Below are 43,807 nucleotides of genomic sequence, written 5' to 3'. Positions count from 1 at the left end.
ATCTCGAACCTGCCAGCCGATATTCCTGCCAAGGACCTGGTCCGTCTCGCGAAGACCCGCTGGCGGATCGAGCACGACTACCGCGAACTGAAAACCGTCCTGGGCCTGGACCACTTCGAGGGCCGCTCGTTCACCGGCTGGCACCGACACGTCACCCTCGTCACCGCCGCCCACCTCTTCCTGACCGAACAGCGGAGGACCCCAAAAGTCCCTGCCAGGGCCTGACCCTCTACCAGGCCCTGGACCTCCTCCAACACCTCATCACCACCTGGACCGGCACCTGCCTCACCTGCCGACAACCCACCAGACAGCCCTACGACAGCACGTAACAAAGCACTACTAGGCCCCCGCCTGCCCCTCCGGGCCGCCCCGGACCCTGCGCCACAGCGTCGGGGCGGCGCTGACCAGCAGGGTGAGGCCGACCGCGAGGGCCACGCCCTTCCACGGTGCGGAGAACAGCGAGCCGCCCACGATCCCGATCAGGCCGTACGTCGCCGCCCACGCCAGACACGCGGGCGCGTCCCCGCGCGCGAAGCGGCGCAGCGGCAGCCGGGCCAGCAGACAGGCCAGCATCACCGGGATCCGCCCGGCCGGCACCAGCCGGGAGACCACGAGCACCAGCACCCCGTGCTCGTCGAGCCTCGCGCGCGCCTGCTCCAGCCGCTCCGGGGTGGCCCGCCCGCGCAGCGCCTCCAGCCACCGGGAGCCGCTGCGCGAGCGGACCCCCCGCTGCCCGAGCCCGTACAGGGCGACGTCCCCGAGGAACGCCCCCAGCGCCGCGACGCCGAACACCAGCACCAGACCCAAGGACGGCGAGCGGTGGTGGAAGGCGACCACGGCCGCGGAACTCACCAGCGCCCCGGTGGGGATCACCGGCACCAGCGCCCCCAGCGCCACCAGCACGAACAGCGCCGGATACCCCACCACCTGCTGGGTGCTCTCCGCCGGAGTCTGCTGCAACTGGTGCACCGCCTCGCGCAGGATCACGGCAGCCGCACCCGTTCCCCGTGCTCCGGCACCCGCACGGTCACCTTCGGCGCCCGCCGCGCCGCCTCCCGGGCGAACTCCTCGCCCGGGGCGTGGAACTCGTGCGGCCGCACCGCGTCCATCCCGATCGGCCAGTACGTCCCGTAGTGCACCGGCACCGCCGCCGCCGGCGCCAGCAGGGCCAGCGCGCGCGCCGCCCGCCCCGCGTCCAGGTGCCCCGGCCCGAGGTACGGGCCCCAGCCGCCCACCGGCAGCAGCGCCACGTCCACCGGCCCGACCTCCTCGGCCATCGTGTCGAACAGCCCGGTGTCCCCGGCGAAGTACGTCGTGGCCGCGCCCGTCACCACGTACCCGAGCGCCGGCGCGGCCTGCGGACCGAACGGCAGCCGCCGCCCGTCGTGCCGCGCGCTCACCGCCCGGATCCGCAGCTCCCGTACGGCCGTCTCCTCGCCCGGCGCCACCTCGGTGACCCGCAGCCCGCGCGCGCTCGCGACCCGCGCCAGCCCCGGCACGGCCCGCCGGGCCCCGCGCGGCACCACCAGCAGGGTGCCCGGAGCCAGCCGTGCCAGCGAGGGCAGGTGCAGGTGGTCGGCGTGCAGGTGCGACACCAGCACCGCGTCCGCCACGGCCGCCTCCGCCGGCGGCACCGCGCCGCGCCGCCGCCGCAGATGCGCCAGCCGCCGGGCGAACAGCGGGTCGGTCAGCAGCCGGACCCCGGAATCCTCGACCGTACAAGTGGCGTGCCCCCACCACGTGATCTCCACCGGCACCCCGGCCCCCTCCCCGCCTCGGCTCCCCGTCGGACGTCCCGTCCCTACCCCGGACCTCCCTTCGAGCCTAGGGCGTCACCGGCCGAACCGCCCGGACCCGGCGCCCCGCAGTGGCCGAAGGCCCTCTCCTCGCGGGCGGCGGATCGGAGTAGGGTCGGGCGGCATGGATGAGCTGCGCGTCGCCGCAATCGCCAGCCTGACCCCGCTCGAGGAACTGGACGCAGACCCCTTCATCGTGGACACCCGCACCCAGCACGCCATGTGCGCCCGCTGGGCCGCCGACCACGGCTACGTCGTGACCCGGCAGCTGCTGGTCTACGGGCTGCGCGCCGACCACTGCGGGCTCTGGTCCGACATCGACGCCGGACAGGTCGACCTGTTCGTCGCCCCCAACCACCGGGTCCTGCGACGGGCGCTGCGCTCGGTCGAGGAGTTCACGGCGGAGTGCGAGCGGCGCGGGGTACGGCTGGAGACCGCCGGACAGGAGGAGCCCGCGTACACCTCCGGCATGAAGGCCGAGGTGCACCGCCGGATGTCGATGCCGACCGCCGGGTACGACGGCACCTGAGCCCCGGGCCGCGCCGCGCACCGGCTCACCCCTGAGCGGCACGCTCCGTACGTCCGTACGCCTCCCGCGCCACCCGGCCGGGCCACCCCGCCTGTGCGACGCTGGGGCGGGGGCCCGCGAGCGGGGCGCGGGCCGTGACACGAGGCGGGTACGGCGTGCTGCGAGGCCGATGGCGGACCGCGGGCAGCGCCCTGGCACGGGTGATCGTCGTCTGGGCGGTCTCCACCCTGACCCTGCTCCTCCTGGCCGCCGTCCTGCCCGACTTCCGCCTCCAGCCCGGCCCCGGCGGCGCGGCGGGCGGCGACAGCATCACCCGGATCGGACTCACCGCCGCCTGGGGCGCGGGCGCCTTCGGCCTGCTCAGCGCGCTGGTGTGGCCGGTGCTGGTCCGGGCCCTGCTGCTGGTGCCCGCGCTGGTGCTCGGCCTGCTGGTCTTCTTCCTCAACGGCTCGCTGCTGCTGCTCGCCCTCGACCTGATCCCGGACGGGCGCGGCGAGGCGGCCCCCGAGGCCGCCGTGGTCGTCGCGGCCGTCATGTCCGCGGTCGCCTCGGCCACCTCCACCGCGCTGGCGGTCCGCGACGACGGGGCCTACCGCAGGCGGCTCTACCGCCTGGCCGACCGCAAGCGCCGCCGCCAGCGCCGGGCGGGGGCGCCGGGCACCGCCGAATCCGCGCCCGGCGTGGTCTTCCTGCAGTTCGACGGCGTCGGGTACGAGGCGCTGCGGCGCGCGGCCGGCGCCGGGCTGATGCCGACCGTGGCCGGGTGGCTGGACCGTACCCACCGGGTGACGTCCTGGCGCACGGACTGGTCCAGCCAGACCGGCGCCAGCCAGCTCGGGATCCTGCACGGCTCCACCTTCGACGTGCCCGCCTTCCGCTGGTACGACAAGGACACCGGCGAGGTCGTGGTCTGCAACCGGCCCAGCAGCGCAGCAGCCCTGGAACGCCGCGCGAGCGCCCGGACCGGCAGCCGCGGGCTGCTCGTCCTCGACGGCGCCAGCCGGGGCAACCTCTTCAGCGGCGGCGCCGACCAGCTGGCGCTGGTGCTCTCGGTGTCGGCCCGGCGCGGGCGCGGCAACCGCTCCCGGGCGGGGTACTTCGCGTACTTCTCCGACCCGGCCAACGCGGTGCGCACCTTCCTGTCCTTCGTCGCCGAGGTGGCCCGGGAGATCGGCCAGTCGGTCCGGGCGAAGGCGCGCGGCGTGCGGCCGAGGGTGTCGCGCGGCGGCCTGTACCCGGTCGTCCGGGCCTTCGCGACGGTGGTGGAACGGGACGTGGTGGTCGCCGCGGTGATCGGCGACATGCTCGCAGGGCGCGCCGCGGTCTACGCCGACCTGGTGGCCTACGACGAGGTCGCCCACCACTCGGGGCCGCACGGCCGGGACACCGACCAGGTGCTCGCCCGGCTCGACCGCAGCCTCGCGCTGATCGCCCGGGTCGCCGAGCACGCGCCCCGCGCCTACCGGATGGTGCTCCTCTCCGACCACGGCCAGAGCCCGGGGGCGACCTTCCTCGGGACGTACGCGCTCACCCTGAAGGACCTGGTCCGGGCGGGCTGCGGACTGCCGGTCCCCCGTCGGGCGGCCCGCACCCACAGCGGGGCGGAGGCCCGGGCGGCGGTACGGGCCGCCCTGCACCGCCCGGTGGAGGAGCCGGGGGAGGAGGCGCGCCCGGCGCGCGGCCCGGAACCGGTGGTGCTGGCCTCCGGCAACCTCGGCCTGGTCTCCTTCCCGGACGTGCCGGGCCGGGCGACCCGGGAGCGGATCGAGCGCGACCACCCGGCGCTGCTGCGGACCCTGGCCGAACACCCCGGGGTGGGCTTCCTGCTGGTGGACGGCGAGGTGCTGGGGCCTGGCGGGGCGGTGGCGCGCCTGTCGGTACCGGGGGAGGCGGAGGAACTGCTGGCGGGCTACGGCCCGGGCGCGGCGGCGGCCGTCCGGCGCACCGACGCCTTCCCGCACGTGGCCGACATCATGGTGAATTCGGCGTACGACCCCGAGAGCGGGACGGTGCACGCCTTCGAGGAGCAGATCGGCTCGCACGGCGGGCTCGGCGGGGAACAGGGGCATCCGTTCCTGATGTGGCCGACGGTGCTGTCCGAGCCCGAGGGGGGCCTCGTCGGGGCGGAGTCTGTGCACGCGCTGCTGCGGGACTGGCTGCGCGAGACGGAGGACGGCCCGCAGGTGCCGGTGGAAGATCACCGGCCGCGGGGCGCCCGGAGCGGAACACTTCCTTCCGTACGGGTGGCCGGACAGGACGAAACCCGCTGATTTGGTGCGGACATTGCCGTACCGGAGCATGTGTCGACCTGCCCCCTGTCCACCATATGAAACGACCGAGGCGTACCACCGTGAGCACCACCCCTGCCGTGAGCCCTCCCGCGGCGCACGATCCCGCAGCGCACGACCCCGCAGCGCACGATCCCGCCGTGCACGGCCCCGACCGGCCCGACCAGGGCGCGGGCCCGCACGCGCGCCGCTTCGGCCTCCCCGTCGCCACCTGCCTGGTGATGGGGAACATCGTCGGCGGGGGCATCTTCCTGCTGCCCGCCTCGGTCGCCCCCTTCGGCACGATCAGCCTGGTCGCCTTCGGGATCCTCAGCCTCGGCGCGATCGCCCTCGCGCTGGTCTTCGGCCGCCTCGCCGGACGGCTTCCGCAGACCGGGGGCCCGTACGTCTACGCCCGCGCCGCCTTCGGCGACTTCGCCGGGTTCCTCGCGGCGTGGAGCTACTGGATCACCACCTGGGTCTCCAACGCGGCCCTGGCCGTGGCCGCCGTCGGCTACCTCGCCGTGCTCTTCCCCGCCGTCGGCGCGCACCCGTGGTCGATGTGCCTGGGCGCCCTCGCCGTGCAGTGGCTGCCCGCGCTCGCCAACCTGGCGGGCACGCGCTACGTCGGCGCCGTCCAGCTCGTGGCCACGGTGCTGAAATTCGCTCCGCTCCTGCTGATCGCGGTGGGCGGCCTCTTCTTCTTCGACCCGGCCAACCTGGGCCCCTTCCGGGCCACCGACCAGAGCGCGGTCGGCGCCGTCTCGGCCTCCGCCGCGATCCTGCTCTTCTCCTACCTCGGCGTGGAATCGGCCGCGGTCAGCGCGGGCGAGGTCCGTGACCCGGCCCGCAACGTCGGACGCGCCACCATCCTGGGCACGGTCGGCGCGGCGACCGTCTACCTGCTGGGCACCGTGGCCGTCTTCGGCCTGGTCGCCCACGACACGCTGGTCTCCTCGGAGGCACCCTTCACCGACGCGGTGAACGCCATGTTCGGCGGCACCTGGGGCGGCACGCTGGTCGCCTGCGCCGCCGTCGTCTCGATGATCGGCGCGCTCAACGGCTGGACCCTGCTCAGCGCGCAGACCCCGTACGCGGCGGCGAAGGACGGCCTCTTCCCGAAGGCGTTCGAGCGCAAGCGGCGCGGGGTCCCGGTGGTCGGCGTGATCGTCACCGTCGTCCTGGCCTCGGCACTGACCGTCTACAACTACACCGCCGGCACCCGGGGGGTCTTCGAGATGCTGGTCCTGGTCACCACCTTCACCGCGACCGTGCCCTACCTGCTGTCCACCGCGGCGCAGATCCACTTCCTGGTCTCGGGCCAGGGCGAGCGCGTGGCCCCCGGGCGGCTCGCCCGGGACGGGATCCTGGCCTGCCTGGCCTTCGGCTTCTCGATGTGGCTGGTCGCGGGCTCGGGGTACGCGGCCGTCTACCAGGGCGTGCTCTTCCTGTTCGCCGGCGTCCTCGTCTACGCCGTCATGTCGGCCCGCAAGCAGCGCGCCGAGCACGCCGGGGCGTAGCCGGAACACGCGAAGGGCCCGCGGCGCACCGGCCGCCCGCGTCGTGGAAGACGACGTGGGCGGCCGGTACGCGCGGGCCCCGGCGGGGACTCCTAGTCCAGGTAGTCGCGCAGCACCTGCGAGCGCGACGGGTGGCGCAGCTTCGACATGGTCTTGGACTCGATCTGGCGGATGCGCTCACGGGTGACCCCGTACACGCGGCCGATCTCGTCCAGCGTCTTCGGCTGGCCGTCGTTGAGGCCGTAGCGCATGGAGACCACGCCCGCCTCGCGCTCCGAGAGTGTGCCCAGGATGGACTGGAGCTGCTCCTGGAGGAAGGTGAAGGAGACCGCGTCGGCCGGGACGACCGCCTCGGAGTCCTCGATGAGGTCACCGAACTCGCTGTCGCCCTCCTCACCCAGCGGGGTGTGGAGCGAGATCGGCTCGCGGCCGTACTTCTGGACCTCGATGACCTTCTCGGGGGTCATGTCGAGTTCCTTGCCCAGCTCCTCCGGGGTGGGCTCGCGGCCCAGGTCCTGGAGCATCTGGCGCTGCACGCGGGCGAGCTTGTTGATGATCTCGACCATGTGCACCGGGATGCGGATGGTGCGCGACTGGTCGGCCATGGCGCGGGTGATCGCCTGGCGGATCCACCACGTGGCGTACGTGGAGAACTTGAAGCCCTTGGTGTAGTCGAACTTCTCCACCGCGCGGATCAGACCGACGTTGCCCTCCTGGATCAGGTCCAGGAAGAGCATGCCGCGGCCGGTGTAGCGCTTGGCCAGCGAGACCACGAGGCGGAGGTTGGCCTCCAGCAGGTGGTTCTTGGCGCGGCGGCCGTCCTCGACGAGGATCTCCAGCTCGCGCTTGAACGCGGGCTTGTGGTCCTCCTCCTCTTCGAGCTTGTACTCCGAGAAGAGACCCGCCTCGATGCGCTTGGCGAGTTCGACCTCCTGCTCGGCGTTCAGCAGCGGCACCTTGCCGATGAGCTTGAGGTAGTCCTTGACCGGGTCGGCGGTGGCACCGGCCACCATGACCGTCTGGGCCGGGGCGTCGTCCTCGTCGTCGTCGGACAGCACGAAGCCCTGGGTGCCCGTCTTGGCGGGGGTGGTCTCCTCCGCCTCGTCGGCGAGGTCTTCCTCGGTCCAGTCCTCGCCCTCGGCCGCGGGGGTCTCGCCCTCGTCGCCGTCCTTGGCGCTCTTCTTCGTGGCGGCGGTCTTCTTGGTGGCCGTCGCCTTCTTCGCGGCGGTCTTCTTGACCGTCCGCTTCTTCGGCTCGGCCGCGGCCTCGGCCGCGACCTCCTCCTCGGTCCCGGAGGCCGACGGAGCGGATATCGCCGCCGCGGTGGCGGGGGCCGCGGTCTTGCGCGCGCCGATGGGGCGCGGCGCGGCGGCCTTCTTGGTCACGGTGCGGGCCGGCGCGGCGGCGGCCTTGCGGGCCTTCTTGGCGGGGGCCTTCGCGGCCGGGGCTGCGCTGACGTGCAGCGCGACGCCCTCCTCGTCCAGAACCTGGTTCAGGCTGCGCAGGACCCGCTTCCACTGGTCCACCGGGATGCGGCCGGCCTCGAAGGCCTGGCGCACGTCGTCACCGTTGATGTGACCCTGCTCGCGGCCACGCTCGACGAGCGCGACCAGGGCCTCGGATTCGGCGATCTCCGGAGGGAACGTACGGGACGGGCTGAGCGACACAAGGAGCCTCTCGTTGCGGCAGATATAAGGGCGGGACGGGACATCATCGCGCGAACTCGTGGAACGAGCCCGAGGGGGGTCGTTATTCCGGCGCCGCGCGAGGACACCTGTCGGTTCATCGCATGCCCGAGTCGATTCGTTACGCCATGAATTGAGTGACCTGCGCCACGCTGTGTCCGCGCAACCTATCCGGCGCGAATCCGTCCGCCCCGATCACGGCCCGGCGCGCCCGGTCGCCGCCCGATCGCCGCCCGGTCACCGCCCGGTCATCGTCCCGGTTTGCGGGCCTCGATGAGGAAACGGGCGGTGCTCGCGACGAACGGGCCGTCGCGCTCGATCTGTTCGTGGAGCTCGCGGAGCCGGTCGCGGTACTGGTGGACCGTGAAGCCGGGCACCATCCAGATGACCTTCCGCAGGAAGTAGATCACGGCGCCGACGTCGTGGAACTCGGTACGCAGTTTTTCCGACCGCAGGTCGACGACCTCCAGCCCGGCCGCGGCCGCGGCGGCCACCGCGTCATCGGGGTGCCGGCCGCGGCGGACCTCCTCCGGCTGCGGGCCGAGGAAGTACTCGACGAGCTCGAAGACGCTCGCCGGCCCGACCTGCTGCGAGAAGTAGCTCCCGCCGGGCCGCAGCACCCGCGCGATCTCGTCCCACCAGACGGTCACCGGGTGCCGGCTGCTCACCAGGTCGAAGGCTTCGTCGCCGAAGGGCAGCGGCGGCTCGTCCGGGTCGGCGACGACGACCGCCCCCTTCGGGTGCAGCAGCCGGGTCGCCTTGCCGATGTTGGGCGGCCAGGACTCCGTGGCCACCATCAGGGGCGGCAGGGCGCCCGCTCCGGCGAGCACCTCGCCCCCGCCGGTCTGGATGTCCAGGGCCGCCTGTACGCCCGCCAGGCGCTCGCCCAGCAGCCTCTGGTAGCCCCAGGAGGGGCGCTGCTCGGTCGCCCGGCCGTCGAGCCAGGAGAACTCCCAGCCGTCCACGGACACGGAACCGGCCTCGGCGACCAGCTGATCGAAATGGTGCGTCATGCCGCGATCGTCCCAGCTGCGCCGGAGATGATCCACTCGATTCTCCGCGTCCCCGTCCGCGTCCCCGTCCGCGCCGCTCGCCGGCTCGTGGCTCGGCCGGCACGTCGATTACACTGGGCGGCGGGCCGTGACTGGCGCTTGGGTGGATCACCACCGGGGAGCGGCCCGCCGTACCGCGACACCGAGGTGTCCCGTACGTCGACTGCCGCGCGCCTGGGCGATCCGCGATCCCGCAGCGACGTTCAGGAGACCCCGTGACGACTGCCCAGACCGTTCAGGACCAGACCGTTCAGGCCGAGGGCGGCACCGCCCGGCTGATGGACGGCACCGCCGTCGCCCGCCGCATCTCGGAGCGCACCGCCGTCCTGGCCGCCGAGCTGACCCGCCGCACCGGCACCGCCCCCTGTCTCGCGACCGTGCTGGTCGGCGAGGACCCCGCGTCCGTGACGTACGTACGCATGAAGCAGAACCGTTGCGCCAAGGCGGGCATCACCTCCCGCCACGTGGAACTGCCGGCCTCGACCACCACCGAGGAACTGGTCACCACCCTCACCGCGCTCTCCGTGGACCCCGAGGTCAGCGGGATCCTGCTGCAGCACCCGGTCCCGCACCACATCGACGAGCGCGCCGCCTTCGAGGCCATCGCCCCGGGCAAGGACGTCGACGGCGTCACCATGCACTCCTTCGCCGCCATGGGCTTCGGCCTGCCGGGCTTCGTGTCCTGCACTCCGGGCGGGATCATGCGGCTGCTCGCCGAGTACGAGGTCGACCTGGCCGGCAAGCACGCCGTCGTCGTCGGCCGCAGCGCGATCCTGGGCAAGCCCGCCGGGATGCTGCTGCTCGGGCAGAACGCCACGGTCACCTACTGCCACTCCCGCACCGAGGACCTCCCCGCGATCGTGCGCCAGGCGGACGTGCTGGTCGCCGCCGTCGGCAAGGCCGAATTCATCCGGGGCGAGGACATCAAGCCGGGCGCGGTGGTCCTGGACGCCGGGTACGACGGCAACCGCGGCGACGTGCACTTCGCGTCGGCGGCCGCCCGCGCCTCGCTGATCACCCCGGTCCCCGGCGGCGTCGGCCCGATGACCATCGCCGTCCTCCTGGAGCAGACCGTCCAGGCCGCCGCGGCGCAGGCCGGCCTGACCCTGGCCGACCTCGGCTGAACCGGCCCCACCGGGGTACCGCCCGGCCGGGTCGATTACCCCGCCGGCCATGACCCGCGGGGTAATCGACCCGGCCGGCGGCGCGCGGGAGAGTGGGGACACACCGGATCCCGGGCCGCCGCACTGCGGCCCGGGATCCGGCGCCCTCGCCCCTCTCCCGACCTCGCCGGAGGCTGATCCGCCATGTCCGCGACCCTGCTCACCGCCCGCGCGCCGCAGGCCCCGCTGCGCCGCCTGCTCGCCCTGGACGCCGTCGTCACCGGTGGCAACGGCCTCGCCTACGCCCTCTTCGCCGGTCCGCTCGGGCGGCTGCTCGGGGTGGAGCGCACCCCGCTGCTCGTGCTCGGCGTCCTGCTGGCCGGATACGGCGCGGCCGTCGGCCTGCTCGCCTCCCGCGCGCGGCCCGCTCCCGGCCTGGTCATGGCCGTCATCGAGATCAACTGCGCCTGGGTGGCGCTGAGTCTGCTCTCGCTCCTCCTCTGGTTCGAACCGACCACCGCCGGGCTGGTGTGGATCCCGGCGCAGGCCGTGGTCGTCGCCGGGTTCGCCGTGCTCCAGTGGGCCGCGCGGGGCTCAAGGGCCCAGTGAGCGCAGGTACTTCGCCGTCGCCGGGTCGGCCGGGAGGAGGGTCTCGATGGCCAGCTCGGCGACGGTCACGTCCATCGGCGTGTTGAAGGTGGCGATGGACGACACGAAGGACAGCAGCTGCCCGTCGTGCTCGATCCGCAGCGGAAGCGCGATGACCGCGACCGACGCGGCACCGGCGTCGGCCGCCGGGTCCGCCGCGCCCCCGGGTTCCGTGACGGGGTACGCGGCCACCTCCTCGTACAGCGCGCGCAGCGGCTCCGAGCGGGCCAGCGCGATCTGCCGGTCCATCTGCGCCAGCAGGTGCCCCCGCCACTCGGCGAGGTTGTGGATCCGCGGCGCGAGCCCCTCGGGGTGCAGGGTGATCCGCATCGCGTTCAGCGGGGGCGTCAGCAGGTGCTCGGGCAGCCCGTCCAGCAGCATCGCGATGCCCCGGTTGGCGGCGACGACCGTGTACGTACCGTCCACGACCAGCGCCGGATAGGGATCGTAGGCCGCCAGCAGCCGCTCCAGCCCCTCCCGCAGCGCCGCCATCTCCGGCGCGTCCAGCGGGGTGTGCGCGTACCGCGGGGCGTAACCGGCCGCGAGCAGCAGGGCGTTGCGCTCGCGCACCGGCACGTCGAGCCGTTCGGCCAGCCGGATCACCATCTCCTCGCTCGGCCGGGACCGGCCGGTCTCGACGAAGCTGATGTGCCGGGCGGAGGAGTCGGCGCGGCCCGCCAGCTCCAGCTGGCTGATGCCGCGCCGTTCCCGCCAGGCACGGAGCATGGTTCCCACGGACGTCGTCATGCGACCGACGTTAACCCAGGCGCGCCACCGCGCGAACGGTTCGCTCCGGCGTGCGCTGTGGGAACCTTGACTCCACGTCACGGGGACAAAGGAGCCTGCCCATGCCGAGTCAGCCGCTGTCGCAGAAGGAGATCGAGGACCGGTTGCGGGAACTCCCGGGCTGGGCCTTCGAGGACGACCGGATCGTGCGCACCTACCGGCTGGGCACGCACTTCGCGGCCAGCGCCCTGGTCGCCCACATCGCCACCGTGCAGGACGAGTTGAACCACCACTCCGACCTGACCCTCGGCTACAACACCGTCCGCCTGGCGGTGAACACCCACAGCGCGGGCGACGCGGTCACCGAGGCCGACTTCGCCCTCGCCCAGCGCGTCCAGGACCTCGCCCCCGCCCACGGCGCGAGCTGAGCGAATGCCGGCGCACATGACGAAGCCCTTGCTGGACTACGACGCCGAAGCCCGGGAGTACGACGCCACCCGCGGCGGCACCCCGCGGGCCGAGGCCGCCGCCGGAGCGGTCCTGGGCCTCCTGCCGCCCGGCACCCGGACCCTGCTCGACCTCGGCTGCGGCACGGGCATCGTCACCGCCCGCCTCAACCGGCCCGGTCTGCGGGTCCTGGGGGCGGACGCCTCGTACGGGATGGCGGCGTGGGCCGCCGGGCGCGGGGTCCCGGTGGTCCTCGCCTCCGGTACCCGGCTGCCCGTGCGGACGGGCGCGCTGGACGCGGTCGGCGCGGTGTGGCTGCTGCACCTGCTGCGCGCACCCGGACTGGTGGAGGCGGTGATCGCCGAGGTGGCCCGGGTGCTGCGCCCCGGCGGGGTGTTCGTCACGACCGTGGACAAGGACGCCGCGCACGACGTGGGCAGCGACATCGACGCCGTGCTCGCGCAGCACCTGACCCCGCACCCCGCCGACGCGGCCGCGAAGGTGACGGCGTACGCCGCCGCGGTGGGCCTGCGCCCGTACGCCGAGGCCGCGTTCACCGGCCACGGCCAGGGCCGCACTCCGCGCCGGGCCGCGACCGCCTTGCTGGCCGGCCGCTACGCCTCACGCATCACCGGGCAGGGCTCCACGGCCAAAGCCCTGGCAGCGCAACTGGAAGCCCTCCCCGACCCGGACCACCCCCGCCCACCCCCCACGTACCGCCTCCAGGCCTTCACCCGCGGCACTCTCAGCCCCGCCGGCGATTGAGGCGCCCCCGGAGGGCGAACCGGGCGGCAGCCGCACGACGGGCCCGGGCCCACCCGCACCCCACCCGCACCCGGGACGAGCCCTCGACCTCCAGCAGCAGACCGCCGGCGACGTTCCGGATGCGGTACACGCGGCGCCGCTCAGGCGTCGAAGACGGCCGGGTCGGGACCGATCCGCCCGCCCGCCGTCGACAGCGCGTCGAGCGCGGCGAGGTCCTCGGCGTCCAGCTCGAAGCCGAAGACGTCCAGGTTCTCCCGGATGCGCGCCGGCGTGACCGACTTCGGGATCGCGATGTTCCCGAGCTGGAGGTGCCAGCGCAGCACCACCTGCGCGCCGGTGCGCCCGTGCTTGGCGGCGATCGCGGCGACGGCCGGGAGGGTCAGCAGGGTCTTGCCCTGGCCCAGCGGGGACCAGGCCTCGGTGGCGATGCCGAGGTCCGCGTGCACGGCGCGCAGCTCCGCCTGGTTGAAGAGCGGGTGCAGCTCGACCTGGTTGACGGCCGGGACCAGAGCGCTCTCGGTGGCGAGGCGCGCCAGCTGCGGCTGCCCGAAGTTGGAGACGCCGACGGCCTTGGCGCGGCCGCTCGCGGCGATCTCCTCGAAGGTCTTCCAGATGGTGAGGTAGTCCTCGCGCATGGGGCGCGGCCAGTGGATCAGGTACAGGTCGACGTGGTCCAGGCCCAGCTTGGCGAGGGAGGAGTCGAACGCGCGCAGGACGTTGTCCCGGCTCCAGGTCTCGGACGGCCCGTTCCACAGCTTGGTGGTGACGAACAGTTCCTCGCGCGGCAGACCCGACGCCGCGAGGGCCTTGCCGGTGCCCGCCTCGTTGCCGTAGATCGAGGCGGTGTCGATGCTGCGGTAACCGGCCTCCAGCGCGGTCCCGACGGCCTGCTCGGCCTCGGCGTCCGGGATCTGCCAGACGCCGTAGCCGAGCTGGGGCATGAGCGTGCCGTTGTTGAGCTTGATGCTGGGGACCTGGTTCACGTCTGGTCGTTCCCTCGACTCGTGCGGTTCGGTGCGTTCGGTGCGGTGGTGCGTGGCGTACGACCGGCGACAACCGGCCTCCCCGACGCTCTATTCCCGCCACGCGCGCACCTATCCTCCCCACGCGTCCCCGCCTTCTCAGGCGCTCCCCAGATACGCCTCCCGGACCAGCGGGTCGGCCCGCACCTGCGCCGCCGTGCCCTCGGCCAGCACCGTTCCGAGGTCCAGCACCACCACCCGGGCGCACACCTCCATCACGAACGCCACGTTGTGCTCGACCAGCAGCACCGCGCAGCCCTCCTCCGCGGCGAGGCGGCGCACCACCGCCGCCAGCTGCTCCCGCTCGGGCGCCGACATCCCCGAGGCGGGCTCGTCGAGCAGCAGCACCCGGGGCGGATCGGCGACGGCCCGGGCCAGCTCCACCATCCGGGCCCGGCCGACCGGCAGGCCGCCCGCGTACGCCGTCCCCAGCGCCCCGAGCCCGCAGTCGGCCAGCACCCGCTCGCCCCGGGCCCGCCGCTCGCGCTCCCGGCGCCGACGGGTCGGCCAGCCGGCCAGGTCCGCGGCGAGCCCGCCGCCCCCGCCCCGCCACTCCTGCGCCACGAGCAGGTTGTCGGCCACGCTGAGCTGCCCGAACAGCTGCTGGCGCTGGAAGGTGCGGCGCATCCCGTGCCGGGCCCGCCACACGGGGGAGCGGCGGGTGACGTCCGCCCCGTCGAGGAGCAGCCGGCCCGCGTCCGGCCGCCGGATGCCGGACAGAACGTCGAACAGGGTGGTCTTGCCCGCCCCGTTCGGCCCGATCAGCCCGCACACCTCGCCCGCCCGGACACCGAGCGAGACCCCGGTCAGGGCCCGGACCCCGCCGAACCGGACCGAGACCCCGCGGGCCTCCAGGACGTACGGCTCCTTCCGCGGCTCCTCGTTCCCCGTCGGCGTCATGTTCCGATCCCCAGGTAGGCCTCGGTGAGCCGGTCCGTCTCCACCTCGGCGCGCGGTCCGCACCAGGAGACCCGGCCCTGGGACAGGTAGGCGACGGTGTCGGCGACGCCGAGGATCTCGGCGGCCTTCTCCTCCACCAGCAGCAGCGCGGTACCCGCGTCGCGCAGCTCGGCCAGCAGCCCGTACACCTCCTCCACCACCCGCGGCGCGAGCCCGAGCGAGGGCTCGTCAGCGATCAGCACCCGCGGCGGGCGCTGGAGCAGCGGCGCGAGGGCGAGCATCTGCTGCTCCCCGCCGGACAGGGACCCGGCGGCCAGGCCGCGCCGCTCGCGCAGCCGGGGGAAGCGGGCGTACACGGCCTCCCGGGCGCGGGCGTCGGGGAGGTGGAGGGCGAGGTTCTCCTCGATGGTGAGCGAGGGGAAGATCCCGCGCCCCTCCGGCGCGAGCAGCACCCCGGCGCGCGAGCGGCGTACGGGCCCGTCCCGGGTCGCGTCCCGCCCGTCGACGTACACGGCCCCGCCCGCGACCCCCAGCAGCCCGGCGGCCACCTTGCAGGCGGTGCTCTTCCCGGCGCCGTTGGGCCCGAGGACGGCCAGGATCTCCCCGCGCCGGATCGAGAGGTCCACCCCGTGCAGCACGGTCCCGCCGTCGTACCCGGCGCGCACCGCGCACAACTCCAGCGCGACCACGCCCGCCCGAGCCACATCCAGCCCCGGCCGAGCCGTATCCAGCCCCTCGGGCGTTCGAGGAGCGGGGTCCGGGGCGGAGCCCCGTGCCCCGGACCCAGGCGCCGGGGCCGCCGCCAGGCGCCCGGCCCGCCGCCGCGCCCGCCGCTGCGCCGCCGCCGCGCAGTACCCGTCCGGATCGTTGGCCAGGGCCACTCCCGCCAGCCCGAACAGGATCACCGGCAGGTACGCCGAGGTGGTCACGTAGTCCGCCAGCACCCGCGGCGCGACCGCGAACACGAGCCCCGCGACCACCGCGTACGGCGGCCTGCGCACCCCCGCCGCCACCACCACGGCCAGCCACACCAGACCGGTCATCGCGGTGAAGTCGGTGGCCGTGATCCGGGTGTTGTACGAGGCGTACAGCACGCCCCCGAAACCGGCCAGCCCCGCCGACAGCGTGAACAGCAGCAGCTTCGTGCGCAGGACGGACACCCCCGAGGCCATGGCCGCCGCGGGGGCCGACCGTACGGCGAGCATCGCCCGCCCCGACGGGGAGTTCCGCAGCGCGCTCAGCCCGGCCGCGACCAGCGCCACCAGCACCATCAGGGCCACGCCCATCGCCCGGTCGTCGGAGAGGTCCACCGGTCCGAACACGGGCCGGGGCACGGACCATCCGGAGTCCCCGTTGCGCAGCCACGGCAGCTGGAAGAGGACCTGGTCCGCGAGGAACGCCAGCGCGAGGGTGGCCAGCGCCAGCGAGCGCCCGCCGAGCCGCAGGGCCGGGAGCGCGACCAGCGCGCCGAGGGCCGCGGCCGCGCAGGTGCCGACCGCCAGGGCCAGGGCGAAGGGCCAGCCGTGACTCATCAGCAGCCCCGCGACCAGCGCCGCGCCCGTCACGAAGGTGGCCTGGGCGAGCGAGACCATCGAGCCGAGGCCGGTGAGCACGGTGAAGGACATGAACACCAGGGCGATCGCCAGCCCCTGGGCGAGCAGCCCGCTCCAGAGGGGGGTGGTGACCGTGTACAGCGCCACGCACAGCAGCACGGCGCCCGCCGCCCACACCCCCCAGCGGCGCCGCCAGGAGGCCCCCGCCAGGTGGTCGGGGGGCGGCGCGTCGGAGGCGGCGGTCCCGGCGGTGCGGGCCCGCCGGGTCAGCACCAGCAGCCCGGCGAAGAGGATCAGGAACGGGACGGCGGTCCGGAAGCCGGTGACGCGCTCGGTGAAGGTGGCGTACCCGGCGACCAGGTTCTGCAGGACGCCGAGGCCCAGCCCGCCGGCGAAGGCGAGCGGCACCGAGACGAACCGCCCGATGACCGCCGCCGTCGCGGACACGAACAGGAACAGGGTGAAGTCGTGCGCGGACAGCCCGAGCAGGGGAGTGGCCAGCACCCCGGCGAGCCCGGCCAGGCCCGAGGCGATCATCCACGCGACCGAGGAGAGCCGGTCGGCGCTGATCCCGCGCAGTTCGGTCAGCGAGCGGTTGTCGACGGAGGCCCGCAGCCGCAGCCCCAGCCGGGTGTGGCGCATCAGGACCCACAGGGCCACCGCCACCACGGCCGTCACCACCCAGGTGATCAGCTGGTCGGAGTCGATGCCGACCCCGTCGAGCGGCTCCCAGGACCGCGCGGGGCTGGGCCCCACTCCGGGCAGCCCGAACTGGTTCTCCGCGGGCAGCACAGCGGCCCCCGCGTCCGCCAGCAGCCCCACCCCCCACAGCCCGGCCGCGGGCAGCGCGACCAGCAGTCCGATGGTGGCGACGATCTGCGCGCTCTCGCCGACCCGCGCGAGGCGCCGGAACATCAGCCGGTCCAGCCCCCAGCCGAGGCCGGGGGCGAGCACGAGGACGACGAGCAGGGCCGCCGGGACGGCGGGCCAGCCCAGGCCCGAGTGCAGCTCGTAGAAGGTGAGCGCGCACAGGTAGGCGGTGGCCCCGTGCGCGAAGTTGAAGAGGCCGGAGGCCGAGTACGACAGCACCAGCCCGGTGGCCAGCAGCGCGTACAGGGCGCCGGAGACCAGACCGCTCAGTACGAAGACGAGCAGATCGACCATGCCGTCGCCCCTACTTGAAGGGGATGGGCTCGTAGCACTTGAACGGCACGGAGACCTCGTACGCCCCGTTCTTGAGCTGTACGAGCGCCCCGCAGCCGAAGCTGTTCTTCTGCCCCTGCGGCTCCGCCCGGTCGCCGACCAGGGTCCCCGTGTCGGAGAAGCTCTGCGCGGCCGCCTGGAAGGACTCCGCGGTCAGCTCCCGGCCCGCCTTCTTCGCGATCGAGACGAAGAGGTCCGCCGACATGTAGCCGGTCAACATGTGCATGTTCAGGGGGACTTCCCGGCCGCCCGAGGCGGCCTTGATGTCGGCCTTGAACTGCGCCATCCGCGCGTCCGGCGACTCGAAGGGGGCGAACTGGAGCAGGACGTACACCCCGTCGAGGGCCTGCCTGGTCGCGTCCTTGGCCAGCAGTCCCGGGTCGTAGTCGGTCGGGTCGGACAGCAGCCCCTGGTAACCGGCGCGCTTGAGGGCCGTGAACAGCCCGATGTTGTTCGGGGTCTGCATCACGGAGACGACGGCGTCGGGCGCCTTGCCGCCGTTCGCGGAGAGGATCTCCTTCACGTACGCCGACCAGTCGCTCGGCACGGCCGTGCCCGGCACGCTGGCCTTGGCGTAGGAGACGGTGAACCCGGCGCTGGCGAAGCCCTGGGAGAAGGTCCGCACGCCGAACTTGCCCGCGTCGCTGTCGTTGGCGATGACGGCCACGGACTTGCCCTTCGCCCCGCCCAGGACCTGGCCGATGCCCTCGGGCCAGGTCTGGTTGAGGGTGCCGCCGGGGGTAGGGACCAGGCAGCCGTTGAACCCGTAGATGTACTTCGGCCCGCAGAAGGCGGGCGTGGTGCCCCAGCCGAAGGTGGGCACCTTCTGCTGCTCCAGGAAGTCGGCGCCGGAGAAGGTCACCGAGCTCATCGGGGAGACGGCGAACACCTTGTCCTGCTGGACCAGTTTGCGGGCGGCCGCCAGGTTCCTGGCGGGGTCCTGGCCGTCGTCCTGCGCGCCCGTGTAGTCGATCGTCCGGCCGTTCACCCCGCCCTCGGCGTTGGCCCGCAGATAGCGGGCCTTGGCGCCGAGGTCGGTGTCCTTCTTGCTGTAGCCGCTGGCGCTGGTCATCGAGACGATGCCGCCGACCTTGATGGAGCCGGCGCTCACCCCGCGGGCGGCCCCGGCGCCGGCGCCCGCGCTCGTACCGGACGGTGAGGAGGTGCCCTTGGCGGCGGAGTTGCAGGCGGACACGAGCGCGAGGGCCGCCGCGGCGGCGGCGAGGGTGCGGATCGGACGCAGCATGAATGGAGTCCCCTCCGGTCGGAATCCCCGCATTCTGTGCGTCACCTGACGAGTCGTCAATATCAATGACCGGGTAAGGTGACGAGCCGTCAGGTAGGGGCGCTGTCGGCCGTCACCGCTGGTAGAGGGCCGCCACCTCCCGCGCGTACGCCGTCTCGATCGCCCGCCGCTTGAGCTTGAGCGAGGGCGTCAACAGCCCCCGGTCCTCGGTGAACTGGTCGGGCAGCACCTGGAACGTACGGATCGACTCGGCTTGCGAGACCCGGGTGTTGGCGGTCACCACCGCCCGCCGCACCTCCGCCGTGAGGTCCTCGTCCCGCAGCAGCTCCACCGCGGGCAGCTGCGGGCGGCCGCGCATCGACAGCCAGTGCGCGACCCCTTCCATGTCCAGCGTCAGCAACGCCGCGATGTACGGACGGTCGTTGCCCACCAGCACGCACTGCGAGACCAGCGGATGGGCCCGCACCCGCTCCTCCAGCAGGGTCGGCGACACCGACTTCCCGTTGGAGGTCACCAGGATCTCCTTCTTCCGTCCGGTGATCGTGAGGTACCCGTCGGTGTCCAGCCGCCCCAGGTCCCCGGTCGCCAGCCAGCCGCCCCGCAGCACCGCCTCGCTCGCCGGCGGATCGTTGAGGTACCCCGAGAAGACGTGCGCCCCGCTCAGCCACACCTCGCCGTCGTCCGCGATGTGCACCGAGGTGCCCGGAATCGGGAGGCCCACCGTCCCGTACTTCGTCGCGCCCGGCGGGTTCGCGGTCGCCGCCGCGCAGGACTCGGTGAGCCCGTACCCCTCGAACACGGTGACCCCCGCGCCGTCGAAGAACAGCCCGAGCCGCCGCGACATCGCCGAGCCGCCCGACATCGCGTACCGGATCCGGCCCCCCAGCGCCTCGCGGACCTTCCCGTACACCAGCTTCTCGAAGAACTGGTGCTCCATCCGCAGCGCCGCCGAGGGACCGGGACCGGTGCCGAACGCCTTCTGCTCGCGGGCCTCGGCGTAGCGCACGGCCGTCTCCACCGCCCGGTCGAAGGGGCCCGTGCGTCCCTCCGCCTCCGCCTTGCGCCGGGCCCCCGCGAACACCTTCTCGAAGACGTGCGGCACCCCCAGCACGAACGTCGGCCGGAACGCGGCCAGATCGGGCATCAGCTCGGACGCCGCCAGCACCGGCTGGTGCCCGAGCTTGACCCGGGCCCGGATCGCCGCCACCTCGACCATCCGCCCGAAGACGTGGGCCAGCGGCAGGAAGAGGAGGGTGGAGGCCTGCTCACCGCTCCCCGCCCGGAACACCGCCTCCCAGCGGGTCACCAGGGTGTCCGCCTCGTACATGAAATTGGCGTGGGTCAGCACACAGCCCTTGGGGCGGCCCGTGGTGCCCGAGGTGTAGATGACCGTGGCCACCGCGTCGGGGGTCACCGCGCTCCGGTGACGGTGCACGACGTCCTCCGACATGCCGCCCCCGTCGGAGACGAGCTGCTCCAGGGCGCCCGCGTCCAGCTGCCACAGCCGCTCCAGCCGCGGCAGCCCCTCGATCACCGAACCCACGGTCATCGCCTGGTCCTCGTCCTCCACCACCACGGCGACACAGCCGGAGTCGAAGAGGATCCAGTACACCTGATCGGCGGCGGCCGAGGGGTAGACGGGTACGGGCTGCGCGCCGATCGCCCACAGCGCGAAGTCGAACAGGGTCCACTCGTACCGGGTGCGCGACATGATCCCCACGCGGTCCCCGAACCGGATCCCCTGCGCCAGCAGGCCCTTCGCCAGCGCCAGCACCTCCGCGCACAGCTGCCCCGAGGTCACGTCCCGCCAGACGCCGCCGGTCTTGCGGCCGAGCACCACCCGGTCCGGGTCCTCGCGGGCGTACTGGAAGACGGCGTCGGCCAGGCCCCCGACGGGCGCGTCCGTCACGACGGGTGGGACGGTCATCTCGCGCACAGCCGGCTCCTCTCGGCACGACTCCGCTCCGTACAGCGCCGGTGACGGTACCCCACCAGGGGGGCCCGGCGGGAGGGGATCGGAAGATCGGTTCCGCCGCCATCATCACTGGTCAGAGTGGAGTACCGGGGTGCGCGGAGCCCCTGGACACAGACCTGCGGCGAATCTCCACGAGACCTGCCCGGGGCCCGCACGCCCGGAGCGCGCTCCGGACGGGGCGGGTGGGTCAGCGCGGGCGGGTGAGGCGGGCCGGGCCGGTGAGGACGGCGGTCGCCAGGGCGTCCGCGGCGGGGGTCGGGCGGCGCCCCTGGAGCAGCGCGAACTCCACCGGGCCCAGCTCCGGCAGCCCCGCCCGGTCCGGGACCCTGACCAGTCCGGGCGGGATCAGGCCCCGGGTGTGGGCCATCACCCCGAGCCCCGCCCGGGCCGCCGCGATCAGCCCGCTCAGGCTGCCGCTCGTACACGCGATCCGCCAGGCGCGCCCGTCCCGCTCCAGGACCTCCAGCGCCCGGGCCCGGGTGATCCCCGGCGGGGGGTAGACGATCAGCGGAACCGGCCGGTCGGGGTCCACCCGCAGCCCCGGCGCCCCGATCCACACCATCCGGTCCCGCCAGACGAGCCGGCCCCGCTCGTCCCCGGGGCCGCGGCGCTTGGCCAGCACCAGATCGAGGCGCCCCGCGTCCAGCCGCTCGTGCAGGGTGCCGGACAGCTCCACCGACAGCTCCAGGTCCACCTCGGGGTGCTCGTGCCGGAACCCCTCCAGGATCTCCGGCAGCCGGGTCAGCACGAAGTCCTCCGAGGCCCCGAAGCGGAGCCGCCCGCGCAGCCGGGTCCCGCGGAAGAAAGCCGCCGCCCGCTCGTGGGCCTCCAGGATCGTCCGGGCGAAGCCGAGCAGCGCCTCGCCGTCCTCGGTCAGCTCCACGCGGTGCGTGTCCCGCAGGAACAGCGGCCGCCCGGTGGCCTCCTCCAGGCGCCGCACGTGCTGGCTCACGGTGGACTGCCGCACCCCGAGCCGCCCCGCGGCCTGCGTGAAGCTGAGCGTCTGGGCGACCGTGAGGAACGTACGCAGCAGCGCCGGGTCGTACATGACCGTCATGACGGGCACGCTATCGCGAACGGTGATGACAGTCAGAGCGGTGTGCGTGTTTCCCGATCACTGCCACGCCCCTGACGATGAGAGGGGCCCGCAGGGCGCCCGCAGGGCACCCGCACGGCACCCAGGGGGCACCCGCACGGCACCCACACGGGACCCCGCACCCCCCTGCTCCCCGCCGCACCCGTGCCACGCACGCACCCGCACCCCACCATCCGCCCCGACAGCAAGCGAGTCCGCCATGCGCCGCCGCCCGCAGATGCCCGCGCTCCCCGCCTGGCTGCCGCTCGATCTGTACGTCCTGGCCCTGTTCGCCACCGTCGGCCTCGCGGCCCTGCTCCCCGCCCGCGGCGCGGCCGCGCCCGTCGCCGAAGGTGCCTCCACCGCCGCCGTCGCCCTCCTCTTCTTCCTCTACGGCGCCCGCCTCTCCACCCGCGAGACCCTCGACGGCCTGCGCCACTGGCGGCTCCACCTCACCGTCCTGGTGTGCACCTTCGTCCTCTTCCCCCTCCTCGGCCTGGCCGCGCGGGCCCTCGTCCCCACCCTCCTGACGCCGCCGCTCTACAGCGGCCTGCTCTTCCTCTGCCTGGTCCCCTCCACCATCCAGTCCTCGATCGCCTTCACCTCGATCGCCCGCGGCAACGTGCCCGCCGCCATCTGCGCCGGATCCTTCTCGAGCCTCGCCGGAATCTTCCTGACCCCGCTGCTCGCCGCCGGGCTGCTCGGCCACGACGCGGGCGGGTTCTCCCTCGACTCCTTGCTCAAGATCGTCTTGCAGCTGCTGCTGCCGTTCGTCCTCGGCCGGGTGCTGCGCCGCCGGGTCGGCGGCTTCCTCACCCGCCACCGCGCGGTCCTCGGCCGCGTCGACCGCGGCTCGATCCTGCTCGTCGTCTACGCCGCCTTCAGCGCGGGCATGGCCGCCGGGATCTGGCACCAGGTCAGCCTCGCGCGCCTGGGCGCCTTGATGGCGGTCGAGGCGGTGCTGCTCGCCGTGATGCTTCTGGTCACCTGGTACGGCGCCGGCCGCCTCGGATTCGGGCGGGCGGACCGGATCGCCATCCAGTTCGCCGGGTCGAAGAAGAGCCTCGCGGCCGGACTGCCCATGGCCGGCGTGCTGTTCGGGGCGCAGGCGAGCCTCGCCGTGCTCCCGCTCATGCTGTTCCACCAGATGCAGTTGCTGGTCTGCGCGGTGCTCGCCCGCCGCCGGGCCGGGGACCCCGGTCCCGAACTCCCCTCCGCGCGTGTGGCGGAGGTCTCGCGAGCGGCCCAACACCCCGCGGCCGGGGCCCGGTAACGTGCGTCGGTGACCTGGATACGCTCCCACTCCGCCCACGCCGAACGCCCCTGCACCCTGGTGGTGTGCCGGGGCTGCTGCTGCGGCGACCCGCGCAAGAACCCCGGGACCGACCACGCGGGTCAGCTGGCCCGGCTGCGCGAGGCCGCCGAGGAGTCCGGGGGCCGGCTGGCCGTCCGTACGGTCGACTGCCTCGGCCCCTGCGCCCAGGCCAACGTGATCGTCGTCCAGCCCGCGACCGAGGCCCGCCGCAAGGGCGCCCGCGCTTCCTGGTTCGGCTGGGTCATGGACGACACCGCGACCGACGACATCGTGGACTGGGCCCTGGCGGGCGGTCCCGGCGTGGCCGTGCCCCCGGACGCCCTCGACCTGCACCGGATCGAGCCCCCGGCCCCGAAGAAGACCGCCCGCGGCCGCGGGCGCTAGCCCTGGTCCGCGGGCAGGGTGATCCGCTCCTCGCCCGCGTAGACGTTCATGTTCGGGCCGCGCAGGAAACCGACCAGGGTCAGCCCCGACTCGACCGCGAGGTCCACGGCCAGCGAGGACGGCGCCGACACAGCGGCCAGCACCGGGATCCCGGCCATGACCGCCTTCTGCGCCAGCTCGAAGGAGGCCCGCCCCGACACCAGCAGCACCGCCCCGGCCAGCGGCAGCCGTCCCTCGCGCAGCGCCCGGCCGATGATCTTGTCCACCGCGTTGTGACGGCCCACGTCCTCCCGTACGTCGACCAGCTCGCCCGCCGCCGTGAACAGCCCGGCCGCGTGCAGTCCGCCGGTACGGTCGAACACCTTCTGCGCGGCGCGCAGCCGCTCCGGCAGCTCCGCGAGCAGCCCGGCCGGTATGCGGACCGGGTCGGCGCCGATGCCCGGGAAGCGGCTCGCCGTCCGTACGGCGTCCAGGCTGGCCTTCCCGCACAGGCCGCAGGAGGAGGTCGTGTAGACGTTCCGCTCCAGGGTGATGTCCGGAACCGGAACGCCGGGAGCCAGCTGCACGTTGACGATGTTGTACGTGTTGCCGCCGTCCTCCGTCTGCCCGTCGCAGTAGGTGACCGCGCGGATGTCCGAGGCGTGCGCGAGGACGCCCTCGCTCACCAGGAAGCCCGCCGCCAGCGCGAAGTCGTCGCCCGGGGTGCGCATGGTGATGGCCAGCGGCTTCCCGTTCAGCCGGATCTCCAGCGGCTCCTCGGCGACCAGCGTGTCCGGGCGCGTCCCGACCACACCGCCCCGGATCCGGACGACGCGGCGGCGCTCGGTGACCCGTCCCATGGTGATCAGCCCACCCGTTCTCTCGTTGTCGTGCCGCTCGGCCGGCCCGCACGGGCCCGTCAGGCCCATTCTCCCGTATCGCTCCATACAGGTGCTCCGCAGGAAGATCCTCCGGAATCTCCAAATTCCACCGCAGGAATCCTGTCGGGTCACGCGCCCTCGTACCGGTCAGTAGCAGGCCAAGCTGGGTGATCCTGACTGCCTTACGAGGGGGATCCTGCCCATGACCGGTTCACGCGTGGTGGCTCTGGGGCACTACCAGCCCGCGAAAGTGATCACCAACGAGGACCTCTCGGCCATGGTCGACACGAACGACGAGTGGATCCGCTCCAGGGTGGGCATCAAGACCCGCCGCATGGCCGGTCCCGACGAGCCCGTGGACGAGCTGGCCTTCCAGGCCGCGGGCAAGGCACTGGCGAGCGCGGGACTGACCCCCGACGACATCGACCTCGTACTCGTCGCCACCTCGACCGCGATCGACCGTTCGCCCAACATGGCGGCCCGCGTGGCCGCCAAGCTCGGCATGGGAGGCCACCCGGCCCTCATGGACATCAACGTCGTCTGCTCGGGCTTCACCCACGCCCTGGCCACCGCCGACCACGCCATCCGCGCGGGCTCCGCCACCCGCGCGCTGGTCATCGGCGCGGACAAGATGACCGAGATCACCGACTGGACCGACCGCACCACCTGCGTGCTGACCGGTGACGGCGCGGGCGCCGCGGTCGTCGAGGCCTGCGAGGAGTCCGGCATCGGGCCGGTCCTGTGGGGCTCGGTCCCGGAGATGGGCCACGCCGTCCGCATCGAGGGCAGCCCGCCGGTCTTCGCCCAGGAAGGCCAGTCCGTCTACCGCTGGGCCACCACCCAGCTGCCGCCGCTCGCCCGCAAGGCGTGCGAGCGCGCCGGAATCACCCCGGAGGACCTCGCCGGAGTCGTCCTGCACCAGGCGAACCTGCGCATCATCGAGCCGCTCGCCGCCAAGATCGGCGCCGTCAACGCGGTCGTGGCCCGCGATGTCGTCGACTCCGGCAACACCTCGGCCGGCAGCATCCCGATGGCCCTGTCCAAGCTGGTCGAGCGCGGCGAGATCCCCTCGGGCGCCCCCGTCCTCCTCTTCGGCTTCGGCGGCAACCTCTCCTACGCGGGCCAGGTCATCCGCTGCCCGTGACCCGGGCCGCCCCCCCCGCCGCGGTCCGCACGGGCCGTACACGCGCGGCAACGCGCTGTACGCCCGGCGGGCGGGCCCGGACCGCCCGCCCGCTGACACGCTCCGGCAGGCTGCTGACCACCGTTTATGCGGGTGAGGAGCACTCCGAACCTTTGCTATTGTTGTCCTTGTCGCCGCGGGAAACCGGGGCCGACCACCTGGTCCGGGTGGCGGAATGGCAGACGCGCTAGCTTGAGGTGCTAGTGCCCTTTATCGGGCGTGGGGGTTCAAGTCCCCCCTCGGACACCAGCAGGAACCCCACTTCGGTGGGGTTCTTTTGCGTTTCCGGGCTGATAGAGCGAAGGGCGCTCGGCCACCTGGTCAGGGCTGAGGCCATCCGTCGCTCCCGCAGAGGAAGGCCCGGGTCGCCTGCACCAGAATCCACTGTGCGAGTTCGGTGTCCTTGGCCGCGGGCCTGCCACAGGAACGGGCCATCTGCCACAGCCGTGGCCACTCGACGCCAGGGCCAGGGGGCCGATCACGGCCACCTCCCCGATGCGCCGTTCGCCTTTGGAACCCTTGGCTGGGGCGGTCCGGGCGCCTCAGCCACGCCCGGACCGCTTCCGTTCAGTGAGAGTGGATCAGCAGCCGTCGCCGTCACCGCAGCGTGCGGGCGGGTTGCAGTCCTTCGCCGCGCGCAGCTCGGGGCTGAGGAGCTGGTGTCCGCCGGGGGTGTGCTCGCGTCATCGGGATTTCATCGCTCCTCCTTAGCGTGGCCGACGTCCAGACATGGGGCTGGACCACACGGGAAGGACGGCTCGATGGCGCGGAGGAGATTCAGGGCGAGGCTGCCGATGGCGGCTCTGACCGCGGTGGCGGTGCTGAGTACGCTGGCGGCCAGCGGGCCGCGGGTCCCCGAAGCCGCCGGGCTGGGGCCGGACAAGCCGACGATCCGGTACACCGAGTACGGGATCCCGCACATCATCGCCTCGGACTGGGCGGGGCTGGGCACGGGCTACGGGTACGCGGTGGCCAAGGACAACATCTGCACCCTGGCCGACACCTATCTCATGGTCAACGCCCAGCGCTCCCGCTACCTGGGGCCCGACGGCAAGGCGAGCCCCGGGGAGCGCCAGAACACCACCACCAACCTCAACAGCGACCTGTACTTCCAGCGGATGAACGACGACCGGGTCGTGGAACGGCTGATCGACCAGCCCGCGCCCAACGGGCCGGAGCCCGAGGTCAAGGAAGCCATTCGCGGCTACGTCCAGGGGTACAACCGGTACCTCGCCGAGACGGGCGTGAACAACATCTCCGACCCGGCCTGCCGGGGCGCGGCCTGGGTGCGGCCGATCACGGAGCTGGACGTGTACCGGCACGCGCACGCCGAGATCATCATGGGCACCGCCGACGTGCTGCTGGACGGCGAGGTGAACGCCGCGCCCCCGGGGGCGTCGGCCGCCCCGTCGGCGAAGGCCCCGTCGGCGAAGGCGCCCTCGCCCTCGCCGTCGCCCTCGCCCGAGGAGACCGCGACGAAGATCCGTGACGCGCTGGCCGTCAGCCGTCAACAGAGCATGGGCAGCAACGCCCTCGCCGTCGGTTCACAGGGCGTGTCCGGGGGCACCGGCATGCTGCTGGCCAACCCGCACTTCCCGTGGCAGGGCAAGAACCGCATGTGGCAGAGCCAGCTGACGATCCCCGGGAAGGCCAACGTCTCCGGCGCCAGCCTGCTCGGTTTCCCCGCGGTGAACATCGGGCACAACGACGACGTCGCCTGGACCCACACCGTCGCCACGGTCGCCCCGTTCGGGCTGTTCGACGTACAGGTGGACCCGCTCAACCCGACCAAGTACCTGGTCGACGGCACCTGGCAGCAGATGACCTCGCAGCAGGTCGGCGTCGACGTACGCAAGCCGGACGGCTCGCTCGGCCAGGTCACCAGGACGCTGTGGGCCACCCGGTACGGCCCGATCACCACGTCGGTCCTGGGCAACCCGCTGCCCTGGGTGGTCAGCGCGCACGCGGTGCGCGACGTCAACATGGACAACCTGCGGGCGCTGAACACCTGGTTCCACCTCGACCAGGCCAAGGACGTCAACGACGTCGTGAACACCCTGGAGACCACCGAAGGCGTCCCCTTCTTCAACACCATCGCCACCGACCGCAAGGGCAACGCCCTGTACGCGGACATCCAGGCCACCCCGAACATCACCGACGCGCACGCCCAGTCGTGCCTCACGATGACCGGCCAACTGCTGTTCAACCAGACGCTACGGCTGCCGAACGTACCGCCGGTCTCCATCTTCGACGGCAAGCGCAGCGCGTGCGACTGGCCCCATGACCCGAACGCCGTCGCGCCCGGACTGCTGGACCCGCACAAGCAGCCGCGCCTCATCCGCTCCGACTTCGTCGGCAACGCCAACGACAGCGCCTGGCTGGCGAATCCCGCGCAGCCGCTGTCCTTCCCCCGGGTGATGGGCGACACCGCGGCGCCCCGGTCGCTGCGCACGCAGGAGCTGATCCTGACCGCGCAGAACCGGATCAACGGCAACGACGGCCTGCCGGGGAGGGGCTTCACCCCGGAGAACATGCGGCAGTTGCTCTTCGCCGACAACAGCAGGGCGGCCGACCTGGCCCTCAACGCCACGGTCTCCGCGTGCCAGGGCGCCCCCTTCGGACTCGTCCTGGTGGACGGCAACCTGGTCAACGTGAGCGAGGCGTGCCCGATCCTGGCCGCCTGGAAGGACCACGACTTCACCGCGGACAGCAGGGGATCCTGGCTCTTCGAGAACTACTGGTTCCAACTGCTCGGCGGGCAGGCGATCGAGAAACTGCCGTGGCGGGTCCCCTTCGACGCCAAGGACCCGGTGCACACGCCCAATTCGCTGGACTCCGGCAGCTCCGCCGTCCGCGACGCGCTCGCCCGGGCGGTCCTCGCGCTGCGCAACGCCGGTGTGCCGCTGAACGCGCGGCTGGCCGACATCCAGAAGATCACCCGCAACGGCGAGCAGATCCCGATCCACGGCGCGGTCAGTGAGGTGGGCGTGCTGAACGTGGTCACTCCCGGCCTGGTCGACGGCAAGCTCGACATCACCTTCGGGTCGAGCTTCATCCAGCAGGTGCGGTTCACGGCCGAGGGCCCGCCGCAGACCTCCTCGGTACTGGCCTACTCGCAGTCGGCCAACCCGAACTCCCCCCACTACGCCGACCAGACCAAGCTCTTCTCGGCGGGCCAGTGGGTGACCGAACGGTTCACCGAGAACGACATCGCCGCCTCACCGGCACTGGAGATCAAGGTCCTGGACTGAGACCGGTCCGGTCCGGTCCGATCCGCTGAGAGGTTCACGAAGGAGCATGCTGTGACGAAGACATCGAGCCGGTGGCGCATGGTGGTGGCGGTGATGGCCGCCGTCGTGGGCCTGGCCGTGCCGGCGGGCCCGGCACTGGCGGCGGGTCCGGCGGTGGCCGCCGACGGCGCCGCGCCGCCCGTGCTGACGGACGGCTTCGGCCTGACGCAGGTCGACACCACCGTGGGCGGTGCCACCAACTTCTACATCACCGTGACCACACCCGAGGTCGCGGGCAAGCACCACATCAAGATCATCCTGCCGAGCGGTTACTACGACGACCCGGGCAGGCGCTACCCGGTGACGTACTTCCTGCACGGTTCGCCCGACGACCCGATCCAGCAGAACTATCCGGCGCTGACCACCTCGAACCAGATGATCACCGTTGTCCCGGACGGCGGCGCCCGGGGCTGGTACGCGAACTGGCTCAACCAGAAGACCGCGGCCGGTGCCCAGAACTGGGAGACCTTCCACCTCAAGCAGGTGATCCCGTTCATCGACGCCAACCTGCGCACCATCGCCACCAAGAAGGCCCGGGCCATCGCGGGCATCTCCATGGGCGGTTTCGGCGCCCTCCACTACGCCCAGGTCCGCCCCGACCTGTTCAGCCAGACGGCGTCCCTGTCGGGTGACATCGACCTGTCGGTCCGGTCCATGGACCTGCGGATGGCCGTCGTCGCCTCCCTCGTCGGCTACTCGCCCAGTGTGGACAGCGACGCCGCGTTCGGCTCGCCCTACCCGGTGTTCAACGCCGACTGGCGGTTCAACGAGGTGGACCCGGCGCAGCACGTGGACCGGCTCGCCGGAGTCGGGGTCTCGATCTACGTGGGCAACGGAGGCGGCTCGCCCGCCGATCCCGAGTTCTGGGTCGAGGGCGCGGCCAAGCACGTCAAGGACAGCCTGGACGCCCGTGGCCTGCCCTACTACTACGTCGGCTACGGCGACGGTTCCGCCTGGGGCAGCCAGTGCAACGGCGGCCACAACTCCGGCTGCTGGGAGCAGGACCTCCGGGACCTGATCCCCCGGCTGGAGACCGCCTTCGCCTCCTGACCGTGACCGTACGGAGGGCACCGGGCCACGCGCACACGGCGGCGGCCCGGTGCCCTCCGTCGCCGTCACCCCGTCGCCATTGCCCCGTCGTCGCCGTCACCCCGCCGCCGTCACCCCGTCACCCCGTCACCCCGTCACCCCGTCACCCCGTCGTCGTGAGGCCGAGTCCGGCCTCGTCCCCGCGCAGGATCATCTGGCAGGTCTGCCGCAGCATCCGGCTCGGCGCGACCCCGAGGTCGTCGGCCAGCCGGCGGCGGGCGCGGTCGAACACGGTCAGCGCGTCGGCCTGCCGGCCGCTGCGGTACAGCGCGCGCATCAGCATCGCGGCCACCGGCTCGTTCAGGGGGTGCGCCGCGGACAGGGCGAACAGCTCGGCGATCGCTTCCGCGTGCCGGCCGAGCCGCTGCTGCCACTCCAGCTTCCGCTGGGCGAGCGCGATCCTGCGCTCGGTGAGCCGCAGCCGCTCCAGCTCGGCGAGCGGCCCCGGCAGGCCGGCCAGGGGCTCACCGCGGAACAGGTCCAGCGCGCGGGAGCACAGCCGGACCGCCTCGGCGGGCTCGCCCGCCCGGTCGGCCGCCCGGATCTCGCCGACCAGCGCCTCCATGCGCGCCACGTCCACGTCGACCGCGTCCGGGACCAGCCGGTAGCCGCGCCGGTCGTGCTCGATGACCGGAGCCGTGCCGTCCGCGCCGCGCAGTGTCTTGCGCAGCCGGTAGACGTACACCGGCACCACGTTCGTGACCGGCGGCTCCGTCCCCCACACCCCTTCGAGCAGTTCGCGGCGGCTGATCGTGCGCCCCGCGCGCAGCGCGAGCGCGGCCAGTACGGCCTGTTGGCGCAGGTGCCCTGGATTCAGGGGACGCCCGTCATGCCAGGCCCGCAGCGGTCCGAGCACGGAGATCCGTACGTCCGCTACGGGCGGCGCGGCGGCGACGGTCCGCGGCGCCGGGGTGAGCGTGCGCGTACGGGGACCGCTGCCGGGGGCGACCAGGCCGCAGTCGAAGGCGTGGACGATGGCGGCGGCCCGGTCGCGCAGCCCGAGCTTCCCGAGGATCCGCGCGAGGTGTCCGGCCACGACGTCCTCGGGAATGGCGAGGGCGGCGGCGATCTCGTCGTCCCGCAGACCGCAGCCGACCGCGTGGAGGACCTCGCACTCCTGGCGCCCGAGCGCGGCGCCGCCCGCTCGGCCGTCGGCGGCAAGGGTTCGGCCGGTGGTGGCGGTCATCGGCATCGCTGCTCCCCGGGCTCCGGGCTGGTCGGTCTGGCGGATGCCGTCGACAAGCTAGTGGCGGGAGCGCGGGGGCGGGCATCCGGAACGATACGGAGTGACAGGCGCCCGGCACCGGACGCCCCCGGCCCCCGGCCCCCGGTGCTTCGGGGAACCGGGGGCCGGGGAACCAGGCATCGGGCGCCAGGAGGACGGCCCAAGACGGCGGTCCGGGACGGTCGTTCGGGAGAGGGCTACGGAACGGGCTGCTGCTGGGTGACGCAGTGGATGCCGCCACCGCCCCCGCCGAGGCTGTCGATGTTCAGCTGCTCGACGACCCGGCCGGGGAAAGCGCGTTGCAGGGTGGCCTTGGCCGCGGCGTCGGCGCCGCTGTCGCCGAACTGGGGGGCGACGACCGCGCCGTTGCACACGTAGTAGTTCGCGTAGGCGCCCACGAAGTCCGGGTTGGTCGAGCGGATCTTGTTGTAGTCGGGGCCCTGGAGCTTGGTGACCGCGATCGCGTGGCCCTGGGCGTTGGTGGCGGTGGACAGGATCTGGAACTGCTGGCGCGCGTCGTTCGACCAGGCGTCGGTGTCGCTCGCGAGCGGCATCTGGACCAGCCCCGCCCCTTCCGCGAGGAACCGCGACGTGGCGTCGACGTGGTCGTCGGTGATGTCCCGGCCGAGGACGCCCTTGAACCAGATCACCTTCGAGGCGCCGAAGGCCGCGCACAGGGCGGCCTCGATCTGCGCCTGGCTCAGGTTCGGATTGCGGTCAGGGTTGATGATGCTGCTGCGGGTCGCCATGAGGGTGCCCGCGCCGTCGGTCTCCACCGCGCCGCCCTCGCCGATGAGGGCGGCCGTGCTGAACGGCACCCCGGCGTAGGCCGCGACCCGCCCCGCGACCAGGGCGTCCTTGGCGTGGGTCTGCTGGTTGCCCCAGCCGTTGAAGTTCAGGCCCACCGCGTCCAGGCCACCCGCCCCGTTGGTACGGAACACCGGCCCGCTGTCGCGCATCCAGCAGTCGTCGACCGGGATCGTGGTGATCACGGTGACGGCCGAGCCGCAGGCGCTCCTGGCCTTCGACGCGGAGGCGGAGTTGGCGCACACGACCACCGGCTCGTACTTCGCGATGGTCTTGGCGATCAGGGCGATGTTCGCCTGGACGCCGGCGAGCGAGCGGCCCCAGATGGCCGAGCTGTCGGGCCAGGCCATCCAGGTCCGGGTGTGCCGGACGGTGTCGATCGGGACGGCGAAACCCGTGGCGGCGGCGCGGGCCCCGGCGGCGGCGCGGGTCCCGGCCGAGGGGCGGACGGCCCCGTAGGCCTCCCCGCCGATCGCGGTCAGTGCGGCCCCGGCGGCCGTGAGGCCCGCCGCGGTGAGGAACCCCCTGCGGTCCAGCGTCCGGCGGGGGGTTCTTCCGGTCGGGTCCTGAACTCCAGCGTGATCGTTCATTTCTGATCTCCGGTCAGCCCTGGGCGGATCGCGCTCCGCCGATGGGCTGGAACGTATTACTGACCGAGCGCTCGGTCAATAATCTGAATACGTGCAGGGAGAACCAGGAGGAACGCACAAAAACGGGGGAGGCGTCGGCCCGCGGGCAGGTGATCGTTCCCACCGTGCGCCGCCGCCGCAGTCGTTACAGTGACGGCGTGGCAGCAGCAGCTCAGAACGATCATCCCGGTACGCCCGCACCAATGCCCGAACCGACGCCCGAACCGATGCCCGCACCGACGCCCGCACCCGCCCCGGCCGCGGCGCGGGCCGCCGCGTCGCGCACCTCCGCGAAGGGCGCCCAGACGCGCGCGAACCTGATCGCCGCGGCCCGCACCCTGCTGGCGGGCGAGGGCTTCGCACGCTTCAGCACCCGCAACGTCGCCGCGCTCTGCGGGATCTCGCACGGGATGTGCCACTACCACTTCCAGGACCGCACCGACCTGATCGTGGCGGTCGTCGAGGACATCCGGGGCGAATGGATCACCCCGATGGAGCGCGCGGTCGACGCCCCCGGTTCCTTCGCCGAGCGGGCCGAGCGGGTCGTCGTACGGCTGAACAGGCCCGAGGGCCCGGACCTCTCGCGCCTCCACTCCGCGCTCCACTGGTTCGCGCTGAACGACGACCGGGTCCGGGTCGCCGTGGACGCCGAGTACCAGCGCTGGCGCGCCTGTTTCGTCCGGTTGTTCCAGGTCCTGTCCGACGAGCACGGCGGCGCCGTCGACCCGGCGCCGCTCGGCACGGCGCTGGCCGCCGCGGCCGACGGCCTGGCCGCGATCCAGTCACTGGACTCCGCGGTCGAGACCGAGGCGGCCGTACGCGCCCTCGTCAGCGGCCTGACCGCCGCCGCACTGCGCCCCTGACCGCCCCACCTGCCGCAGCCGAAGCACCCACCGCACCCGCCGCGCCCCTCACAGGGCGCGACGGGCGGCCGCGATCCGCCGCGGATCCCAGCCGGGGCGCGGTACGGACTCCAACAGCAGCCGCGTGTAAGGGTGCTGGGGGTCGGCGAGCACCCGAGCCGTCGGCCCGGACTCGACGATCCGGCCGCGGCGCATCACGATGACGTCGTCGGTCACACAGCGCACCACCCCCAGGTCGTGGGTGATGAACAGATAGCCGATCCCGGTCTCCTCGCGGATGTCGAAGAGCAGGTTCAGGATCTGCGCCTGCACCGAGACGTCCAGGGCGGCCACCGCCTCGTCGAGGACGAGGACGGCCGGTTCGACGGCCAGCGCCCGGGCGATGGCGACGCGCTGGCGCTGCCCGCCCGACAACTGCCGGGGCAGCGCCTCCGCCTCCCGGGGGCCGAGGCCGACCCGGTCCAGCAGTTCGGTGATCCGCCGCGTGGGGTCCGTACCGGGAAAATGCAGCCGGAGGGTCTCGCGGAGCGCCCCGCCCACCGTGATGCGCGGATCCAGGGACAGGAAGGGGTCCTGGAAGACCATCTGGACCTCCCGGGCCCGCGCGAGCCGCCCGGCCGCGCCGCGCCGGCGCTCGCCGCGGTCCCGGCCGTGGACCAGCACGCGCCCGCCGTCCGCCCGCTCCAGGCCCACGATGATGCGGGCGGTGGTCGTCTTGCCCGACCCCGATTCACCGACGATGCCCAGCGACCGGCCCCCGGCCAGCCGGAACGACACGTCGTTCACGGCCCGCACGCTCCCGTAGGCCCGGCGCAGGCCCTCGACCTCCAGGACGTCCCCGCTCGCGCTGTCGCTCCCGCTCATCGGCGGCTCTCCTCTCCTGCCGGGTACGGCGCGGCTCTCCACTTCAGGCATGACCGGCCTTTCCCGCGAGCTGCTCGCTGTGGTGGCAGGAGGCCCCGCGGGCCGGTTCACCGGCGACGGGGAGGAGCGCCGGTGCCTGCCGGTCGCACACCTCGGTCGCGTGCACACAGCGCGCGGCGAAGGGGCAGCCCGTCAGTTCCTCGCGCAGGCCGGGCGGCCGGCCCTCGATGGCGGCGAGGCGCCCCTGGGGGGCGTCCAGGCGGGGGGTGGAGTTCAGCAGCGCCGCCGTGTAGGGGTGCCGCGGGTCGGCGAACAGCGCCGCGGCCGGGCCCGTTTCGACGATCCGGCCCGCGTACATGACGTAGACCCGGTCGCTGATCGCGGCGGCGAGCCCGAGGTCGTGCGTGACGAAGAGCAGCCCCGTCCCGAAGCGCTCGCGCAGCTCACCGAGGAGCGACACCACCTCGGCCTGGGTCGTGACGTCGAGGGCGGTGGTGGGTTCGTCGGCGAGGATCAGGGCCGGGTCGCCCATCAGGGCGGCCGCGATCATGACCCGTTGCAGCATGCCGCCGGAGAGCTGACCGGGGTACTTGCGCAGGACGTCGCCGCCGAGGCCGACGGCCTCCAGCATCACCACGGCCCGCTCGGCGGCGGCCTGCCGGGCCATGCGGGCGTTGAGCCGCATGCTCTCGGTGAGGAAGTCCCCGACGCGGCGCATCGGGTTGATGGCGGCCCGGGGGTCCTGGAAGATCATGGCCGCCGTGCTGGTGCGCAGGACGCGCAGCGTGCCGGGGGACATGGTCAGGACGTCGTCGCCGACGACCCGTACGGACCCCTCCGTGCGGGCGCCCGGCGGCAGCAGCCGGAGCACGCTGCGGGAGGTGAGGGTCTTGCCGGAGCCGGACTCGCCGACCAGGGCCACGGTCTCCCGCACGCCCACGGTGAGGTCGACGCCGTCGAGGACCGGGCGGGCGGTGTGCGGCAGCCGGAGCCGGAGGGCCTGGATGTCGAGGGTGTTCATCGGTCCCTCCTGGCGACCTTGTCGGCCCAGCGTTCGCCGACGACGTTGAAGGCGACGACGGTCAGCACGATGGCCGCGCACGGCACGATCGCGGAGAGCGGGTAGCCGGACTGGATGGCGGCGTTGCCGTCGAAGACCATGCGGCCCCAGTCGGGCGTGAGGGCGGGCACGCCCAGCCCGAGGAAGGAGAGACCGGCGAGGTCGATGAGGGCGTAGCCGAAGTTGACCGTCGACTGGGCGAGGACGACGGGCGCGACGGCGGGGACGACGTGGCGCAGGCAGATCTGCGGCCCGGAGTGGCCCTGGACGCCGTACGCCTCCACGTACGGGCGGGCCCGTTCGGCGAGGACGAGGGAGCGGGTGAGGCGGCTGACGTAGGGGAGGTAGGCGAGGGCCAGCGCGAGGACGGGGGCGAGCAGCCCCTCGCCGTGGACCGACACGATCAGGATGGCCAGCAGCATGCCGGGGAAGGCGAAGACCAGTTCGGTGCTGCGGGACAGTACGGAGTCCAGCCAGCCGCCCCGCCAGGCCGCGGCCGTACCGATGGCGACGCCCGCGACGGTGGAGAAGAAGACCACTCCGAGCGGGCCGAGCAGGGACGTACGGGCCCCGAGCACCAGACGCGAGAAGGTGTCCCGGCCGGACGCGTCCACCCCGAGGAGGTGGTCGGCGGACGGACCGGCGAGCGCGTTGCCCAGGTCGACGGCGTTGGGGTCGTGGCCGGCGGTCCAGGGGGCGAGCAGCGCGACGAGGACGACGACGGAGACGAAGCCCAGGCAGAGCAGGGAGAGCGGGGCGCTGCCGGTCCTGATCCGGGCCAGGCCGGGGCGGCGCAGCAGGGTGGCGGTCATCCGGCCGACCTCCTGGGGGCGAGGGAGACCCGGGGGTCGACCAGCGGGTGGAGCAGGTCGACGAGGAGGTTCACCGTCATGAACAGCGCGACCATGATGAGGGAGATGGCCTGCACGGTGGGGAAGTCCTTGGTGGTGGTGGACAGTTCGAGGAGCTGACCGATGCCGCCCACGCTGAACGCCGACTCCACCAGGACGGTGCAGACCAGCAGGGTGGAGACGATCAGGCCGCCGGTGGTGAGCACGGTGCCCAGGGCGTTGCGGAACACGTGGCGCCGGATGACCCGGCCCTCGGACACGCCACGGCTGCGGGCGACCGTGACGTGTTCCTGCCCGAGGACTTCGAGCATCGCGGCGCGGGTCACGCGGGCGAGCATGCCGATCAGGTAGAGGGCCAGCGCGATCGCGGGCAGCGTCAGGTGCCAGAGCATCTGGAGGGGTCCGTCGCCGCTGCCGCCGGTGGGGAACCAGTGCAGTTTCACCGCGAACAGGCCCTGGAGCAGGACCGCCGCGACGAAGGACGGGGTGCCGATGGCGAAGGTGGTCGTCACCAGGATCGTCGAGTCCGCGGCGCCGCCGCGGACCGCGCCGGTCCAGCCCAGCAGCAGACCGAGGACGACGACCAGCACGAGGGCCAGCGAGATCAGCAGCAGGGTGCTGGGCAGCCGGTCGGCCAGCAGCCGGGAGACGTCGGTGCGGTAGGTGATCGAGCGGCCGAAGTCGCCGTGCAGCACCTGGCCGAGCCAGCGGACGTACTGCTCGGCGAACGGGTCGTTCAGGTGGTACTGGGCGTCGATCGCCTTCAGCGCCTCCGGGGAGGCGGAGCGGCCGCCCAGCAGGAAGCTCGCCGGATCGCCCGGCGCGAGGTACATGGCGCCGAAGATGACGAAGGAGGCGGCGAAGAGGGTGGCCGCCATCTCGGCCAGCCGCCGCGCGGCGAATCTCAGGAAGCTCATCGCGCGGCCGCCCCGACGTCGGCGGCCCACGGGTAGTACAGGTAGGAGATGGTGGTGGGAGCCCCGGTGATCCGCTTGTTGAGGAAGACGGCGGTGGGCCACTCGGCGACGGGGATCCACAGCAGCTGGTCGGACGCCTTCTTCTGCAGCTCGACGGCGGCCGTCATGCGCTCGGACAGGTCGTAGGTGGACTTGGCCTTGTCGGTGAGCGCGTCATAGGCCGGATCGCTGTAGCCCGCGTAGTTCTGGTAGGCCCCGGTCTGGAAGTTGCTCAGCAGGTCCATCGGGTCGGTGATGGAGTCGTAGTACGTCTCCGGGAACATGTCGATGCCCTCGCGCGCCGCCGGGTCGGTGAACAGCGAGGTGAAGGCGTTGGGAGCGATGGTCTTCAGCTCGACCTTCAGCCCGATCCTGCTGCCCGCGTCCTGGACCGCGGTCGCCAGCAGCGACACGTCCTGGCCGATCGAACTCGTGGCCATGGTCACCGTCTTGCCGGTGGCGCCCGCCTCCTCGATCAGCCGCTTGGCCGCCTCGACGTTCTGCTCGGGCGAGGGCAGGCCGGTGAAGGCGGAGTCGCGGATCTTCTGGGGCGCCTGGGCCCAGACGGCCTTGGTGGTGAGCGAGGAGGTGGCGGTACCCGCGCCGCCCAGGCCCGCCTTGACGAAGCCGCGGCGGTCCAGCGCCAGGGAGAGCGCGCGCCGGACACGGACGTCGCCGAGCACTCCCTTCATGTTGGTCATGTTCACGTTGACGGTACTGAGCCCCTCACCGAAGTAGAGGGTGCCGGCCCCGCTCTTGCCGAGCCGGTCGTAGCTCTCGGTGGGGATCAGGTATCCGCCGTCGGCCTCGCCGCTCAACAGGGCGTTCGTCCGGGCGGAGGAGTCGGTGAGGAAGGAGAACACCGCCTTGGCCGACTTGGCCCTGGTGCCCCAGTAGCCGTCGAAGCGCTGCAGTTCGATCGACTGGCCCTTGGTCCAGGTGCCCAGCTTGAAGGGGCCGGTGCAGTCCAGGCTGCCGGAGGTGCCGTAGTCCTTGCCCGCCTTCTCCACCCCGGCCCGGGAGGCCACGACGCCGGCGGCGGTGGCCATGTACTGGGGGAACATCGCGTCGGGCTGCTTCAGTTTGACGGTCACCTGGAGCGGGCCCGTCTTGGTCACCGTCTCGACGTTGGCGAACTCGCTGTTCCAGGCGGCGCCGTTGTCGGGGTTCATCTGACGGCCGAGGCTGAACACCACGTCGTCGGCGCTCATCTCCCCGCCGTCGTGGAAGCGCACCCCCGAACGCAGGTCGTACACCCAGGTCTTCGGGTCGGGGTTGACGGCCTTCTCGGCCAGCCCGGGAGCCGTGGTGAGCTGTGGGGTCCAGCGCATGAGGCTTTCACAGACGTTCGACAGGATCGTGTTCTGCGGGTAGTCGAAGGCCGCTATGTAGTCCAGCGTGGGAGGTTCCGCGTACACGGCCCAGGTGAAGGAATCGAGGGGACCGGCGGCGGCGGGAGTGCCGGCGGAGAGCTTGACGGGGGCGTCCGACGCGGCGCCGCCGTTCCTGGGCGGGCCGGAACAGGCGGCGATCAGGCCGAGGGCCGCGAGGGCCGCGACGGGGAGCGCGTACCGGCGGCGAGCGGACCTGAGGTGGAAGTCCACGCCCGCCCGCCCCCCGTGCGGGGTCCACTCGTCCGGCAACCGGGAACGCGTCATGTCTTCTCCTGTTTGAATATTCAGTCAGCACGAAGGGGAGGAAGCGGAACGAACACAGGAACAGCGATGTGTCCCGCATCCTGCACTGAACTGAAAATTCAGTCAATGGGTTCCGGCCAGGCAGTTCCGGGGGGTCCGGCGGGTAGAGTGACGCCTCGTGTCAGACCGTCGAACAGAGATACTCAGGGCCGCCACGCGGGTGATCGCGCGACGCGGCGTGCGTGGGCTGCGCGTGGGCGAGTTGGCGGCCGAAGCGGGGGTGTCCACCTCGCTGATCTACTACCACTTCACCGACCGCGCCGGGATCCTGCGCCGGACCCTGGAATTCATCAGCGACCGCGCCGACCGCTACACCGCCGAGCGCGATCCCGGGCTGGACCCGGCCGATCCCCGGACGGAACTGACGCAGGTCCTGCTCCTCGAACTCCAGGACACCCCGGAAGTGCGCGAGAACAGCACCGCCTGGGGGGAGCTGCGGGCCAGCGCGGTGTTCGACCCCGAGCTGCGCGACGACGTGGCCAAGGCCACGCACACCTGGGTCCACGAGATCGCGGACCTGCTGGCCCAGGCCCGCCCCACCGGCGCGGCCCCCGCGCACACGGCCGCGGCCGAGCGCCTCACCGCCCTGCTGGAAGGCCTCAGCGTCCGCTGGCTCAGCGGCTCGCTGCCCCTGGACCACGCACGCCTGCTCATGGCGGAGGCGATCGAACAGGAACTGGACGGCTAAGCCGTCCAGACGGAGTCCGGGCGGCGCGGGCCGGGCAGGATCCGAAAGAGACGACCTAGACCGGCGGGCGGCTGCGGGACAGGCGTTCCAGCTCCGTGGTGATGGCCGAGGCCATCAGTTCGCGTGCCTGCGCCAGCTCCAGGCTTCCGCTGAGCCAGCGCGAACTGAGGCCCTCGACCAGGGCCGTCAGCCGCTCGGCGGCCGCGGTCAGCGCCGCGGCCGAGGCCATCGGGTGGACCAGGCCGAGCAGTTCGCCCACCTCGTGCACCCACACGCGGGTCGCCCGCGCGAGGTCCTCGCGCAGGTCGGGGTCGAACACCGCGCTCGCCCGCAGTTCGCCCCAGGCCGTGCTGGTCTCCCGGACGTCGGGGGTGTCCTGGAGCTCGAGGAGCAGCGTCTGCTCCAGCTCGCCCCGGGCGTCGAGCCCCGGCCGGGCCGGGTCGCGCTCCGTCGTGTAGCGGCCCGCGCGGTCGTTGATGAACTCCAGGGTCGCGCGCAGGATTCCGGCGCGGTCCTTGAAGTGGTAGTAGATCAACGCGGTGGACACGCCCGCCTCGGCGGCGAGTTCCTCCACGCGCAGGCCGCGGACGCCGCGCCGGGCGATCACCCGCGCAGCGCCCTCCATGATCGATGTTCGACGGTCAGCCACAAGCCGACACCCTACCGGGGACGGTCCCCGGGCCCGTTCAGGTGTGCAGGACGACGAGGCCGTCGCCCCGGCCCAGCGGGGGCAGGGGGGCGAAGGTGTGGGGGAGCGCGAGGGTGGGGCGGTCCGGGTCCGCCGGGCCGGGAGCCGCGTCGAAGAGGTAGGCCGCTTCGGTCGCGGGATCGCTGACCAGGTGCGGCCCGCGCGGCGCGGTCACGGCGGCGGCGTACCGGGCGCGCCGGGCCCCGTGCCGGGTGGCGTACCGCGTGTCGTACCGCGTGTCGTTTCGTGCCTCGTACCGCGTGTCGTGCCGGGTGCGGAAGAGGCTGCGCAGCCTGCGGACGGTCTGCGCGGGACTCGCCGCCCCGATCGGGGCGGCGGCCGCGCCGTCCGGGGGGATCGCGCCGGTCAGGAGCAGGGCGAGCAGTACCGGTACGGCCTTGCGGCGCAGGGCGCCGGTGGCCGCGCCCAGCCGGTGGGCGTGCGCCGCGGGCAGGGACAGCGCCAGGCTGCTCGCGGTGTGCCCGGTCGCGAGCGGAACCGCCGAGCAGACCACGCCGGGGGAGTACTCGCTGAGGTCGAAGACCGGCGCTCCCGGCGCCACCGCGTCCAGGGCGTGGAACAGGACCCGGCTGTCGGTGATCGTCCGCGCGGTGAGCCGGGCGGGCCGGTGCCGGGCCACGTGGTCGGCCCGGCCGTCCGGATCGAGCTGGGTGAGCAGGCACTTGCCGACCGCGCTCGCGTGGGCGGCCGCGCGGAAGTCGACCCATTCGTCGACGGGCGGGGTGCCCGGCCCGTCGGCCATCTGCGTGATCCGCACCTCGCCGTCGGCGTACCGGCTCAGGTAGACGGCCGCGCCCGCGCTGTCCCGGGCCAGCGCCAGGGTGTGCTGGAGCTGGACGGAGATCCCCCGGCCGCCGGGGGCGCCGAGCCGGTCCAGGGCCGGGCCCCGCCCGTAGACGCCCGCCGCCGGGCGGCAGGCGTACTCCTCCTCGCACAGCATGGCCAGCAGCGGGCCGAGTTCCCCCTCGGTCAGCCCCGTCTCCCGCCCGATCAGGGCGCCGCTGACCCCGAGGGGGTGCCGTTCGAGGACGCCTACGACGGCCAGCGCGCGGCGCGCCGCGGCCAGGGCCCCGGTGCTGTCGGCGTCCGCGGGACCCGGGCCGCGGCGCCCGGGGGCCGGGGCGCGGCGGCGTACGGCGGGACGCGGCAGGGCGGATTCCGGGGCAGGCTCGGCCCGCCGCGGCACCGGGTCCACGTGCCCGACCGCCTCCGGCTGCCCGTCCGCCTCCGGCTGCCCGTCCGCCTCCAACTGGCCGTCCGCCTCCGGCGCGGGGTCCGGGTCCGGCTCCCGGGCCGGGGCGGTGGGGAGGAACGCGGGGAGCACCTCGGGCAGACCCGGGCGGGGCAGCGGCACCGGGCCGAGGTCGATGTCGTCGAGCTGGTCGACGTACCGCAGGACCCGGGCCTGCGCGCAGAGTCGGATCTCGCGCAGGTCGCGCGGCCCCCCGGGGAGGTAACCGAGGCGGGCGAGGTCGGCGGCCCAGACCCGGGCGTCCTGGTGCTCCCCCCGCCGGGAGTGGTCGAGGAAGAGACAGTAGGCGGCGGATTCGGTGTGCGCGGCGCCGGAACCGGCCGCGAACTGCCACCAGAAGCGGGCGCCGTCGCGCAGCCCGGCGAGGTGCAGCAGACAGGCGAAGACCAGCGCGCCGGCCGGGTCGCCGTGCCGGGCGGCGATGAACTCGCCCAGCCGGTCGGCGGCTCCGGGCCCGCAGACCACGGCCAGGCTGACCGCCTTGAGGTCCCGGCGGGCCTGCTCGGCCTCCACCGGGCTGTCCCGGGTGGGATCGCTCCAGCCGGGCGGCCCCGGGCGGGCGCGGGCCGCGGCGGCCCGGGCGGCGGCCCGGGTGCGCAGCAGCAGCCGGGTCTCGGCGGCGCCCAGGTCGTAGTGCGGATAGCGGTCCGGGACCCTGGCGCGGGCCAGGAAGTCGGCCAGGGTGCGGGCGAGTCCGCCGTGGCCGGCGCCCGGGCCCCCCGGGTGCTCGGCCCGGCCGGGCAGCCCGGCGTGGTCCGCGTGCTCGCCGTGCTGGTTCATGGCGCGGACTCCCCGCCGAGGAGCCGGGCGAGCCTGCGGCGCGCCTGGCCGAGGTGGGAGCGGACGGTGGCTTCCTCGACGCCCATCACCCGGGCCGCCTCGCCGGTGGTGCAGTGCAGTCCGTAGCGCAGCAGTACGGCGTCGCGCTGGCGCTCGGCCAGCCGGGAGACCGCCGTGTAGAACTGGATGCTGTCGGTCAGCACGTCGTACGGATCGACGTCGGCGTCCTTGAGCGCGGCCTCGAAGGCGCTGATGTCCATGGCCTGCGGCCGCCGGTCGCGCGTGCGCTGCCGGTCGACGATCCGGTGTTTGAGGACGGTCCAGGCGTACGCCTCCAGCCGGTCCATGTGGAGCATCCGGAGCCACTCGTTCATGATCGCGTCGAAGGTGGCGTCGACGACGTCCTCGGCGTCCGTGTCGGAGCCCAGCTGCAGGTACGCGAATCTCATGTACGAGGGCCGTCGGTCGGTGTGGAAGGCCCAGTACGACAGGCGCGCACGCGTGTCCCACTGGCTCATCGGCGTCGCCGGCCGCTGCCGTCGGCTGGGCAGGCCCACCGCACCACCGGATTCCTCCGGTCCGCCATCGCTCACCGTTCCACCTCGCCTCTCCCCCTCATGACACTGGAGGTGCTCGCCCCCACCCTGTCAGCGATCGGGCGGCCGCGAGGGCGGGGAGGGCAAACCGGTGGACGGTAGTCCGGCGATGATCATTTGGTGATCGTCTCCGAGCGGGACGGGAGGAAACTGACGGTTCCGCATATGCCGTACGGGGTTTCCGGTGGTCGGGACCGCCCGGCGGCGCCGGGGCGCGCTCGGGGGCACGGTCGGCGCGCGGTCCGGCGGGCCGCCGCGAGCGGACCGGGGCGGGGCCCCGCGCGGCATGTGACCATCCCACGATTCACTCGTTTGTCGGCCCGTGGGCACATCACAGCGATTCGGCTCCACCGCCGTCGAACAAGCCGAGGCGGTCCTCGTCGAGCAGTACCCGCACCTGGTACGGCTCGCCTACGTGACACTCCCCGACACCCTCGGGCGGCACGCCCGGGTGCTGCTCGCGCACCGGGCGGTGCAGCGGGCGCTGCCCCGGGCGCGCCCCGCGGGTCCCGGTGATCCCGGCGGTCCCGGTGGCCCGCTCGGTGAGGTGCGGGCCCGGTTGCTGCGGGCCGCGCTGGCTCCCGGCCGCCGGGCCGGGGCGGGCCTCGCCCGGTTCGGGTGGCCGCCGGCGCCCCCCTTCGTCTGGGGGCTGCGGCTGTGGCCCCCCGCGGGCGGGATCGACGAGACCGCCCGGCTGCTCGGCGGGGCGCCCGCCGCCGTCCGGGCCGCCGTCGTGCTGCACCGGCTGGACGGGCTGGCCGAGGAGGAGGTGGTCCGGGTGCTGGCCGCCGCCGGCGCCGCGGATCCGGCAGGCAGCGTGCGGGAGGCGCTCGCGCTGCCGGTAGGTGAAACGCTTTTGCGCTCCGCGGAGTTCGACGCCTGCGTGGTCAACATCCGGCCCACCGATCTGCTGCGCCGACGCCGCCGGGTGCGGGCCGGATGGGCCGCCGCGGCCGTACTGGCCCTGGTCGCCGGGGTGGCCGTGGCCGACGGGGCGCCGGCCGGGCCGGCGCTGCGGCCCGCCGCCGGAGCCGTGGCCGCCGGCGCCCTCGACCCGGACCGGCTGGTCCGGGTCCCGGCCGCGGCCTGGTCCGACACCGCCCGGGTCGACTTCACGGCCTGGCCCGCGCGCGGCGCCCGGGCCGGGGACCGGGCCCTGCTCGCGCGGGCGCTGGGGGCCTGGGCCGCCCGGCCCGC

Annotated in this window: 36 protein-coding genes, 1 tRNA gene, 2 pseudogenes and 1 riboswitch; of the genes and pseudogenes, 17 read left to right on the top strand and 22 right to left on the bottom strand. The window is 73.5% G+C overall.

From position 1 onward, the window contains the following. The coding region (locus ABT084_RS30425; RefSeq protein WP_351050662.1) for a transposase at positions 1-225 on the top strand (225 nt) is incomplete at its 5' end. 114 nt (positions 226-339) lie between these two features. Here the strand turns inward: ABT084_RS30425 and ABT084_RS30420 are convergent. Then, positions 340-981 carry a DedA family protein gene (locus ABT084_RS30420; RefSeq protein WP_351050675.1) on the bottom strand — a complete coding sequence of 214 codons (642 nt, stop codon included), beginning with the start codon at positions 979-981 and terminating at the stop codon, positions 340-342. 2 nt (positions 982-983) lie between these two features. Next, positions 984-1,757 carry an MBL fold metallo-hydrolase gene (locus ABT084_RS30415; protein WP_351050659.1) on the bottom strand — a complete coding sequence of 258 codons (774 nt, stop codon included), beginning with the start codon at positions 1,755-1,757 and terminating at the stop codon, positions 984-986. A gap of 163 nt (positions 1,758-1,920) precedes the next feature. Between ABT084_RS30415 and ABT084_RS30410 the strand changes: the two genes are divergently transcribed. The 3 genes from ABT084_RS30410 to ABT084_RS30400 all read left to right on the top strand — a co-directional run bounded on the left by ABT084_RS30410 (position 1,921) and on the right by ABT084_RS30400 (position 6,112). Continuing rightward, positions 1,921-2,325 carry a hypothetical protein gene (locus tag ABT084_RS30410; RefSeq protein WP_351050657.1) on the top strand — a complete coding sequence of 135 codons (405 nt, stop codon included), beginning with the start codon at positions 1,921-1,923 and terminating at the stop codon, positions 2,323-2,325. 155 nt (positions 2,326-2,480) lie between these two features. Continuing rightward, positions 2,481-4,595 carry a phage holin family protein gene (locus ABT084_RS30405; protein ID WP_351050654.1) on the top strand — a complete coding sequence of 705 codons (2,115 nt, stop codon included), beginning with the start codon at positions 2,481-2,483 and terminating at the stop codon, positions 4,593-4,595. 56 nt (positions 4,596-4,651) lie between these two features. After that, positions 4,652-6,112: an amino acid permease gene (locus tag ABT084_RS30400; RefSeq protein ID WP_502969231.1), complete on the top strand. Its 1,461-nt coding sequence runs from the start codon at positions 4,652-4,654 to the stop codon at positions 6,110-6,112. 92 nt (positions 6,113-6,204) lie between these two features. Here ABT084_RS30400 and ABT084_RS30395 read toward each other — a convergent pair whose 3' ends face one another. Then, positions 6,205-7,779 (bottom strand): RNA polymerase sigma factor, encoded by a 1,575-nt coding sequence (locus ABT084_RS30395; protein WP_351050651.1) that lies wholly within the window; start codon positions 7,777-7,779, stop codon positions 6,205-6,207. Positions 7,780-8,045: 266 nt separating this feature from the next. After that, the gene (locus ABT084_RS30390; protein ID WP_351050648.1) at positions 8,046-8,810 is read right to left on the bottom strand and encodes a class I SAM-dependent methyltransferase; all 765 of its coding nucleotides are present in this window, start codon (positions 8,808-8,810) and stop codon (positions 8,046-8,048) included. 117 nt (positions 8,811-8,927) lie between these two features. Continuing rightward, a riboswitch (ZMP/ZTP riboswitch) is annotated at positions 8,928-9,036 on the top strand. Between the two features lie 91 nt (positions 9,037-9,127). On the opposite strand from ABT084_RS30390, the gene ABT084_RS30385 reads away from it, so the two are divergent. Together ABT084_RS30385 and ABT084_RS30380 are read left to right on the top strand one after the other, a co-directional pair. After that, complete coding sequence (locus ABT084_RS30385) at positions 9,128-9,973, top strand: bifunctional 5,10-methylenetetrahydrofolate dehydrogenase/5,10-methenyltetrahydrofolate cyclohydrolase (protein WP_351050670.1); 846 nt, start codon at positions 9,128-9,130, stop codon at positions 9,971-9,973. A 183-nt stretch (positions 9,974-10,156) separates the two neighbouring features. After that, positions 10,157-10,561: a hypothetical protein gene (locus tag ABT084_RS30380; protein ID WP_351050646.1), complete on the top strand. Its 405-nt coding sequence runs from the start codon at positions 10,157-10,159 to the stop codon at positions 10,559-10,561. Here ABT084_RS30380 and ABT084_RS30375 read toward each other — a convergent pair. Then, complete coding sequence (locus ABT084_RS30375; RefSeq protein WP_351050643.1) at positions 10,547-11,347, bottom strand: helix-turn-helix domain-containing protein; 801 nt, start codon at positions 11,345-11,347, stop codon at positions 10,547-10,549. The two genes, ABT084_RS30380 and ABT084_RS30375, sit on opposite strands and share 15 nt — an antisense overlap. 101 nt (positions 11,348-11,448) lie before the next feature. On the opposite strand from ABT084_RS30375, the gene ABT084_RS30370 reads away from it, so the two are divergent. Together ABT084_RS30370 and ABT084_RS30365 are read left to right on the top strand one after the other, a co-directional pair. Then, positions 11,449-11,754, top strand: coding sequence for a 4a-hydroxytetrahydrobiopterin dehydratase (locus ABT084_RS30370; RefSeq protein WP_351050640.1), 306 nt, complete (start codon positions 11,449-11,451; stop codon positions 11,752-11,754). A 16-nt stretch (positions 11,755-11,770) separates the two neighbouring features. Continuing rightward, entirely contained in the window at positions 11,771-12,538 is a 768-nt protein-coding gene (locus tag ABT084_RS30365; RefSeq protein ID WP_351050638.1) for a class I SAM-dependent methyltransferase, read from the top strand. Positions 12,539-12,678: 140 nt separating this feature from the next. Here ABT084_RS30365 and ABT084_RS30360 read toward each other — a convergent pair whose 3' ends face one another. The 6 genes from ABT084_RS30360 to ABT084_RS30335 all read right to left on the bottom strand — a co-directional run bounded on the left by ABT084_RS30360 (position 12,679) and on the right by ABT084_RS30335 (position 21,485). Then, the gene (locus ABT084_RS30360) at positions 12,679-13,521 is read right to left on the bottom strand and encodes an aldo/keto reductase (RefSeq protein WP_351050635.1); all 843 of its coding nucleotides are present in this window, start codon (positions 13,519-13,521) and stop codon (positions 12,679-12,681) included. Between the two features lie 138 nt (positions 13,522-13,659). Beyond that, complete coding sequence (locus ABT084_RS30355; RefSeq protein ID WP_351050632.1) at positions 13,660-14,460, bottom strand: ABC transporter ATP-binding protein; 801 nt, start codon at positions 14,458-14,460, stop codon at positions 13,660-13,662. Further along, a complete protein-coding gene (locus tag ABT084_RS30350) occupies positions 14,457-17,177 on the bottom strand; it encodes an ABC transporter permease subunit (RefSeq protein WP_351050630.1) in 2,721 nt (906 codons plus the stop codon). Before ABT084_RS30350 ends, ABT084_RS30355 begins: the two co-directional genes overlap by 4 nt. A 10-nt stretch (positions 17,178-17,187) precedes the next feature. Continuing rightward, entirely contained in the window at positions 17,188-18,462 is a 1,275-nt protein-coding gene (locus ABT084_RS30345) for an ABC transporter substrate-binding protein (RefSeq protein ID WP_351050627.1), read from the bottom strand. A 112-nt stretch (positions 18,463-18,574) separates the two neighbouring features. Continuing rightward, complete coding sequence (locus tag ABT084_RS30340; protein ID WP_351050667.1) at positions 18,575-20,389, bottom strand: AMP-dependent synthetase/ligase; 1,815 nt, start codon at positions 20,387-20,389, stop codon at positions 18,575-18,577. Positions 20,390-20,624: 235 nt separating this feature from the next. Beyond that, positions 20,625-21,485, bottom strand: a complete 861-nt coding sequence (locus ABT084_RS30335) for a LysR family transcriptional regulator (protein ID WP_351050665.1) — start codon at positions 21,483-21,485, stop codon at positions 20,625-20,627. Positions 21,486-21,732: 247 nt separating this feature from the next. On the opposite strand from ABT084_RS30335, the gene ABT084_RS30330 reads away from it, so the two are divergent. Further along, positions 21,733-22,785, top strand: coding sequence for a bile acid:sodium symporter family protein (locus ABT084_RS30330; protein ID WP_351050624.1), 1,053 nt, complete (start codon positions 21,733-21,735; stop codon positions 22,783-22,785). A 9-nt stretch (positions 22,786-22,794) separates the two neighbouring features. Beyond that, complete coding sequence (locus ABT084_RS30325) at positions 22,795-23,211, top strand: (2Fe-2S) ferredoxin domain-containing protein (RefSeq protein WP_351050622.1); 417 nt, start codon at positions 22,795-22,797, stop codon at positions 23,209-23,211. Here ABT084_RS30325 and fdhD read toward each other — a convergent pair. Further along, the gene (gene fdhD, locus ABT084_RS30320; RefSeq protein ID WP_351050619.1) at positions 23,208-24,050 is read right to left on the bottom strand and encodes a formate dehydrogenase accessory sulfurtransferase FdhD; all 843 of its coding nucleotides are present in this window, start codon (positions 24,048-24,050) and stop codon (positions 23,208-23,210) included. The genes ABT084_RS30325 and fdhD overlap by 4 nt on opposite strands. A gap of 223 nt (positions 24,051-24,273) precedes the next feature. Between fdhD and ABT084_RS30315 the strand changes: the two genes are divergently transcribed. From ABT084_RS30315 to ABT084_RS30300, 4 genes are all read left to right on the top strand, one after another. After that, entirely contained in the window at positions 24,274-25,215 is a 942-nt protein-coding gene (locus ABT084_RS30315) for a beta-ketoacyl-ACP synthase III (protein WP_351050616.1), read from the top strand. A gap of 200 nt (positions 25,216-25,415) precedes the next feature. After that, positions 25,416-25,503 (top strand) — tRNA-Leu (locus tag ABT084_RS30310). A gap of 545 nt (positions 25,504-26,048) precedes the next feature. After that, complete coding sequence (locus ABT084_RS30305) at positions 26,049-28,505, top strand: penicillin acylase family protein (protein ID WP_502969230.1); 2,457 nt, start codon at positions 26,049-26,051, stop codon at positions 28,503-28,505. Between the two features lie 51 nt (positions 28,506-28,556). Further along, the gene (locus ABT084_RS30300) at positions 28,557-29,594 is read left to right on the top strand and encodes an alpha/beta hydrolase (protein WP_351050612.1); all 1,038 of its coding nucleotides are present in this window, start codon (positions 28,557-28,559) and stop codon (positions 29,592-29,594) included. A gap of 142 nt (positions 29,595-29,736) precedes the next feature. Here ABT084_RS30300 and ABT084_RS30295 read toward each other — a convergent pair whose 3' ends face one another. Both ABT084_RS30295 and ABT084_RS30290 read right to left on the bottom strand, forming a co-directional pair. Further along, complete coding sequence (locus ABT084_RS30295; protein WP_502969229.1) at positions 29,737-30,825, bottom strand: AfsR/SARP family transcriptional regulator; 1,089 nt, start codon at positions 30,823-30,825, stop codon at positions 29,737-29,739. Positions 30,826-31,055: 230 nt separating this feature from the next. Next, complete coding sequence (locus ABT084_RS30290; RefSeq protein ID WP_351050607.1) at positions 31,056-32,255, bottom strand: agmatine deiminase family protein; 1,200 nt, start codon at positions 32,253-32,255, stop codon at positions 31,056-31,058. A 242-nt stretch (positions 32,256-32,497) separates the two neighbouring features. Here ABT084_RS30290 and ABT084_RS30285 point away from each other — a divergent pair, with 242 nt between their 5' ends. After that, complete coding sequence (locus ABT084_RS30285) at positions 32,498-33,157, top strand: TetR/AcrR family transcriptional regulator (RefSeq protein ID WP_351050605.1); 660 nt, start codon at positions 32,498-32,500, stop codon at positions 33,155-33,157. Positions 33,158-33,205: 48 nt separating this feature from the next. Here the strand turns inward: ABT084_RS30285 and ABT084_RS30280 are convergent, their stop codons facing one another. The 5 genes from ABT084_RS30280 to ABT084_RS30260 are packed head-to-tail and all read right to left on the bottom strand — an operon-like array spanning position 33,206 to position 38,546. Then, positions 33,206-34,021, bottom strand: coding sequence for an ABC transporter ATP-binding protein (locus ABT084_RS30280; RefSeq protein ID WP_351050602.1), 816 nt, complete (start codon positions 34,019-34,021; stop codon positions 33,206-33,208). 43 nt (positions 34,022-34,064) lie between these two features. Further along, complete coding sequence (locus ABT084_RS30275) at positions 34,065-35,042, bottom strand: ABC transporter ATP-binding protein (protein ID WP_351050599.1); 978 nt, start codon at positions 35,040-35,042, stop codon at positions 34,065-34,067. Continuing rightward, entirely contained in the window at positions 35,039-35,893 is an 855-nt protein-coding gene (locus ABT084_RS30270) for an ABC transporter permease (RefSeq protein WP_351050596.1), read from the bottom strand. Before ABT084_RS30270 ends, ABT084_RS30275 begins: the two co-directional genes overlap by 4 nt. Then, positions 35,890-36,849: an ABC transporter permease gene (locus tag ABT084_RS30265; protein ID WP_351050594.1), complete on the bottom strand. Its 960-nt coding sequence runs from the start codon at positions 36,847-36,849 to the stop codon at positions 35,890-35,892. The genes ABT084_RS30270 and ABT084_RS30265 overlap by 4 nt, the downstream gene beginning before the upstream one ends. After that, positions 36,846-38,546: an ABC transporter substrate-binding protein gene (locus tag ABT084_RS30260; protein WP_351050591.1), complete on the bottom strand. Its 1,701-nt coding sequence runs from the start codon at positions 38,544-38,546 to the stop codon at positions 36,846-36,848. The genes ABT084_RS30265 and ABT084_RS30260 overlap by 4 nt, the downstream gene beginning before the upstream one ends. Before the next feature lie 157 nt (positions 38,547-38,703). Between ABT084_RS30260 and ABT084_RS30255 the strand changes: the two genes are divergently transcribed. Further along, entirely contained in the window at positions 38,704-39,273 is a 570-nt protein-coding gene (locus tag ABT084_RS30255) for a TetR/AcrR family transcriptional regulator (protein WP_351050588.1), read from the top strand. Positions 39,274-39,328: 55 nt separating this feature from the next. Here the strand turns inward: ABT084_RS30255 and ABT084_RS30250 are convergent, their stop codons facing one another. From ABT084_RS30250 to ABT084_RS30240, 3 genes and pseudogenes are all read right to left on the bottom strand, one after another. After that, positions 39,329-39,898: a TetR/AcrR family transcriptional regulator gene (locus ABT084_RS30250; RefSeq protein ID WP_351050585.1), complete on the bottom strand. Its 570-nt coding sequence runs from the start codon at positions 39,896-39,898 to the stop codon at positions 39,329-39,331. A gap of 430 nt (positions 39,899-40,328) precedes the next feature. Continuing rightward, positions 40,329-41,048 (bottom strand): annotated as a pseudogene (locus ABT084_RS30245) (IclR family transcriptional regulator domain-containing protein); the annotation flags it as partial. A gap of 962 nt (positions 41,049-42,010) precedes the next feature. Beyond that, positions 42,011-42,607 (bottom strand): RNA polymerase sigma factor, encoded by a 597-nt coding sequence (locus ABT084_RS30240; RefSeq protein ID WP_351050582.1) that lies wholly within the window; start codon positions 42,605-42,607, stop codon positions 42,011-42,013. 325 nt (positions 42,608-42,932) lie between these two features. Here ABT084_RS30240 and ABT084_RS30235 point away from each other — a divergent pair. Then, positions 42,933-43,807, top strand: a pseudogene (locus ABT084_RS30235) (hypothetical protein); the annotation flags it as partial.

The sequence above is a fragment of the Streptomyces sp. NPDC002138 genome (assembly GCF_040296485.1).
In the GTDB taxonomy this organism is placed as follows: domain Bacteria; phylum Actinomycetota; class Actinomycetes; order Streptomycetales; family Streptomycetaceae; genus Streptomyces.
This window is presented reverse-complemented; position numbering and strand designations above follow the sequence as displayed.

Excerpts from the sequence above, each read along its gene's own strand:
- ABT084_RS30410 (WP_351050657.1), top strand. The coding sequence starts at position 1,921 with ATGGATGAGCTGCGCGTCGCCGCAATCGCCAGCCTGACCCCGCTCGAG.
- ABT084_RS30400 (WP_502969231.1), top strand. The coding sequence starts at position 4,652 with ATGAAACGACCGAGGCGTACCACCGTGAGCACCACCCCTGCCGTGAGC.
- ABT084_RS30390 (WP_351050648.1), bottom strand. The coding sequence starts at position 8,810 with ATGACGCACCATTTCGATCAGCTGGTCGCCGAGGCCGGTTCCGTGTCC.
- ABT084_RS30385 (WP_351050670.1), top strand. The coding sequence starts at position 9,128 with ATGGACGGCACCGCCGTCGCCCGCCGCATCTCGGAGCGCACCGCCGTC.
- ABT084_RS30380 (WP_351050646.1), top strand. The coding sequence starts at position 10,157 with ATGTCCGCGACCCTGCTCACCGCCCGCGCGCCGCAGGCCCCGCTGCGC.
- ABT084_RS30375 (WP_351050643.1), bottom strand. The coding sequence starts at position 11,347 with ATGACGACGTCCGTGGGAACCATGCTCCGTGCCTGGCGGGAACGGCGC.
- ABT084_RS30370 (WP_351050640.1), top strand. The coding sequence starts at position 11,449 with ATGCCGAGTCAGCCGCTGTCGCAGAAGGAGATCGAGGACCGGTTGCGG.
- ABT084_RS30365 (WP_351050638.1), top strand. The coding sequence starts at position 11,771 with ATGACGAAGCCCTTGCTGGACTACGACGCCGAAGCCCGGGAGTACGAC.
- ABT084_RS30355 (WP_351050632.1), bottom strand. The coding sequence starts at position 14,460 with ATGACGCCGACGGGGAACGAGGAGCCGCGGAAGGAGCCGTACGTCCTG.
- ABT084_RS30350 (WP_351050630.1), bottom strand. The coding sequence starts at position 17,177 with ATGGTCGATCTGCTCGTCTTCGTACTGAGCGGTCTGGTCTCCGGCGCC.
- ABT084_RS30345 (WP_351050627.1), bottom strand. The coding sequence starts at position 18,462 with ATGCTGCGTCCGATCCGCACCCTCGCCGCCGCCGCGGCGGCCCTCGCG.
- ABT084_RS30340 (WP_351050667.1), bottom strand. The coding sequence starts at position 20,389 with ATGACCGTCCCACCCGTCGTGACGGACGCGCCCGTCGGGGGCCTGGCC.
- ABT084_RS30335 (WP_351050665.1), bottom strand. The coding sequence starts at position 21,485 with ATGTACGACCCGGCGCTGCTGCGTACGTTCCTCACGGTCGCCCAGACG.
- ABT084_RS30330 (WP_351050624.1), top strand. The coding sequence starts at position 21,733 with ATGCGCCGCCGCCCGCAGATGCCCGCGCTCCCCGCCTGGCTGCCGCTC.
- fdhD (WP_351050619.1), bottom strand. The coding sequence starts at position 24,050 with ATGGGACGGGTCACCGAGCGCCGCCGCGTCGTCCGGATCCGGGGCGGT.
- ABT084_RS30315 (WP_351050616.1), top strand. The coding sequence starts at position 24,274 with ATGACCGGTTCACGCGTGGTGGCTCTGGGGCACTACCAGCCCGCGAAA.
- ABT084_RS30305 (WP_502969230.1), top strand. The coding sequence starts at position 26,049 with ATGGCGGCTCTGACCGCGGTGGCGGTGCTGAGTACGCTGGCGGCCAGC.
- ABT084_RS30295 (WP_502969229.1), bottom strand. The coding sequence starts at position 30,825 with ATGCCGATGACCGCCACCACCGGCCGAACCCTTGCCGCCGACGGCCGA.
- ABT084_RS30290 (WP_351050607.1), bottom strand. The coding sequence starts at position 32,255 with ATGAACGATCACGCTGGAGTTCAGGACCCGACCGGAAGAACCCCCCGC.
- ABT084_RS30285 (WP_351050605.1), top strand. The coding sequence starts at position 32,498 with ATGCCCGAACCGACGCCCGAACCGATGCCCGCACCGACGCCCGCACCC.
- ABT084_RS30280 (WP_351050602.1), bottom strand. The coding sequence starts at position 34,021 with ATGAGCGGGAGCGACAGCGCGAGCGGGGACGTCCTGGAGGTCGAGGGC.
- ABT084_RS30275 (WP_351050599.1), bottom strand. The coding sequence starts at position 35,042 with ATGAACACCCTCGACATCCAGGCCCTCCGGCTCCGGCTGCCGCACACC.
- ABT084_RS30270 (WP_351050596.1), bottom strand. The coding sequence starts at position 35,893 with ATGACCGCCACCCTGCTGCGCCGCCCCGGCCTGGCCCGGATCAGGACC.
- ABT084_RS30265 (WP_351050594.1), bottom strand. The coding sequence starts at position 36,849 with ATGAGCTTCCTGAGATTCGCCGCGCGGCGGCTGGCCGAGATGGCGGCC.
- ABT084_RS30260 (WP_351050591.1), bottom strand. The coding sequence starts at position 38,546 with ATGACGCGTTCCCGGTTGCCGGACGAGTGGACCCCGCACGGGGGGCGG.
- ABT084_RS30250 (WP_351050585.1), bottom strand. The coding sequence starts at position 39,898 with ATGGAGGGCGCTGCGCGGGTGATCGCCCGGCGCGGCGTCCGCGGCCTG.